Raw genomic sequence first — 57,671 nt, forward strand, 5'->3', positions numbered from 1 at the left:
CGGCGGCTACATCCGCCTCGGACCCCTCGGCACCGCCCTGCTGCCCTCCGACACCCCGCGTGTGCTGCTCATCGACGAGCTCGACAAGAGCGACATCGACCTGCCCAACGACCTGCTCAACGTGTTGGAGGAGGGCGAGTTCCCGATACCCGAACTGGAGCGGCTCGCCGACCGGTTGCCGAACGGCGAGGCCGAGGTGCTCACCGCCGACGGCACCAAGGCGCTCGTGCGCGACGGACGGGTCCGCTGCCGCGCCTTCCCCTTCGTGGTCCTGACGAGCAACGGGGAACGCGACTTTCCCGCTCCGCTGATGCGCCGGTGCATCCACCTGCAGCTCGGCCGCCCCGACCACAGGAGACTCGCCACCTTCGTACGTGCCCACCTGGGCGACGAGGCGGCCCGCGCCGGTGACGATCTCATCACGCACTTCCTGGAGCGCTCCCGTAGCGAACTCCTCGCCGCGGACCAGCTGTTGAACGCGATCTACCTCACCGACGCGGCCGCCCCGCCCAGCCGCGACCGCCTGGCCGACCTGCTCATCCAGCGACTCGACCGCCCGAGGTGACGTGCTGATGCCCGATGCCGCGGCGCGCCATGGTCCGGTCCCTCCCGGCGAGGGTCCCGACACCGGGCGCCCCGGCATGCCCGGGGGCGACCCGATCGCCGAACTGATCGCCCGGTTGCGGGGAATCGGGCTCGACCCGGACGCCGAGGAACTGTGCGACGCCCTCTGGCTGGCCCGCTGGGCACGTCCCGCGTGTTCAGGCCAGGACGATGCGCCGGAGCGGCCGGCCCGGTCCGCCGTGCGGGGCGTACGATCCGGTGCGTCGCTGCCGGGCGGCGTCCCGGTCGCGGATCGGTCCCACGCCGATCTGTCCCCGCCCGGACCGGTGCCCTACGAGGCGGGAGGCGACCAGCGCGTCGCCCTGTACCCGGTGCCCCGGCACGGCGGGGCGCGGGAGAGGGAGCAGGGAGGGACCACGGCGCTACCGGTCGGCGTACCCGTTGCCCCCGTGCTCCCAGCGCCACTCGAACTCCAGCGCGCACTCAGGCCGTTGCAGGGGTACCGGAGTGCCGCGCCACCTCGCAGGTCGGTGCTCGACGAAACGGCGACGGCGGAACTGAGTGCCCGGGCCGGCGGTCTGGTGCTGCCCGTCTTCCGTGCGGTGACCCGGGCCGACGCACGGCTCCAGCTGGTGATGGACGCCTCGTCGTCGATGCGTGTCTGGGACCGCATGTTCGTCGAACTGGAGCAGGTCTTCGGCCAGTTGGGAGCGTTCCGGGACATCCAGGTCAGCCATCTGCACGAGGGGCCCGACGGCAAGCCCGCCGTCAGTCACAGTCCCGAACCGAAGGCCGCGCCGCTGCACTCCGCCGACCGGCTGAGCGACCCGACGGGCCGTCGCGTCACCCTTCTGGTCAGCGACTGCGCGGGTCCCCTCTGGCGCAGCGGTCACGCCCACCGGCTTCTGTACCAGCTGGCCCGGCAGGCCCCCGCCGCAGTGCTCCAGCCGCTGCCGCAGCGGATGTGGAACCGCACCCGGCTTCCCGTCACCTACGGCGAGTTGAACCGCGGCGAATCACTGGGCGGTGCCGCGGCGCTCCGGGTGCGCACCCCGGCCGGCCGGCCCCCGGAGGCGCGACGGGGCGCCCTCCCGTTGCCGGTGCTGCCGCCCGAGCCGGTGGCCCTCGGCGCCTGGGCGCGGCTGCTGTCCGGGGCGGGCGCGGGGCCGGTGGCCGGCGCCGTGGGCTGGGTGCGCGCCGATCAGCAGCCCGCCCCGGCGGCGCGACCGGGCCGCCGCCCGTCCGCACTCGAACTGGTCAGCCGCTTCCGCTCCACCGCATCCCCGGCCGCGGGCCGGCTGGCCGTCTACCTCGCCGCGGCCCCGCTGTGCCTGCCGGTGATGCAGTTGGTGCAGCGGACCATGCTTCCCGACTCCGGGCCGTCCGAACTGGCCGAGGTCCTACTGAGCGGCCTGGTCTCACGTGCCAATGAGGGCCACGGCAGCGACGGCGTCCCGTGGTACGAGTTCGCGCCCGGGGTGCAGGAGTCACTGCTGTCACCGCTCGGCCGGGACGAGGCCATGCTGGTGCTCAAGCACTGCTCGGAGTACATCGAGCAGCGCTTCGGCAAGGGCGGTCCCAACTTCCCCGCGCTGGCCCTCGCGCAACTGGGCGACGGCGCCTCGGCACGTCCGTACACACCCGGCGCCGGACGTCCGGAGGAGAACGGGGACGGCGGCGCCGCCCTGGTTCCCCAGCCCTTCGCCGAGGTCGCCGCACGCGTCCTGGAACGCTTCATGCCGCTACCCCGGCAGTCCGCCCTCTACGGCAGCCAAGGCCGCGCGGAACCGGCCACGGAGCGCCCGACGCACCCCGTGGTCGTACGGGCCCGGTCGCTGGTCGAACGGTTCGACCGGGATGGCATGGTGCAGGACCTCATCGACGCCGTGCAACTGCTGCGGGGCGCCACGGAGCATGAGCCGGCGGTCGGGACCGATCCCGAACTGTGGGCCGAGTACGCGCACTGCGTACTGCGGCTGTGGGAGGTACTGGGCGGCGCGGACCTGTTGCGCGAGGCGGAGGCGGCGGCGGACCGGGCCGTGGCCCACCCCCGCGCCCTGCGCGAGAGGGCCGTGCTCGCCCGGGTGCTGCGCGCCGCCGCCACCGACCGCAGGCGCCACGGCGACAAGCGCGGCGCACTGGAACTCCTGCGCCGTGGGGACCGTGAGTACGCCGTGGCCTGCGCGGCCCCCGAGCTGGACGAGAAGGAGGCGCTCGGCCTCACCCTGGAGCGCGTCGGCGGACTGGAGTCGCAGTGGCTCCTCGGCGGTGACAGCGCGGTGCTGCAGGGCGCTGTCGGCATGCTCGAGGCGTTCGCCGACGCCTGGCCCGACCGGCGTGACCGGCCGCCCGGCCTGGCGCTCGCCCACGGCCGGATCCTGCTGCGCCTGTCGGGCGCCACCGCCGACCCGGAGCAGGCCCGCCTGTACGCGGAGCAGGGCGCGCAGTCCCTGCGGAACGCGCTGGACACCGGCTCCGAGGCTGGCCGCGAGGCCCACGCCGGGAACCCGCGTGAGCGAGTCCGCGTCATCCTCGACCTGGTGGACGCGCTGCTGCGGTCCGGCGGCCCCCTGGACGACGCCCAGGCCCGCGTCGACGAGGCACTCGCACTGACCAGGGACCAGAGCGTGCGCGCCTCCCTCCTGATGCGCGCCGGACGCATCAGGGTGGCCCGCTACGCCGAGACGGGAGACCCGCGCGAACTCCAGGAGGCGGCGGACCGCTTCGCACAGGCGTCCCAGCGCATGCCGCGGGACGCGCCCGCACACGCCGAAGTGCTCGCCGAATGGGGCGAGGTACTGCTGCGTCGGGCCACGATGGAGAGCGGCCTTCGCTCCCAGGAGCCGCTGTCCCGGGCGATTCGGGTGCTGCGCGACTGCCGGACGGAAACCCCCGTCGGTGGCCGGCAGCTCGCGCACTGCCTCCTGCTGCTGGGCCGGGCGCTGATGCTCCGCTACCGGGTCCGGGGCGACCGCGTCGACCTGCGTGAGGCCGAGCATCTCTTCGGACTCGCGGCGGCGGAGGCAGACGATCCACTGCTGGCGGCCCGCTGCTGGCTGGAGGGGGGACAGGTCCAGTTCGAGGCGTACCAGAGCCTGGGGCGGCCCGCGCGCCTCGACGAGGCGGTCGACGCGTTCCGGGCAGCCGCCGAGGCGGCCCGGGAAGCGGAGGAGAAACCCGAGACGGACCGCCGGCGGCAGGAAGCCGTGGAGCTATGCGCGCAGGCGCACCACTGGCGGGGTATGTCCTATGAGGCGGCGGCCCGTCCGCGTGCGGCCCGCGAGGCGTACCGGGCCGCACGGACCGAGTGGTCGAGGCTGCCGGAGGACCACGTCAGCACGGGTGAGCCGACGGCACGACAGACGGCGCAGCGGCTGGCGGAGTTGGAGTGAGCGGGGCGAGCGGAGAGGGACCGGGCCATGGGCACACGGGATGAATCGCCTTCCGGGGCATCGGACGAGGGAGTGCGCCGGACGGATTCGTGGGAGCCGGTGCCGGATCTGCTGGAGCTGGACCTGGGCGAGCTGAGGACGATCGAGCATCCGGTGCTGCGCGAGGTGCTGGCGGAACTGCGGGAGCGGGCGTCACAGCCGAGCGAGATGCTCTGGGGGTTCAACAACGCCTTTTGACGGGGCGGAGTCCGGAAGACCGTCAGGGGCTGCTCACCGGCTGCGGTCGCCGTGCATCACTTTCGGTCGAATTCCACGCCCAATCAGTCAGCTGCGAACGGATGTGTTTGTGCCGGTCCGTGGGCAGGCATGGGGTTCCACACGGGCAGGGGGCTGCGCCGCGGTGGTCGGACCGCCGGAGCGCGAGCCGTACGGCATGGGGGTGCTGGAGTGTCGCCACAGGCCGCTCCCCCGCACACCCCGGAACCCTTCCCGTTCCGGCAGTTCATCGTGAAGGTCCACGGCCGCTGCAATCTGGCCTGCCGGTACTGCTATCTCTACGAGGGGCCCGACCACACCTGGCGCGATCGGCCCGCTGCCGCGACGCCCGAGGTCCTGGACCGCACCGCCCACCGCATCGCCGAGCACGCCCGCACCCATGATCTTCCGGCGGTGTCCCTGGTCCTGCACGGGGGCGAACCACTGCTGGCGGGCGCGGCCGCGCTGGCGCGCTTCACCGACCTCGTCGGCGGTCTGGTTCCGGGCACCTGCACCGTCCACGCCACCGTGCAGACGAATGCCACCCTCCTCACCGAGCGACACGCGGCCACCCTGGCCGAGCACGGCATCCGTATCGGTATCAGCCTCGACGGCGGCCTCGCCGCCCACAACACGCGGCGCGTCGACCGGTCGGGCCGCCCGTCCTGGCCGGCCGCCTCCCGCGGCGCGCGCCTGATCGCCGACCGGTTCCCGGGGGCATACGCCGGAATCCTCACGGTGGTGGACCCGACGCTGGACCCGCTGGAGACGTACGAGTCCCTGCTCGCCCTGCGCCCGCCGGCCCTGGATCTGCTGCTGCCACACGGGAACTGGTCGGCTCCGCCGCCGTACCTGGACGGAACCGGCACTCCCTACGGTGACTGGCTGTGCACCGTCTTCGACCGTTGGTGGGGAGCCGGGCGGCGGGAGACCCGGGTGCGACTGTTCGAGGAATGCCTCGCGCTGTTGCTGGGGCTGCCGGCCGCCACGGAGTCACTGGGCCTCGCGCCCTTCGACGCGGTGGTGGTGGAGACGGACGGGTCCATCGAGCAGGTGGACTCGCTGAAATCGGCATACGAGGGGGCCGCGGAGACGGGGCTGGACGTGTTCCGGCACGGCTTCGAAGAGGCGCTGCGCCATCCCGGCGTCGCGGCCCGGCAGGCGGGCGCGGCCGCCCTGGCGGCGGAATGCCGGTCGTGCCCGTTGCTCAAGGTCTGCGGGGGCGGCCACTATGCCCACCGCTACCGAGCCGGAAACGGCTTTGTAAATCCGTCCGTTTACTGCGCTGACCTGCAGCGTTTCATTCGCCATGTGGCGAAGCGGCTCACGGACGACGCAGCGCCGGCCCTCCTGGCGTCCGCTCCCGTCCCACCGCCCGCCTCATGGGAAGGGAGTACCCGGTGATCCTTCCGGCGGTCCCCGACCGGGCCCTGGCCGAACTCGGCCGTACCGAGGGCAGCCCTGACACGCTTGCGCTTCTCGTACGTGACCAGGACACCCGGCGATTGCTGCTGCTGCGGGCGGTGCTCGATACGGCGGACGGGGCGGACAGCACAGTGTGCCCGGCCGCGGCGCGGAGGCGGATGCGGGAGGACTGGGCGCTGCTGGTCGAGGCCGATCGGGCGGGCTACGTACCGATGACGCGCGGTCGTACGGCGCGGGGCCACCGTGCGACCGCCGACGGCGCACAGGGACGTGCACCCGTCTCGGCGAGCCTTCCGGACGGCCTGTGCGACATCCGTCGCACACCCGCCCGTGACCGGCTCCTCCATCCCCTGATGGGCCCTTGGGCCAGGCGCTGCCTGCGCGCCCTGGACGCGCGGACGGGACCACCCACAGGGGAGCACGCAGGCGAACTGCGCCGGGACCTCGCCCACTTCAGCGCCGTCGCCGCGGTGGCCGCGGCCCGCGCCGGGGTCTGCTTCACCGTGCGGCTGACCGCTCACGACGGGATGCTCGTGCTGCCGTCCCTCGGGGCGTTGCGTACGGAGGAGGCAGCTCCCACCCGGGTCGACATCAGCCACCGTGACGGACGCCTGACGCTGCGACAGCGTCACCGACCCGACATCGTGGTGAACTTGGAGGAGGGAACCGGGGCATGGTCCGGTGCACCCGACTGGACGCCCGCTTACGCACTGCCCCGCCTGGCACCGGGCAGTGCGCCGATGCCCCTGGACGACCTCGACCCGTACCGAACCGTCCGCGGAGGGCCCCGCTACCAGACGCTGAGTGGTCCGGCGACGCCGGACGACGCGGAGCGAAAGCGGTGGGTGCAGGCCTGGGCGGGGACAGAGGGGGCCTTGCGCCTCGGGGGAGAACAGCGGCTCGCGGAAGCCGTCGGTCTTCTGCGGTGCCTTGTGCCGCTCGTCATGCCGCCTGCCGCGTCACCTGGGGGGTCCGGCGAAGGGAGCTGCAGCGCCACCAGGCGCGAGGCGTTCGGAGCCGTACTCAGCAGCCTCCCGCCGACACCGTCGACCTTCGCCGCGACCCTGGTCCATGAACTGCAGCACACCAAACTCGCAGCGGTCAGCGACATGATGACGTTGCACCACGCCGGTCCGCAGGAAAGGTACTTCGCCCCGTGGCGCCCCGACCCACGCCCCTACGACGGTCTGCTGCAAGGTGCCTACTCGCACCTGGCGCTCGCTGACTACTTCCAGCGCTGCGCGCACACGGCCCCGGGGCGGGCGGAGAGGGAGAGCGCGTGGAGCCTGTACGCGCGCTACAAGGAGCAAGTGGGTGCCGTGCTGCCGACGCTGGTCGCGTCCGCCGACCTCACCCCCCAAGGCCGCCGTTTCGTCGACCAGATGATCGGCGCGTACGAGCGGATCGCCGAGTGCCCCGCTCCTCGGGATCACGCGGTCCGCGCGGCGGCCTATGTGAGGGCCGCCCGCTCCCTGTGGCTGCAGAGGCATGCGCGCGTTGCACCACAAGGATGAATGATGTTGCGGAAACAGGTGGGGATCGTTGCGCCTGCGGGAAGGGATGCCAACCACGGAGCGCGAGTACGGCGTAAATCCGTTTGTGCCTGTGCGGCGCCGCGCCCAGGTTCTACTATGACGCACGGGGAGGCCGCTGCATGTCTGGAGTTCGTACGCCGGTCGGACCAACCGAGAAGAGTCCCGCGAAGCAGACCGTCACGATCAGCTTCGCCGGGTTCAACCGGCCCTGGGCGGCCTGGATCGGTGACCGACTGGAGCGTCGCGGCCTCCGTGTCGTGTACCTGCGCTGGGACTCCCCGGCGCAGATCCCTCTCGCGGACCTCCTGCGCGACCTGAAGCTCGCCGAGGGCCGAGTCCTCATCATCGTCAGTGAGTGGTACTTCCAGTTGGGCCCGCGCACTCATGAGGAGTGGAACGCGGCCCTGCGCGAGGTCGTGTCACCCGACCCCTCCCGCTTCGCGGCCGTCTCGGTCACCACGAGCCCGGTGCCCGCTGCCACCGCCGTGCTGGCCGCCGCCGACCTGACCAACATGGGCGCCGACGAGGCCGAGCGCCGCCTCCTGGACCGGCTGGACCTGCCGACCGACCGGCTGCCCGAGTCCGCGAACGAGAACCTGCGGGGTCCGCGTTTCCCCGCGGCCATGCCCGAGGTCTGGGGCGGGGTCCCACGCCGCAATACGCGTTTCACTGGCAGGGAGTCGCTCCTCAACGACGCCTACCACCTCCTGCAGACCGCTGAGCCGGGTGCGGGTGTGGTGACGCTGCACGGTATGTCGGGTGTGGGTAAGACGCAGCTCGCCGCCGAGTACGTGTACCGGTTCGGGTCCGAGTACGACGTGGTGTGGTGGGTCAGTGCGGAGAAGCGGGTGACGTATCGGCGTCTGCTCGCGGAGCTGGCCCCGAAGCTCGGCCTGACGACCGGTCAGGAGTACGGGGAGCGTCTGCGTGCCGTTCGTGACTCGCTGCGCCGGGGGGATCCGTATGCCCGTTGGTTGCTGGTGCTGGACGGCGCGGACGAGCCGGATCAGATCTGGGACCTGGTGCCGACCGGTCCGGGTCATGTACTGATCACTTCGCGGAACCCGGAGTGGAGTGAACACAACAGCAAGTTGCTGGACGTGCCCGTCTACGAGCGTTATGAGTCCGTGGCCTTCATCCGTCGTCGTGCGCCGCGGCTCACCGACGCCGAGGCCGACCAGCTCGCCGAGGCGTTGGAGGATCTGCCGCTTCTGCTGGACCAGACGGCCGGCTGGCTCAACGACTCCGATCTGTCGGTCGACGACTACATCGCGCTTTTGGAAGGTGGCATCGACCAGGACGTGGTCAGGGTGTCGGCGGACTTCCCCGTCGCCTTCCAGACGGCGTGGTCGATACTGCTGAACAAGTTGCGTGAGACGGTCCCCGAGTCCGTGGACCTGCTGCGTCTGTGCACGTTCTTCGCACCCGGTTTCATTCCCGTGCGGCTCCTGAAGGAGATGCCGAACGACGAGTTGCCCGAACAGATCGCCGGACTGCTCAACGATCCGCTGCTGTGGAACAAGGCGATCAACCAGCTCCGCCAGTACTCCGTGGTCCGGCTGGAGTCCCACGACACGACCTCCGATGACACGGCGTCCACCGGCGAGTCGCTCTACCTGCACCGCATGGTGCATCAGATCGTCCACAAGGACATGCCGGACGAGGATCGTGGGGAGTTCGTCGAGGTGGTGCGCCGGGCGTTGGCGGCGGCGGATCCGCGCCGCCCGACGGACCCGGATCTGTGGCCCGCGTACGCGGAGATCGTGCCGCACCTGAAGTTCGCGGACGTGCTCAACAGCACCGACTCATCCATTCAGCGTCTGGTCTTCAACTGCCTTCGCTACATGTACTTCTCCGGCGAGTACCGGGCGGGTATCAAACTCGGTGAACGTGCCCTGCGTGCTTGGCGTTCCTTGCTGGGGGAGACCCATCCGCGGATCTGGGAGCTGACGTACCACTACGCCAATCTGTTGCGTGCGGTGGGTGAGTACGGCCGTACGGAGGCCATCGAACGCATTGCCGTCGAGCATCTGCGCGAGGAGCGCGGGCCGCAGGATCTGGAGCACATCCGTGCGGCCAGTGGTCTTGCCGCGGACCTGCGGGGTCTGGCCCGCTACGACGAGGCCCTCGAGATCTCCCAGTGGATTCTGGTGGCCTATCGCGAGCTTCTGGGTGAGCAGGACTCGCGCACCCTCAATGCCCAGAACAATCTCGCGGCCACGCTGGTGTTGCTGGGTCGCTATGACGAGGCCCTGGAGATCGACCGTCGGACCCTGGACGCGCGGCGTCTGCTGCTGAGGGCCCGGCATCCGTGGACGCTGTACTCGGAGATGTCCTACGCGATCGACCTTCGTCTTCTGGGCCGTTACGGCGACGCCGAGTCGATCCAGGCGAGGAACGTGCGCGAGCAGGTCATCGTGATGGGCGCGAACAACCCCTCGACTTTCAAGGCCCAGCACAACCTCGCGTTGTGTCACTACCGCAACGGCGAACGTGACAAGGCGGGACAGCTCTTCACCTCTGTGCTGGAGCGGTCGGAGCGCGTTCTGGGCGAGACGGATCCGGACACGCTCAGGTTCACCATCAGCCAGAGTTGCTTCGCCCGCGAACACGGTGACATCGACCAGGCGCGTGAACTCAGTGAGGCGGTCGTCGCCCGTTACGAGGTGATGCTCGCCGAGGGGCATCCCTTTGTTGCCGGAGCTCGCGCCAACCACGCTCTGATCCTGCGCAGCGTGGGTGAGCGTGAGCAGGCCCACGCCCTGATCGAACAGGCACTGGCGGACATGACCACGGCCGTGGGCGAGAACCACCCCTGGACCCTGGGCTGCGCCATCAACGCCTCGGCCCTGCGCAACCTCGTCGGCGACAGCGAATCCGCGGCCGCCTTGAGCAAGGAGACTGCCGCCCGGGCCGCCGAGGCGCTCGGCCGGACCCACCCGCTGACACTCTCCGCCCGTATCGCCCAGGCCGCCGACCTCCGAGACCTGAGGGACCGTCGACAGGCCGAAAAGCTGGAACAGGAAGCCCTGTCCGACCTCGCCGCGACGCTCGGTACCCAGCATGTGCACACGGTCTCGGCTCGTGCGCGTAGCCGCCCCTTCTGGGACTTCGAGCCTCAGATCACCTGAACCGTCCGAACCGAAGGGCCCGGCCCCGGGAGAATCCCGGGGCCGGGCCCTGTCGTCAGATGTGCTCAGAGGCTCACGCCTCGAACACCTCGCGCACCAGCTGCTCCTGCTCCGCCTGGTGCCGCTTCGCGGAACCGACGGCCGGGGAGGAGCCGTGCGGGCGGGAGATGCGGCGCAGGCGCTCGCTCGGCGGGACGTCCGCGCCGACCGCCAGGTCCAGGTGGTCGATGAGGTTCAGGGCGATGAACGGCCATGCGCCCTGGTTCGCCGGCTCCTCCTGGGCCCACAGGTACTTCTCGGCGTTCGGGTACTTCGCGATCTCCGCCTGGAGCTCGGCACCCGGCAGCGGGTACAGGCGCTCGAGGCGGATGATCGCCGTGTCCGTCACGCCACGCTTGCGGCGCTCCGCGTCGAGGTCGTAGTAGACCTTGCCCGCCGTGAAGACGACCTTGCGGACCGCGGCCGGGTCCACCGAGTCGTCGCCGATGACCGGGCGGAACTGGCCCGTGGTGAACTCCTCCGCCTTGGACGCGGCGGCCTTGAGGCGCAGCATCGACTTCGGCGTGAAGACCACCAGCGGCTTGTGGTGCGGGTTGTGCGACTGCCACCGCAGGAGGTGGAAGTAGTTCGACGGGAGGGTGGGCATGGCCACCGTCATGTTGTTCTGGGCGCAGAGCTGCAGGAACCGCTCCGGGCGGGCCGAGGAGTGGTCCGGGCCCTGGCCCTCGTAGCCGTGCGGGAGCAGGAGCGTGACGCCGGACGTCTGGCCCCACTTCTGCTCGGCCGACGAGATGAACTCGTCCACGACGGTCTGCGCGCCGTTGACGAAGTCGCCGAACTGGGCCTCCCACATCACCAGCGCGTTCGGACGGGCCAGCGAGTAGCCGTACTCGAAGCCCATCGCCGCGTACTCGGACAGGAGGGAGTCGTAGACGTTGTAGCGCGCCTGGTCCTCGGACAGGTACAGCAGCGGCGTGTAGTCCTCGCCCGTCTCGCGGTCGATGAGGACCGCGTGGCGCTGGCCGAACGTGCCGCGGCGCGAGTCCTGGCCCGACAGACGGACCGGGACGCCCTCGAGCAGCAGCGAGCCGATCGCGAGGGTCTCGCCCATGCCCCAGTCGATCGTGCCGTCCTCGACCATCGCTGCCCGGCGCTGCAGCTGAGGCAGCAGACGCGGGTGGACGGTGATGTGGTCGGGGATGTTGACCTGGGACTCGGCGATCCGCTTGACGACCTCGGCGGACACGGCCGTGTCGACCGCCACCGGGAAGCCGTCCTGCGGGCCCTGTGCGGCGGCCGCGGCCGGCTGCGACGTGGCCTCGCGGACCTCCGTGAAGACCTTCTCGAGCTGGCCCTGGTAGTCCTGCAGAGCCTGCTCGGCCTCCTCCAGGGTGATGTCGCCCCGGCCGATCAGCGACTCGGTGTACAGCTTGCGCACCGAGCGCTTCTTGTCGATCAGGTCGTACATCAGCGGCTGGGTGAAGGCCGGGTTGTCCGACTCGTTGTGACCGCGGCGGCGGTAGCAGATGAGGTCGATCACCACGTCCTTGTTGAACGCCTGGCGGAACTCGAAGGCCAGACGTGCGACGCGCACGACCGCCTCCGGGTCGTCGCCGTTCACGTGGAAGATCGGGGCCTCGATCATGCGGGCCACGTCCGTGGCGTACATCGAGGAACGCGACGACTCGGGGGCCGCCGTGAAGCCGACCTGGTTGTTGATGACGATGTGGACCGTGCCGCCCGTGCGGTAGCCGCGCAGCTGCGACATGTTCAGGGTCTCGGCCACCACGCCCTGGCCCGCGAAGGCCGCGTCGCCGTGGATCGCCACCGGCATGACCGTGAAGTCCGTGCCGCCCTTGTTGATGATGTCCTGCTTGGCGCGGGAGACACCCTCAAGGACCGGGTCCACCGCCTCCAGGTGCGACGGGTTCGCGACCAGGGAGACCTTGATCTGCTCGCCGTCCAGGCCGGTGAAGGTGCCCTCGGCGCCCAGGTGGTACTTCACGTCGCCGGAGCCGTGCATCGACTTCGGGTCGAGGTTGCCCTCGAACTCACGGAAGATCTGCGCGTAGGACTTGCCGACGATGTTCGCGAGGACGTTCAGCCGGCCGCGGTGGGCCATGCCGATGACGACCTCGTCCAGGCGCGACTCGGCAGCGCTGTCGATGACCGCGTCGAGCAGCGGGATGACCGACTCGCCGCCCTCCAGGGAGAAGCGCTTCTGGCCGACGTACTTCGTCTGCAGGAAGGTCTCGAAGGCCTCCGCCGCGTTCAGGCGGCGCAGGATGCGCAGCTGCTCCTCGCGCTCCGGCTTTGAGTGCGGGCGCTCCACGCGGTCCTGGATCCACTTGCGCTGCTTGGGGTCCTGGATGTGCATGTACTCGATGCCGGTGGTGCGGCAGTACGAGTCACGCAGCACGCCGAGGATGTCACGCAGCCGCATCATCGACTTGCCGGCGAAGCCGCCGACCGCGAACTCGCGCTCCAGGTCCCACAGGGTGAGGCCGTGCTCGGTGATGTCCAGGTCGGGGTGCTTGCGCTGCTGGTACTCCAGCGGGTCGGTGTCGGCCATGACGTGGCCGCGGACCCGGTAGGAGTGGATCAGCTCGAAGACACGGGCCGCCTTGGTGACGTCGTCGTCGTGGGAGGCGTCGATGTCCCGGAGCCAGCGGACCGGCTCGTACGGGATGCGCAGGGCCTTGAAGATCTCGTCGTAGAACTCCTTCTCGCCGAGGAGGAGGTTCGCGACGACGCGCAGGAACTCGCCGGAGGCGGCGCCCTGGATCACTCGGTGGTCGTAGGTCGACGTGAGCGTCATGACCTTCGAGACGCCGAGCTTGTTCAGGGTGTCCTGGGAGGTGCCCTGGAACTCCGCCGGGTAGTCCATCGAGCCGACGCCCATGATCACCGACTGGCCGGGCATCAGACGCGGGACGGAGTGGACGGTGCCGAGGCCGCCGGGGTTGGTGAGGGAGACCGTCACGCCGGTGAAGTCGTCCATCGTCAGCTTGCCGTCGCGGGCGCGGCGGACGATGTCCTCGTAGGCCTGCCAGAACTCGAAGAAGTTGAGGGTGTCGGCCTTCTTGATCGCCGCGACGACGAGCTGGCGGTCACCGTTCGGCTTCACCAGGTCGATGGCGAGGCCGAGGTTGACGTGCTCCGGCTTGACGAGGGTGGGCTTGCCGTCCTTCTGCGCGAACGACCAGTTCATCGACGGCATGGCCTTGATGGCCTGGACCATCGCGTAGCCGATCAGGTGCGTGAAGGAGATCTTCCCGCCCCGGGCGCGCTTGAGGTGGTTGTTGATGACGATGCGGTTGTCGAAGAGCAGCTTCACCGGGACCGCGCGCACGGACGTGGCCGTGGGCAGCTCCAGGGAGGCGTTCATGTTCTTCGCGACGGCAGCGGCGGGGCCGCGGAGCGTCACCAGTTCGGGGCCAGCGGGGGCCTCGGCCACGGGCTCGTCCTTCTTCGGCTTGGCGGGGGCCGCAGCGGGCTTCGCGGCGGCGGGGGCGGCAGGCTGGGCCGGGGCGGGCGCGGCAGGCTGCGGAGCGGCCGGAGCCGGAGCGGCCGGGGCCTGCGGCACTGCGGGAGTCGCAGGAGCGGCGGGCGCCGCCGCGGTGGGCGCGGCCTGGACCGTCGGGGTGGCAGTACCCGCCGCAGCCGAGGAGGCAGCCGCCCCCGGCTTGTAGTCGGCGAAGAAGTCCCACCAGGCACGGTCTACCGAATTCGGGTCCTGGAGGTACTGCTGATAGATCTCGTCGACGAGCCACTCGTTCGGGCCGAACGCGGCAGCGGGGTTCTTCCCGGCATGATCGTCGGTCGAGACACTCGAGTTACTGGGGGACTGTGGCGACACGGCGGCAACCGCCCTCTTCCGCTTCGCAAGGTGATGGGACAGCGGGGATTAAGGCTACGCCTCCCCGACCGGGAAGGTCAGGTCGGACCGCTTCAACGTCGTGTATGTCACATCGGAAAGCGTGTTTCAGGGGTGGAATTGGCGGGAAACAAGCGTGGTTCCGGTTTGAAACGGGTACGACGACCGCCGGCCCGGTTCGGACAGTGCGCGGGCCTCTGCCTGATCACATGTGCGCCCGTCTGCGGGACGCCATGGATCTTGTTGCTCCGCTTCGAACTTTACGTCAACTTGGCACAGAAGGCTCTCCCGGAAGGGTGACCTGGATACGGCAGCCGCGTGCGGATTCGGCCACGCCGATCCGGCCACCGTGCAGATCCACGGCCCAGCGGGCGATCGCAAGTCCCAAGCCTGTGCCGCCGTCGCTGCCCGGCCCGTGCGGCCGGCTCATGGACCCGCGGTTGAAGCGTTCGAAGACCCGGTGCCACTCCGACTGAGGGATGCCGGGGCCCTCGTCCAGCACCTCCAGCTCCAGGGACTCCGGGGCGGGGCCGGGCCGGGCCTTCACCGTTACGCGGCCGTGCGGGGGACTGTGCTTGACCGCGTTGTCGATCAGATTGGCGACGACCTGGTGGAGGCGCTCGGGGTCCGCGCGCGCCGTGAGCTCCGGCGGGGAGACGTCGAGGTGCAGATGGACGTCCGTACGGGTGTGGCTGCCGGTGTCCGAGGCGATGCCCGCGCGTGCGGACGAGACCATCTGGGCCTCCTTGAGGACGCCCGAGAGATAGGGCCACACCTCGAAGCGGCGCTTCTTCAGCGGGACGACACCGTTGTCCAGGCGTGAGAGGTCCAGCAGGGTCTCCACCAGGCGCCCCAGGCGCTCGGTCTGCTGCAGGGCCGTGCGCATCGTCTCGGGGTCTGCCTCGGTGATCCCGTCCACGATGTTCTCCAGCACCGCGCGCAGACCCGCGGTGGGCGTGCGCAGCTCGTGCGAGACGTTCGCCACCAGTTCCTTGCGCTGGCGGTCCTGTGCCTCCAGTTCGTCGGCCATGAGGTTGATCGTGTGGGCCAGGTCACCCAGCTCGTCCCGGCGGTGGTCACGGACCCGGCGCGAGTAGTCGCCGTGCGAGATCGAGCGGGCCACCCTGTTCATCTCGTCCAGTGGCGCGGTGAGCGAGTGCGCCACGAACTGTGTGATCAGCAGGGTGGCGATCATCGAGAACACCGTGATGAAGCGCAGTTCCGTCGCTGTGCGCACCGCGATCATCAGCAGGACCGTGGTGATCAGCACCGATATGACGACCAGCGCGCCCAGCTTGGTCTTGATCGAGAACGGGCGTAGGCCGCCCCAGGGTTCCCCGGGGCCCCTGCGTGGGGTCGGCCCGCCGCTCATGGCGTCGGTGTCTCCAGCGCGTAGCCGACGCCGTGCACGGTACGGATGCGTTCCGCGCCGATCTTCCGCCGCAGCGCCTTGATGTGGCTGTCCACGGTGCGTGTGCCCGAGGCGTCCGCCCAGTCCCACACCTCCGCGAGCAGCTGCTCGCGGGAGAGCACGGCGCGCGGTGTGTTGGCCAGGCACACGAGCAGGTCGAACTCGGTGGGCGTCAGATGGACGTCCTCGCTGCGCACCCGGACCCGGCGCTGTGCGTGGTCGATCTCCAGCTCGCCCAGCCGCAACATGCCGCTGCGCGGCGTCGCGGCGGCCAGCGCGGCCCGCTCCACGCGGCGCAGCAGGACGTGTACCCGCGCCGCCAGCTCCCGCAACGAGAACGGCTTGGTCATGTAGTCGTCGGCGCCGACGCCGAGCCCGACCAGCATGTCCGTCTCGTCGTCGCGCGCAGTGAGCATCAGTACCGGCACCGGGCGCTGCGCCTGCACGCGACGGCAGACCTCCAGGCCGTCGAAGCCCGGCAGCATGATGTCGAGGATCAGCAGGTCCGGCTGCCAGGCCTCGGCCGTGTCCACGGCCGCCGGGCCGTCGCCTGCCGTTTGCACGAGGAATCCCTCGGCGCGCAAGCGGGCGGCGATGGCGTCGACGATCGTCGGGTCGTCCTCGACCACGAGGACCCGCCGCTGGGCGCCCGGGGTCGCCGTCGTGCCGTTGTGCGAGGTGTGTGTCTGCTCCATCGCCCGCCCCTGAGTGTGCTTTCCGGAATCCGTGGGGTGATCCCATGACTGCGCTTGACGCATGAGTGATCCGCGTCAGTGAAGCAGCGTACGGGGAGTTACCGCGAGTCGGCTATCCAGGTCTGACGGCCAGGTGCACGACGTCGGGAACGCCCCGGGCAACGGCGACCTCTTCGGTACGCACTTGCTGGAACCCGGCATTCCGTAGGGTTTCCTCGAATTCCGGAGAAGGCTGCGCAGACCACACCGCCAATACGCCACCAGGTGTCAACATCCTTGCACAGCTTGCGAGTCCGGAGGCCGAGTACAGACTGTCGTTGTCCTCCGTGACCGTCCAGTCGGGCCCGTTGTCGATGTCGAGGCACAGCGCGTCGTACGTGTCCGACGTCTCATGGACGTAACGGACGAGATCGGCTTCGAGGATGCCGGCGCGCGGGTCGGCGAGTGCCTGGGCGGAGAGCGCGGACAGTGGGCCGTCGAGGTGCCAGTCGATGATGGCGCGCTCACGTTCGACGACGGTGATACGTCCCCAGCGCGGGTTCTCGGCGGCGTGTGCGAGCGAGAAGCCGACGCCGAGGCCGCCGATCAGCACGCTCGGTCGCGGACGCCCGGCGAGGGCGTCGTACGCGATGTCGACGAGGAGCCGTTCCGAGCGCCCGTCGGAGGTGTCCATCAGGAAACACCCGTTGGCGATGATCTGCAGCAGGCCGCCGTGCCGCCGCAGCACGACCTCGCCGTTGGGTCCCTGGCGACGGTCCAGGATCTGTGGGGTGTCGTAGACGTCGTGCGGATGAGGCATGGGTCCCATTCTGGTGAGGCGGAGCCTTGTGGACGAGCGGTTTCCGACGGCGGGGGAGTGCTGGACGGGCGGTGGGAGGCTCCGGGGCGCGCCGCGAACGGGTCGTCCACGCCCGGCAGATGCCCGGGAGCCCCAGTGAGCCGTGAACTGCCGTTCACCCCATACGTCCCTGAGCCGGGTGAAACACTTAGGGAGTTGCTGTGAATCCGCCTCTCATGTGGCATCGGTCATGGACAGCGACCCGCGGGGCACCAAGGGTGGGATGTGAGGGAAGGAGTGCCGCACTTGGAACGCACGGCCTCGGCGGCTGACGCCACGCTCAGGGCTCCCGGAACGGGCCTGCCGCTCCTGGACGGAGTGCCGTGCCAGCGCACGGCCCCGCTTCCCCGCGTTCCGCCCCCGGCGCCCAGGACGGTCCCGCGCCCCTGGCTGCTCCTGCCCACCCCCAAGGGCACGCCCTTCACCTTCGGGTACACCGCGGTCCTCGTCGTGACGTCCCTGTTCGCCAAGTACGCCGACCCGTCGCTCGTGACCGCCCTGTACCGGGAGTCCAGCACCGATGTCGCGCACCTGACGCAGAGTCCGGCGCTGGTGCTGGTCGCCAGCGCGCTGTGGATCGCGGGCGGTGTGACCTCGGCGTTCATGCTCGTCTTCCTGCTCGTGCTGACGGCACTGGAACGTCGCATAGGCGGTGTGCGCACGGCCGTCGTCTTCCTGTTCGGCCACGTGCTCGCGACCCTGGCCACCGAGATCCCGGTCGGCGTCTCGGTGCTGGCCGGAGAGCTGCCCCGTAGTTCTCTGCACCGCCTCGACTACGGCATCAGCTTCGGCGTCGCGGCGAGCGTCGGCGCGCTGACGGGCCTGCTGCGGCCGTGGCTGCGCTGGACGATGCTCATCGGGTTCGGCGCCATGCTGCTCCAGGACCTGATCGCTTATGTGGACCCGCTGTCGGACTGGGGCCATCTGCTGTCCCTCGCGATAGGCGTCGGGATGTGGCCGCTGGTGCGGCGGTGGCGGCGGACCGGTCCCCGGCTGCCCCGGGGGTAGCCGGGGACCGGGTCCGGCCGCCGGACCGCGGACGGGTCAGGGCGCCGGCGGCGTCCACACGTACGGTGTCGTCGTGGTGACCGCCTGGAAACCCAGCCGGCGCAGGATCGGGGCGCTGTCGTCGGACGCGTCCACATGGAGGTAGCGGACTCCGCGTTCCACGGCGAGTGCGGCGCGCACCGCCACGAGGGCACGGTAGATGCCCAGGCCCCGCCACTTGGCGAGCGTCGAGCCGCCCCACAGGCTGGCGAACTCCGTCCCCGCCCGGAACGCAAGCCAGGCCGCGGAGACCACCTCCCCGTCCGCCTCGGCGACATAGATCGCGATCTCGTCCGGCGCGGCGGCGACCCGGTCGATCAGGTCGTCCGCGAGCCAACTCCAGTCCTGCTCCCAGACGGCGGACTCCATGGCGGCGATACGGCGCATGTCCGCGTCGGCCGTGACGCGCCGCAGCGTGACGCCCTCCGGCAGGACGGGCTGCCTCGCGGCCATCCCCCCGGCGCGGCCGATGAGCACTGTCTCCTGGTCCTCGGGGACGAAGCCCGCGGCGTGCAGCCGAGCGGTGATGTCGGCCGGGGTGTCGTGCCCGCGGGTCTTCCACTCCAGCGCCTCGCCCCGGGCGGCGAAGAAGTCGCGCTGACGGGCGATCAGCCGGTCGAGTTCCGTGCCGTCCACCCCGAGGTCGCGCGGCCCGCTGACGAACCCCCGGAACTGGCCGACGATCCGCAGCAGCGGACCGTCCTGCTCGTACGTCACGCCGACGGGAGGGGTGGGCGGGGCGCCGCGCATCTGGTCGTCGTAGGCGGCGAGCAGGATCTCTGTGTCAGTCATGCGGGAGACCGTACGGGTGGCGGTGCCCGGCGGGGCAACTGCTTTTCGCCGGGCGGAGCGTGGCCGGATCGTCGGGCACGGGGACGACCGTGCACGGGTCGCCGCCGCGTGACCGGAAGGGGATCTCGAGCGCGAGGCGGCGCCGTGCCTCCGAGGCGCGACACCGGCGGCGGGTGAGCCCGGAACGTGCTCCTTCCTGTCCGAGCCGGCCACTCGCCCCAGCTCCAGGCGTGATCGCTCACAGCGAACACGCGTCGGGGAACAATCTCTCCCGCTCGCGCATTGAGTCGGCATAACTCAACTTGACTGCCGAAGGGAACATCATGGCTTCGACGTCCGCACCGCTCACTCTGCCCGTGCTGCCGCTCGACGACGAGGTCGTGCTGCCCGGAATGGTGGTTCCGCTGGACCTGAACGACGCCGACGTGCGCGCCGCGGTGGAGGCCGCCCAGGCCGCCGCGCGCTCGGAACGCGGCAAGCCGAGGGTGCTCCTGGTGCCTCGGATCGACGGGGCTTACCCGAGTACCGGTGTGCTCGGCACCGTCGAGCAGGTCGGCCGACTCGCCGACGGTGACCCGGGCGCCCTGATCCGCGGTCTCGGCAGGGTGCGGATCGGTGCCGGGACGACGGGACCGGGTGCCGCGCTGTGGGTCGAGGGGACGCGGGTCGACGAGACCGTTCCCGAGCCGCTGCCCGGACATGTCACCGAGCTGGTCAAGGAGTACAAGGCGCTTGCCACCAGTTGGCTGAGGAAGCGCGGCGCCTGGCAGGTCGTGGACCGCGTCCAGGCCATCGACGATGTCTCCGCGCTCGCCGACAACTCCGGTTACTCACCCTTCCTGACCACCGAGCAGAAGGTGGAACTCCTTCAGACCGCCGACCCGGTGGCCCGGCTGAAGCTCGCCACCCAGCAGTTGCGCGAACACCTCGCCGAGCAGGACGTCGCCGAGTCCATCGCCAAGGACGTCCAGGACGGCGTCGACAAGCAGCAGCGCGAGTTCCTGCTGCGCCGTCAGCTGGAGGCCGTCCGCAAGGAACTGCGCCAGCTGAACGGCGACACCGCGGAAGGCGAGGAGTCCGACGACTACCGGGCCCGCGTGGAGGCCGCCGACCTTCCCGAGAAGGTCCGCGAGGCCGCCCTCAAAGAGGTCGACAAGCTGGAGCGGGCCTCCGACCAGTCGCCCGAGGGCTCGTGGATCCGCACGTGGCTGGACACGGTGCTCGAACTGCCGTGGAACGAACGCAGCGAGGACGCGTATGACATCCAGGGCGCCAAGGCGGTCCTGGACGCCGAGCACGCGGGCCTCGAGGACGTGAAGGAGCGGATCACCGAATACCTGGCGGTGCGCAAGCGCCGCGCCGAGCGAGGTCTGGGTGTCGTCGGCGGGCGGCGCGGAGGTGCCGTGCTGGCGCTCGTCGGGCCCCCTGGTGTGGGAAAGACGAGTTTGGGCAAATCGGTCGCGCACGCCATGGGGCGCGAGTTCGTCCGGGTGGCGCTCGGCGGCGTACGCGACGAAGCCGAGATCCGCGGCCACCGGCGTACGTATGTCGGCGCGCTGCCCGGCCGTATCGTCCGCGCCATCAAGGAGGCCGGTTCGATGAACCCGGTCGTCCTGCTCGACGAGATCGACAAGGTGGGCTCCGACTTCCGTGGCGACCCGGCCGCGGCCCTCCTGGAGGTCCTGGACCCGGCGCAGAACCACACTTTCCGGGACCACTACCTGGAAGTCGAACTCGACCTGTCCGACGTGGTGTTCCTGGCCACCGCGAACGTCCTCGAAGCCATCCCGGAGGCTCTGCTCGACCGCATGGAACTGGTCCGCCTGGACGGCTACACCGAGGACGAGAAGGTCGTCATCGCCCGCGACCACCTGCTCCCGCGCCAGCTGGAGCGAGCGGGACTGGACGCGGACGAGGTCATCGTCGAGGAGGGCGCACTGCGCAGGCTCGCCGGCGAGTACACCAGGGAGGCGGGCGTGCGAAACCTGGAGCGCTCGATCGCGCGGCTGCTCCGCAAGGTCGCGGCCCAGCACGAACTGGGCGCCAGGGAACTGCCGTTCACCGTCCGGGACGAGGACCTGCGCGGGCTGCTCGGGCGTCCGCACCACGTGCCCGAGTCCGCCCAGGACCCGGCCGAGCGGCGCACGGCCGTCCCCGGGGTGGCGACCGGTCTCGCGGTCACCGGCGCGGGCGGTGACGTCCTCTATGTGGAGGCGTCGCTGGCCGACCCGGAGACGGGAGCGGCGGGCCTGACCCTCACCGGTCAGCTCGGCGACGTGATGAAGGAGTCGGCGCAGATCGCGCTGAGCTTCCTGCGCTCCCACGGCGCCGAACTGGAACTGCCGGTCGGCGACCTCAAGGACCGCGGTGTGCACATTCACTTCCCGGCGGGCGCGGTCCCCAAGGACGGCCCGAGCGCGGGCATCACGATGACGACCGCGCTGGCCTCGCTCCTGTCCGGCCGTCTGGTCCGTACGGATGTGGCGATGACGGGCGAGGTGTCGCTGACCGGTCGCGTCCTGCCCATCGGCGGAGTGAAGCAGAAGCTGCTCGCCGCACACCGGGCCGGTGTGACGACCGTCGTCATCCCGAAGCGCAACGAGCCCGACCTGGACGACGTCCCGGCCGAGGTACTGGACAAGCTGGACGTCCACACCGTCACGGACGTCCGCCAGGTCCTGGAGCTGGCGCTCGCGCCGGCCGCCGACGAGGCGGCGCCGGAGATTCCGGTGGCGGCCTGAGGCACGCCACCGGAAGGGCAAGGCCCAGGTCCCGTGAGGGAGACCTGGGCTTCGCCCTGCGCAGGTGCGTCAGCCGTTGGCGAGGGCCTGGACCCGGTCCAACGCCCCGTTGCTGTGCTTGTCCGGGGGGCGGCCCCCGGACCCCCGGCCGGGGTGGTGTGGCGCTAGCCGTTGGCGAGGGCCTGGACCCGGTCCAACGCCCCGTTGCTGTGCTTGTCCGGGGGGCGACCTCCGGACCCCCGGCCGGGGCGGTGTGGCGCTAGCCGTTGGCGAGGGCCTGGACCCGGTCCAACGCCCCGTTGAACTTGTCGTGGTCACCGACCGTCGGGCCTGACGACGTGTACTGCCACATGGTGTAGTACGACCATCCGGCCGGGAGCGTGCCCGGGTCGGAGGCGTAGCGGGCGATCCACAGCGGGTGGGTGGAGGCGAAGCCGCCGTAGTTGCCGGTGCACTGCGTCCACCAGCTGGTGGCCGTGTAGATCACGGCGTCGCGGCTGGTGCGGGCCTTGTAGGTGTTCATGAAGTCGGCGATCCAGCTCACCATCGCGCTCGCCGACTTGCCGTAGCAGGCGGCGCCGTAAGGGTTCCACTCGATGTCGAGCACGCCGGGAAGGGTCTTGCCGTCCTTGGACCAGCCGCCGCCGTGGTCGACGAAGTAGTTGGCCTGGGTGGCGCCGCTCGTGGTGTCCGGGGTCGCGAAGTGGTAGGCGCCGCGGATCATGCCGATGTTGTAGGAGCCGTTGTACTGCTGGGCGAAGTAGGGGTTCGTGTAGTACGTCCCCTCCGTCGCCTTGGTGTAGGCCCACTTGACCCCGCTGTTCCACAGGGTCGACCAGGCCACGTTGCCCTGGTAGCCGGAGACGTCGACGCCTTCGGTCTGGGTGGCGTCCGCGCCGCTGGGCGTGCCGTTCTGGCCGTCGTGCGCCAGAACGCCCATGCCCATGGTGGCGGAGCCGCGTGTCGGGGTGTCGGCGGCGTGGGCCGGGAGGGAGAACAGGAGGGAGAACGCGACGAGCAGAAGTCCGGCCGCGAACAGGCGCGGGCGCCGGACCGATCCGGGTCTGTGCACGAGCATGACGTGCCTCCGAGTGGCTCGGTGGAGCTCGGTGGGGGGAACGCTCGGTGCGCCGGCGGGCTCGTGCCGGGTGCGCGGAGGGTACGGGCCCTCCCCGTGATGGCGTGAGCATGCCAGTGCTGTCAGCAAGCTGACACGTGTACCGCGCGCTGGAAAGAGGGGCCGGGGTCTGCCGTTGGTCTAATCCTGCGAAATACTGACTCAGCTGTGGTAGCGGCGACGTCCGGCGGAAAACTTTTACGATCGGAAACCAGGGCAGGGGTATTGACGTGCACGAGGACGGAATCGGCGAAAGGCGTCCGGTCCCATCCGGTGGGCCGGAAGAAGGTGTGGACCGCAGCGGAGCGGACCGGGAATTCCTCTCCCTGGAACGTGAGCTGACGGTGTTCCTGCGTCGGGCCCGCGCCAGCCAGGGCGAGATGGCTCGCGAGGTCCATCCCGATCTGGAGTCGGCCGCGTACGGACTCCTGGTCCGCCTCGACGAGTGCGGCCGTCAGCGCGCGACGGAACTCGCGGCCTACATCGGTGTCGGCAAGGCGACCATGTCCCGTCAGCTGCGCGCCCTGGAGGAGCTGGGCCTGGTGGCCCGCGAGCCCGACCCGGCGGACGGCCGGGCGTGGCTGGTCCACCTCACCGAGGAGGGCCGCGGCCGCGTCGGAAGTGTGCGCGAGGCGCGCCGGGCGCGGTACGTGCGCAAACTGTCCGACTGGGACCGTTACGAGGTCGCCGAGCTGGCGCGCCTGCTCAGTCAGTTGAACCTGAGCATGGAGAAGTAGGCGAAACGGAGGCGGCCGGCCCCTCACGGTTCCACGTACACCACTGTCGCGTCGTCGTGCGTCTTGCTGCGGCCCAGGTGCACCCGCGTCTCGCGGTCGGCCGACTCCAGGGCCCGCACGCGCTCCACCAGGGCTGCCGCACCCTCCTTGCGCACGATGGTGAACAGGTTCTCCCAGTCGCCCTCGTGGAACGTCTCCGTCCAGCGGGTCGCGCCGTCCGTCAGTGCCACGAGGGCGCGCACCGCGCTGCGCGGCAGCTCGCCCGTGACCGCGCGGGCCGCGACGGAGGGGTCCGCGGCGGCCGTGAAGAAGCCGCCCTCCTTGTTGCGGACCGTGGCGTCCGCGATCGCGTCCGTCGCCAGACAGGCGCGCGGGACGCGGGCCAGACGGTCGTCCAGGAGGGCGGTGACCGTGCCGTCGGGAGCCTCGCACAGCAGGGCCGAGTCGGAGAGGACCAGGTACTCCACCACCGTCTCGGACCAGCGGGCGAGGACCACCGTCGCCTGGGGGGTGCGTGGGTGAGAAAGGTCACAGGTGTCCGCGTGAGCCTCGGCGGCGCGACGAACGGCCCGGGAGAGAATCTCCGGAAGCGTCAGGTCCCTGCGGGAAACGGACAGTTCGGTCAGTGCTCCGCCGAGTTGTGCGCAGAACCAGGAGACGGAGTGCAGACAGCCGTCGCCGCCTTGGGGTGGAGTCACCCCGTCCAGGACGATCAGTGTCCCGCCCTGCCCTGAAGCCGGAAGCGCGAGTGCGGCGAAGTCCTCGTTGGGGCGTGCCGGGTCGCCGGGCTCGGAAATCAGTTCAGTACGCATCCGGCCAGTCTGCACGAGCCCTTCACGAGGTCCGTAAAGGCCGTCGGAGGTCGGTGCGTGGGTGTGGCCCGGCAGGTCACGTGCCTGATTTGGTATGGAATGCTTAGTTCCGGTGAGGCGCGGCGGCGAATACTGCCAAAGTGTGCCGCCGACGTCCAACCGGCCCGCCGCGCAAGGCCCCGGCACAAGTCGGAAGGACTTGCCCGCCAACTCCCCGCCGGGGTTCACTCCTTCGGGTGGCGGGTCGGGGGGAAGTGGGATCACCGCCCACTGGCACTGGAAGGGTCGGAAGCCGACGTACCGGACGACAGCCCAGTTGACAGGCCGTCACCCCGGGCCCATGGGTATACGAGTCAGGATTGCGAGCACCGGTGCAGAAGATGCGGCCTCGGCGCACAGGCAGGCAGACAGGTCCCGAGCAGGGTGCCTCGTCCGAGTCCGCGGGCAGCGGCCGCCCCGCCCATGTCCGCAATCGCCTGATCGTCGCGGTGGCCGTGGTCGCCGCCGCGATCGTGGGTGCCGGGGCGCCGAGCATCATTGCCGCCTCGGGACAACTGAACGACTCCCAGAACCTGGTGACGCTCACCGAGCAGACCCGTGACGCGCTCGTGCTCGCCCACTCGCTGGCCGACGAGCGTGACGCGGTCACCTCGTACGTGGCCGCCGGGCGCCCCAAGTCCAAGGCGCCCGCCGAGCAACAGAGCGCCCGTGTCGACCGGCAGATCGAGGACCTGCGCGCCGATCAGGACATCTCCGCGTCGCTGCGCAAGGGGCTCGACGACGTGGCCACCGTACGGAGAGCGGCACTCACCGGAAAGAGCACCGCTCTTGAGGCGCACCGGGAGTACTCCACCGCGATTGCCGAACTTCACGCCCTCGCCGTGGACCTGGCCGAGAAGATGCCGCCACGGGCAGGCGTCGGCGCCCACGCCCTCGCCGAACTCGACAGCGCCGTACAGCAGTCGGCCGCCGCCCGCGGACTGCTCCTCGCCGCCCTGAACGTCCCGCGCACCACCCAGATCACGTACAGCCCGATCACCGGTCTGCCGACCACCACCAGCGTCTCCTCGGAAGCCGACACCAAACGGCGCGACGCTCTCACCGCCGCCGCCCAGCAGGCCGCCGTCCGCTCCGACGCGGCGATCGCCGACTTCCGCGACACCGCGCCCCCGGCGGCCAAGAGCGCCTACGACTCCACCATCACCGGCTCCGAGGTCACCTCTGCCGAGAAGTACCTCGCGGCCCTCACCGATCAGCCCACGCTCTCCGACGCCGAACTCGGCTACAGCACCAAGAAGGTCGAGGCCGCCCTCTCCGCCCGCGTCGACCTGATGCGCGGCGTCGAGTCCTCGCTCTACGAGGCCCGCGGCAAGCAGCTCGCACAGCTGCGCGACGACGATGTCACCGCGCTGGAGATCCGGATCGCCGTCCTCGGCGCGCTCCTGCTCGTCGCCGTCGGTATCGCCATGGCCATGGCACGCAGCCTCACTCGTCCACTCGCCGTCCTGCGCCTCGGATCGGCCCGCGTGGCCGGCGACCCGGCCGCCGAGGAGCCGGTGAAGTTCACCGGTCGCAACGACGAGTTCGCCCAGGTCGTCCGCTCCGTCAACGCCCTGCACGCGCACGCCGTAGGGCTCCAGGAGCGGCTGTCGACTCTGGAGGCCGACCGCAAGCACCTCGTCGGCCAGCGCCAGACCATGGCCGACGAGCGGGAGAAGCTCCGCACCGAACTCGCCGACGCCGCCAGCCACCTGGGGCAGGTCCGGCACAACGCCTACGCGACGTTCGTCAACCTCGCCCTGCGTACCGTAGGCCTGATCGACCGGCAACTCGCCGTCATCGAAAGCATGGAGGAGCGGGAGCAGGATCCGGAGCGCCTCTCCACACTCTTCCGGCTCGACCACTTGGCCACGGTCATGCGTCGCCACAGCGAGAACCTCCTCGTCCTGGCCGGCGCCGAGCACGTCCAGCAGCACGCGGGGCCCGTGCCGCTCGTCGACGTCGTACGCGCCGCGGTCAGCGAGATCGAGCGGTACGAGCGCGTCCGCGTCGGCGCGCTGCCGAGGCACGCCCATGTCGTGGGCTTTGCCGCCGACGACCTCTCGCACCTGGTTGCCGAACTCCTGGAGAACGCCACCTCGTTCACGCCGCCGGACGTCCCTGTCGAGGTCTCCGGCTGGCTTCGGGAGAACGGCGAGTTGATGCTCTCCGTCCAGGACGAGGGCATCGGCATGTCCGAGGACCGGATGAGCCGGCTGAACGCCCGGCTCGCCGACTTCGAGCCGAACGCGCCGTACGACCAGGAGAGCGACGAGGGCCTCGGACTCGGCCTGTACGTGGTGGCCCGACTCGCCCACCGGCACGGCGTCCGGGTCGAGTTGCGCGAGCAGAAGCAGGGCGGCGTCGCGGCGGTCGTCGTGCTGACGAAGTCCCTCCTCGCCGCCGCCCCGACGGCGGCCGTCCCCACCTCGGGCCCGGTCGTGGCCGGAACGTCCTCGCTGTCGCTGCCCGGCGCCGACGCGGAGGCCAACTCGAACGTCCTGAGAGCCCGTGCGCGGATTACCGTCCAGGAGCCGCAGGGCGACGAGGACCCGCTGATCGTGGCGGCCGAACAGGCCCTGCGAGAGCACTCCGACTCCGCCGAGGAGTCGGGGACCGGCTCGACCGGGGCCGAGGTGGCGGACTCGGCCGGTGAGCCCGGGGAGTCCGGGGAAGCGCCGGAGGCGGTGGAGGCCGCCACAAAGGCCCCCGCCGAGACCGTTGCGGAGCCCGAGGCGTCCTCCGAGACCACGATGGAGCTCTTCGCGCCGGTGATGCGGGACACGGATCCCGCCGCACACACGGACTCGGAACACTCTCCCCTTCAGGACGAGGACCCCGCTCCCCACCAGGACGAGGACCCCGCTCCCGCCGCCCATATCCCCGCCCAATCCACCACCGACCCGTACGCGATCGGCCCCGACGCGCACGAGCGCACCCCCGACGAAAGCGCGTCGCGGCCCACCGCCGAGAACCCCCAGCCCCAGGAGCCCGAGCCCGCCCAGGAGCCCGAGACCCCCCGGCTCACCGCCAAGGGGCTCCCCAAGCGCACCCCCAAGGTCTCCGCGGCCGCTCAGGCCCCCCGGCCCCGCGCTGGGAGCGTGGACGCCGAGGCGCTGCGCCGCAGACTCGGCGGCTTCCATCAGGGGGCCACGGAGGGCTACCGCCATGCCGAGGCGGAGACCGCCGAGAGGACGGGGGAGACGAAGGCGGCCCCGCACCGGCCCACGACTCCACCGAATACCGCCCCACCAGGCACCGCACAGGACGTAGAAGCATCGGGGGGCACAGTCGAGGAGGCAAGCAGTTGACCGCGCCCAGTACCTTCGGACTGAGCAGTGAGGCACGCAACCTGCACTGGCTGCTGACGAACCTGGTCGAGGAGGTGCCGGGACTGCTGTCGGTCGCGGTGGTCTCCTCCGACGGTCTGCTCCTGCTCTCGTCCGATCCCGGCCGGAACGTCGAAGCCCGCTCCGGCAATGACGGGAGACCCAGCGGCCCCAAGGGGTCCTCCGCCGACCTCGCCACCGTCGTCTCCGGCATCGGCAGCCTCACCATCGGCGTCGCCAAGCTGATGGACTTCGGCGGGGTCAAGCACACGATGGTCGCGATGGACGAGGGCAGCCTGTTCGTCATGTCCATCAGCGACGGCTCGCTGCTCGGCGTGCACGGCTCCGCCGACTGCGACATGAGCGTGGTGGCGTACCACATGGCACTCTTCGTCGGCCGCGCCGGGCATGTCCTGACGCCCGAACTCCGCAGCGAGCTGCGCCAGTCCCTGGAGGCCGAGGCGGCGGGGAACACCCGGTGAGCGGTACGCAGAAGAAGCTTCCGGTGCGCGGCGGCGACCGCAAGCCCGCCCGAGTGCGCCCCTATTCGCTCACCGGCGGACGCACCCGCTTCGGCCATGTCCTCCTCGTCGAAACCTTCGTGGCGGCCCTGGAGGCCCCGGAGGAACGGCGGGAGCTGACGAATCGCGCACCTGGCAACCGGGTGATGCCCGAGGCGCAGGCCATCGTCGAACTCTGCCGCCGTATGCGCACGGTGGCGGAGATCGCCGCGCTGCTGAGAATGCCGCTCGGGGTGGTTCGTGTGCTCCTGAGCGACCTCGCGGACCAAGGAATGATCCGTGTGTACGGAACCGGTCACGGCCCCGGACAGCCGGACCGCGCTCTGCTGGAAAGGGTGCTGAGTGGACTCCGTCGTCTCTGACGCCTCCCCGGGCGTCTCCCCGCCCCCCGTCGACCTGGATGAGCAGGAGCCCCTGCAGGCCTGGCAGACGGACCGCACGCGTGCCCCGATCGCGACGAAGATCGTGGTGGCGGGCGGGTTCGGCGTCGGCAAGACCACGCTGGTGACCGCCGTCTCGGAGATCACACCCCTCCAGACGGAGGCGGTGATGACCGCGGCCAGTGAGGGGACCGACGACCTCAGCGAGACGCCGGACAAGGTCACCACGACCGTGGCCATGGACTTCGGCCGCATCACGCTCGGCGACGACCTGGTGCTCTACCTGTTCGGCACGCCGGGCCAGCAGCGGTTCTGGTTCATGTGGGACGACCTGGTCCGTGGCGCGATCGGCGCGATCGTCCTGGCCGACACCCGGCGGCTCGAGGACTGCTTCCCGGCGCTCGACTACTTCGAGAGCAGCGGGATGCCCTACGTGGTCGCGGTCAACCACTTCGACGGCAGCGAACTGTTCGATCCCGAGGATGTGCGCGACGCCCTCACGATTCCCGCGCATATACCTGTCATGATCATGGACGCGCGCCGCCGGATCTCGGCGGTCGAGACCCTCCTGGCCCTCGTCGGCCACGCGCTCGACGTCACCCCCGAGTGAGGAGCACCACCCACATGCGGAAGATACTCGTCGTCGGAGCCGGCCAGTCCGGGCTCCAACTGGCTCTCGGCCTCCAGTCGCACGGGTACGAGGTCACCCTGATGTCCAACCGGACCGCGGACGAGATCCGCACGGGCCGGGTCATGTCGACACAGTGCATGTTCCACACCGCCCTGCAGCACGAGCGTGACCTCCAGCTCAACTTCTGGGAGTCCCAGGCCCCGAGGATCCAGGGACTCGGCGTGTCCGTCGCCGGACCGGAGTCCCAGCGTGCCGTCGACTGGGTGGGCATGTTCGAGGGCGGGTACGCGCAGTCCGTGGACCAGCGCGTGAAGATGGCCGGCTGGATGGACGCGTTCACACAGCGCGGCGGCCAGTCGGTCATCCACGGTGCGACGGTCTCCGACCTCGACTACTTCTCCCGCGCCTACGACCTGGTGCTGGTGTCGGCGGGCAAGGGCGAGCTGGTGTCGATGTTCGGCCGTGACGCCTCGCGCTCCCCGTACAGCGAACCGCAGCGTGCCCTCGCGGTCGCCTATGTCCATGGCCTGGGCCCCCGCCCGGAGCACCCGGAGTTCGACGCGGTCCGCTGCAACCTGGTCCCGGGCGTCGGCGAGCTCTTCGTCATGCCGACCCTGACCCTGTCCGGCCGCGCCGACATCCTGTTCTGGGAGGGCGTCCCCGGCGGCCCGGTCGACGCCTTCCAGGGGATCCGGGACCCCGCGGAGCACCTCTCCCTGACGCTCGACCTCATGGAGCGGTTCACGCCGTGGGAGTACGCGCGGGCCACCAAGGTGGAGCTGACCGACGCGGGCGGCACCCTGTCGGGGCGGTACGCCCCCACCGTGCGCAACCCGATCGGCCGTCTTCCCGGTGGCGGCCTGGTCCTGGGCGTGGCCGATGTCGTCGTCGCGAACGACCCGATCACCGGTCAGGGCTCCAACTCGGCGTCCAAGTGCGCCGCCGCGTACCTCGACTCGATCCTCGAACACGGCGACAAGGAGTTCGACGAGGCCTGGATGGAGCAGACCTTCGACCGCTACTGGGACACGGCCCGGCACGTCACCAAGTGGACGAACGCGATGCTCGGGGCACCGCCGGAGCACGTTCTCAACCTGATCGGCGCGGCGGGCGCGCTCCAGCCGGTGGCCGACCGCTTCGCCAACGGCTTCGACGACCCGGCCGACTTCGAGAACTTCTTCTTCGAGCCGGACAAGGCGGAGGCCTATCTGGCGTCGGTCGCGGGCGCCGCCGCCACCGAGTAGCCCGTGTCCGAGCCGTTCGACGACCCACGGGGGAGCGTCGGCGGTGCGTAGGAGCGCAGGGGCTGTCCGCCGGGGTCCGGGCGTACGGCTCCGAGCACCGGGTTGGCCGCGATCGGGGACACCTTGATCCGTGTCCCCGGCCGTGGCGCCTGGACGACCATGCCGTCGCCGATATAGAGGGCCACGTGTGTGGCCTCGGGGAAGTAGATGACGAGGTCCCCGGGGCGCAGCTCCGTCAGCGGAACATGCGGCAACTGGGCCCACTGCTCCTGGCTGGTGCGCGGGATGGCCCGCCCCGCATGCACCCAGGCCTGCGAGGTCAGCCCCGAGCAGTCGTACGATTTCGGGCCCGCACCGCCCCACTGGTACGGCTTTCCGATCTGCTCGACGGCGTAGCGCAGGGCCTTGTCGCCCATCTCGGTCGGCGGGCGGGTGTCACTGAGGGCACCGGACGCCAGGAATCTCTTCTGCGCGGCGGCGGCCCCGTCGCGTTCGAAGGCGGCCAGCTCGGCGAGCTGTCCGGCGCTGAGCGAGGCGAGCAGCTTCTCGACGTCCTTCAGCCGCCGCTGGATGTCGTCATGCTGCTTCTTCTGCCGTCCCGTCAGGGTGATCTGCTCGTCGAGGGCCTTGCGTGCCTTGCCGGCCAGGTGGTCGGCGTGCTTCTCGGTGCCGGTCAGCTGTTCCACGCTCTCGGCCTGCTTGCGTGCCAGTTGCCCGATCACATGGCTTTGGTCGAGCGCGTGCTGCGGGTCTCGGGCGAGCAGCAGGCGTACGTACGGGGAGATGTCCGTGCTGCTCTGGTACTGCTGCCGGGCGAGCCGGCCCACCTCGCTGCGGCTGCTGCGCAGGGCGCGCCGGGCCTGGGAGAGCTTCTGGTCGAGCCGTGCGAACTCGGCCCGCTGCTTCTTCAGCTTCTCGGCTGTGCCGTTGTAGGTCTCGGTGGCCTTCTCGGCCTGTCGGTAGAGCGTCTGAAGTTCGGTCAGTAGCTGGCGGGCCGAGCGGGTGTCCGGTTGTTTCGCCGAGCTGGTGTCCGGGGCCGGGGCGGCGACAGCGGGGGCGGGGACGAGTACCGCCGACGCGGTCACCGCCGCCGTGCAGACCAGGCGGAGCAGTGCGTCTGACATGTCATCACCTCCGAGGCGGGGGTGGTGGGTCCACCTCGCACCGGAATGATGAACTGAAGGAACCGTGGTCGCTCACCGAGTGGTCGGTTCGGCCCAAGGACCTCACTCGTCGGCGGCGTCCTGTCGGCCGCCCGGCGTGGCGCCTGGATTCGGGCGCGGCCTGGACCAGGGCCACCGCGGACGGCCGCCGCTGTCCCCCTCGGGGTCGTACTCGTACCTCCAGCCCAGGGGCAGACCGAGCCGGGGGCTGTGGCCCGCCTGGACACGTCGGTAGACGAGAACGGTGGGCGGACCACCGGCCGCGTCGGGGACCGGGACGCGGTACGTCTTCGGCGGGTGGCCGGTCGGACCGACCAGCACCGGCAGGACGCGCCCGTCCAGGGGCCCGCCCACGAACGGGGTGTCTTGGCTCTTCACAGCACCAGTGTCCCCCTCACGCACCCGGTGCCCGGTGTGCGGTGCCGGGGTGCGGCAGGTGGTCCGCGTCGCCGACCGCCGGGAGCACGCGTCGCACCAGTGCGCCGAGCGTTCTCCTGGCGCTCTCCAGGGCCAGTGCGTCGCGTACCACCGCCGCGGTCTGCGCGTCGCGTCTGGCGGTGGCCACCAGGGCGGCCGTGAACTGGTCCACGAGCCAGTCCCGCAGCTCGTCGACCGGCGGCTGCTGGTCCTCGTCGAGCCAGATCAGGGAGGCGGCCTCGACGGCGGTGATCCACGTCCGTACGGTCATCCGCAGCCGGGGGCCCGGCTCCTCGACCCCGAGATGGCTGAGGATGTGTTCGACGGCGGCCCGGCGCACCCCGTCCACGATGGCGGTGGTGCGGGACGTCTCGACCACGCTGCCGCCCTGGAGCAGGGCGCTGAAGCCGGCGTCGTGCCGGCCGACGAAGGCGAGGTAGCGGTCCAGGGCCCGGCTCAGGCGCCGGGTGAGCGGCCCCTGTGGGGGCTCGGCGAAGCACTGCTGGAGCTCGTCTGCGGCGGAGCGCAGGGCGGCCTCGTACAACTGCTGCTTGCCGCCGGGGAAGTAGCGGTACACGAGCGGGCGGGAGACCCCGGCCACCTCGGCCACGTCGTCCAGCGAGACCTCCTCGGGGGCGCGGTGCGCGAAGAGGGACAGCGCGGCGTCGAGTAGCTGACGACGCCGCTCCTCGACGCTGAGCCGGCGGTACGAGCGGGTGGGGGCCTCGGGGGTCATGCTCCGCAGAGTAATCGTGCCGCCGAGGGAAGAGGCATCCGGCGTCGAGGCGCCCGGCCCCCGGAGGCCGACGCGGTCCGAACGGTCTCGACCCCGGACTTCCCCCGCTCTCACCTTCGCGCAAGCGGGGCCCAGCGACGGGCCGGCGCTGCCCGCCCGTGTCGAGACGCGCTCACGCCAGCAGCCCCGACGACCGCCACAGCCGTCGGCCCACGCCCTGCAGCACCCCGATGTCGTCCAGGAAGTCCGTCAGCTTCTTCGCGCCCGTCTGCATGACCTCCCGGCGGTGGCCGCTCGCCTTCACCTGGGCCATGGCCTCCCGCTTGTCCAGGCCCACGTTCGTGTACACCTCGGGATTCACGAACGCCACCGAGAACACCCGTGCGAACTCACCGGAGGTGACCCGCGTGAACTCCCGCGACCACCGCGGAGCGGTCAGCATCTGGCGGCGCAGCTCTTCGCGGGCGTAGCGCACGTGCCGCGCCTCCTCGACGACATGGATGCGCGTGACCCCGCGGATCAGCGGCTGCACCCGCTCGTCGGGGAACGTCAGCCGCTGCATCCAGTCCAGCACCTCCTCGCCGAGGAGCGTGGCGGTGAAGGATCCGGGTGTGGTCGAGATCGTCTTGAAGAGACGGCCCAGGTTCTGATGTACCCGGCTCACCGGGTACCAGGGTGTTCCGCCGTGCGCTATCAGCCGCGCGAACATCTTGGAGTGCCGGCACTCGTCCTCGATCTCGGTCAGCGCGTACCGCACGTGGGCGCTCGTCGCCGCCTTGTCGTAGACGTGCCGGATCAGCAACTGCATCAGGATGATCTCGAACCAGATGCCGAGCGAGGCGAGCGCCGCGGCCTCGTGCTGGGAGAGCAGGATCCGCTGCTCCTCGCCCATCCGCTTCCACAGCGGCGTGTCGTAGAGCGACACCAGCTCCGGCGGCCAGAACCACTTGCCGTCCTCGTAGGGCGCGTCCCAGTCCAGTTCCTTGTCCGGGTCGAAGGAGTGCTTGGCGGAAGAGACGAGCAGTCGCTCGGCCACCTGCTCCCGGTCCTTGAGCAGACCGAGCGCGTCGCGCAGCACATCGGCTTCCGTCACGGTCGTCATCGCTGTCCTCACCTTGTCGAACGGGACGCCGGTTGCCGGCGGTCACGCCTTATGAGACTGCGTGTCAGTAAGGACGTCAATCCCCCGCGCGCCACTTGTTGACGGCCCGTCTACTGCGTGTGAGCGTGGATTGCATGCCGACCTACGAGGTGTACGCCAACGACCCGGGAGATCCCCTCTGGCAGGTGCCCGCGAGCGGCGCGGCCCGTTTCAGCTGGGAGTACGACGACGGACGCGACCGGCTGCTTGCCCTCTACCAGAAGGGCAAGGACAAGCAGTGGGACGGGCAGAAGCGGATCGACTGGGACCTGGAGGTCGACCCGTACGACCCGCTCGGCGCGCCCGACGACGCATTGGCCCTCTACGAGACGCCGTACTGGGCGAAGATGACCGACCGGGACAAGGGCGAGCTGCGCAGGCACTTCGCCTCCTGGCAGTTCAGCCAGTTCCTGCACGGCGAGCAGGGCGCGATGGTGTGCGCCGCCCGGATCGTGGAGTCCGTCCCCGACCTGGACGCGAAGTTCTACTCGGCGACCCAGACGATGGACGAGGCGCGGCACGCGGAGATCTACGCCCGCTTCCTGCACGAGAAGATCGGGACGGTCTACCCGATCAACGACAACCTGCGCTCGCTCCTCGAGGACACGCTCCGGGACAGCCGCTGGGACATGCCCTACCTCGGTATGCAGGTACTCATCGAGGGCCTGGCGCTGGCGGCCTTCGGCATGATCCGCGACACCACGGACAAGCCGCTGCCGAAGCAGATCCTCGCGTACGTCATGCAGGACGAGGCCCGGCACGTGGCCTTCGGCCGCATGGCCCTGCGTGACTATTACAAGCAGCTCACGGACGCGGAACTGCGCGAACGCGAGGAGTTCGTCATCGAGGGCTGCTACCTGATGCGGGACCGCCTGCGTGGGGAGGAGGTGCTGGAGAACTTCGGCATCCCCCGGGCTCAGGCGCAGGAACTCAGCGAGAAGTCCCCCTTCCTCCAGCTCTTCCGGCAGTTGCTGTTCAGCCGCATCGTCCCCTGCGTGAAGGACATCGGCCTGTGGGGCGAACGTCTCCAGCGGGCGTACGTCGACATGGGCGTCTTCGAGATGGGCGACTCGAACCTGGACCTGCTGATGACCCAGGACGAGGAGTTGGCCGAGAAACTGGACGCGGAACGCTTCGCCGCGGAGGAGAAGGCCCGTGTCGCGGAGGTGGGGGAGACGATCGAGGCGGGGGAGGACAAGTGACCCGCCAGGCGAGGTCTGCCCCGTCTCCTAACGGGCCATGGCCCCGCCCCAGCAGGCGGGCCCCTGGCAGTTCCTCGGGTGCGGTGGCGAATTGAGCTGGTGTGGTGGCGAGTCCAGTACCGACTCCATCACCGCCTTCGCGATCGGCGCCGCGTTCCCGCCCCCGCTGATCTCGCCGCGCTCGCCCGCCGCGTCCTCCACCACCACCGCGACCGCCACCGCCGGCTGCGGCGCGTCGTCCGCCTGCGCCCAGGAGATGAACCAGGCGTACGGCTTCCCGGAGTTGCCGACGCCGTGCTGGGCCGTGCCCGTCTTGCCGCCCACCGTGGCGCCGCGGATGGCCGCCCTGTCGCCCGTCCCGTCCTCCACCACGTTCCTCATCATCTCCCGCAGTTGTGCCGCGGTCGCCGGGCTCATCGCCCGGTGCAGGGTGCTGGGACTGGTCACGGAGACCGTCTTTCCGGTCCTGGTCGTCGTCCTCTCCACCAGGTAGGGCGCCATGACCGAGCCCTCGCCCGCCACCGCCGCCGCGATCATCGCCATCTGCAGCGGCGTCGCCCGGGTGTCGAACTGCCCGATCGAGGAAAGCGCCAGCTGTGACGCGTCCAGCTTCCGGGCGAAGGTGCTCGGCGCCACCGCGAACGGGATACGCAGCTTCGGGTCGTCGAAGCCGAAGGCCGTCGCCGCGACCGTCATGTTCCGCAGTCCGATCTCCACGCCGAGCTTCGCGAACACCGTGTTGCACGACCAGGTGAACGCATACCGCAGGGACGCGTCCTCGCAGCCGATCGCCTCGTTCGTCAGCCGCGTCGTCGTGCCGGGCAACAGGTAGGGGTCCGGAGACGTCGTCCGGTCGTCCGGGTCCGTCACCACTCCCGTGTCCAGGGCCGCCGCGGCCGTCACCACCTTGAACGTCGAACCGGGCGGATACGTCTCCCGGATCGCCCGGTTGAGCATCGGCCGCGCCGCGTCCCCGTTCAGCCGCGTCCAGGCCCGGAGGACGGAGGCCGTCGACCCGGACAGCTCCCCGGGGTCGTACGACGGTGCCGACACCAGCGCCAGGATCCGCCCCGTCGACGGCTCGATCGCGGCCACCGCGCCGGTGCGCCCGGCCAGGCCCTGGTAAGCCGCCCGCTGCGCCGCCCCGTTGAGGGTGGTGACGACGTTGCCGCCGGGACTGCGTCCCCGTACGACGTCGTTCCACGCGGGCACCGGCGTGAGCAGCGGGGCGGTGCCCGCGAGCACCCCGTCCTGCGCGTTCTCCAGCAGCGTCGTCCCGTACACCTGCGAAGCGAATCCGGTGACCGGCGCGTACAACGGCCCGTCGGTGTACGTGCGCTCGTATCGGAACATCCCGCCCGTGTCCCGGGAGCCGGTCACCGCCCGGCCGTCGATGACGATGTCGCCGCGCGGCTGGCCGTACCGGGCGATCATCGGCCGGCGGTTGGCGGGGTTGTCCCCGTAGCGGGAGGACTCGACGATCTGCACCCGCGTCGCGTTCGCCAGCAGGGCGATCAGGAGCAGGGCGCACAGGGCCGCCGCCCGACGGATGGTGCGGGTCCCCCCTGGCCGGGCCAGGTCGAGCTCGTGGGGAAGGCTCATGGTGCCGCCGTCCCGTCGTACTGGCTGCGCGCCGAATCGCTGATCCGGATCAGCAGCGCGACGATGATCCAGTTGGTGACGAGCGACGAGCCGCCCTGCGCGAGGAACGGCATCGCCAGGCCCGTCAGCGGGATCAGGCCCGTCACCCCGCCGGCGATCACGAAGACCTGGAGCGCGACGATGGACGCGAGTCCGATGGCCAGCAGGCGCCCGAACGGGTCGCGCAGCGCCAGGCCTGCCCGGTAGCCGCGCTCCACCAGCAGGCCGTAGAGCAGGAAGAGCGCGGACAGGCCCGCCAGGCCCAGTTCCTCGCCCGCCGTCGCCAGGATGAAGTCCGACTTGGCGGCGAAGCCGATGAGGATCGAGTGACCGAGGCCGAGCCCGGTGCCGAGAGCACCGCCGGCGGCGAACGCGAAGAGGGACTGGGCGATCTGGCCCGCACCCTGGCCCGCGTCGATCGAAGCGAAGGGATGCAGCCACTCATGGACTCTGCTGTGTACATGCGGTTCCAGCCGGCCGACGGCGAGTGCGCCGAGGAGCGCGAGCAGCAGCCCGACGGCGACCCAGCCGGTACGGCCCGTGGCGATGTACAGCAGCACCACGAACAGGCCGAAGAACAGCAGCGAGGTCCCCAGGTCCCGCTCCAGGACCAGCACCCCGACGCTCAGCAGCCAGATCGCCACGACCGGGCCGAGGACACGCCCGGTCGGCAGTTGCAGTGGCCCGATCCGGCGGCCCGAGAACGCCAGCGCATGGCGATTGGCGGCCAGATACCCGGCGTAGAAGACGGCGAGAAACACCTTCGCGAACTCGCCCGGCTGGATGGAGAAGTCACCGACCCTGAGCCAGAGTCGGGCTCCGTTCAGCGGCGGGAAGAAGATCGGCAGGACAAGCAGGACGAGGGCGGCGACACCGCAGACGTACGTGTAGCGCTGGAGCAGCCGGTGGGCGCGCAGCAGCACCACGACGGCGACGAAGAGCGCCACGCCGACCGTTGACCAGTACAGCTGGGCAGGGGTCGCCCTCTCGCCCGGGGTCTCCAGGTCGAGGCGGTAGATCAGCACCAGGCCCACGCCGTTGAGCAGCACGGCGATCGGCAGCAGCAGGGGATCCGCGTACGGGGCCCGCAGGCGCACCGCGCAGTGCGCCAGCAGCGCGAGAGCGCCGAGCCCGGCGCCGTAATGGGCGGCACCGGGCGGCAGGGTTCCGTGTTTCGCGAGGCCGACGGCGCAGTAGCCGTACACGGAGATCAGGACGGCGAGAACGATGAGCGTGACCTCGATGCCACGGCGCCGGGGCAGAGGCGGGGCGGGTGCGGGGGCGGCCGCCGCCGTGTTCGTCCCTGACGTTCCGGGCTGGATCATGTGCGGAACGTAACAAGCGCCCGCCTGGATGTCCCGTTGTGCGAGACAATCGGGTCGTCCCTGTGGGGGGTCAGCCCGCGGGCCCGTCGGCCGTGTTCCGTACGTGTTCGGGGAGCGTCAGCGTGGTCACCGCTCCGCCGTCCGAGGCGTTGGCGAACTCCAGCCGGGCGCCCAGCACCTCCGACTGGCCGAGCGCGATCGTCAGCCCCAGCCCGTGCCCCTTCCCGCCGCTCTCCGTACGGAAGCGCTGCGGGCCGTGCGCCAGGAGGTAGTCCGGGTAGCCGTCACCGTGATCCCGTACGGTGACACGCGGGCCGTCGACCGTCAGAAGCACGGGGGCCCGGCCGTGCCGGTGCGCGTTCGCAACGAGATTGCCGAGCACGCGTTCCAGGCGACGCCGGTCGGTCTCCACGCGCGCGTCGCGCACGACCCGCACCTCGGTCCGGGTCCCCGAGGCTCGTACCACCCGCTCGGCCAGCGGCGCGAGCCGCTCGGTGTCCAGTTCGAGGCGTTCGCTCTTCGTGTCCAGCCGGGAGATCTCCAGCAGGTCCTCGGTGAGCGTGCGCAGCGCGGACACCCGGTCACGCACCAGTTCGGTCGGCCGTCCGGACGGCAGCAACTCGGCCGCCGCGTGCAGCCCGGTCAACGGGGTGCGCAGTTCGTGCGCCACGTCCGCGGTGAACCGCTGCTCGCTCAGCAGCTTGCCCTGCAGCGTGGACGCCATCGTGTCCAGGGCGCCGGCGACCGCCGCCACCTCGTCCTGCGGGCGCTTCGGGTCCTTCGTCCGGGGGTCGTTCACGCGCGCGTCCAGGTCGCCCGCGCTGATCCGCCGGGCCACCTGTGCGGTGTCCTGCAGTCGCCGGGTCACGCGGGTCACCGCGAACGCCCCGACGAACAAGGTCGCGCCGATCGCCAGAGCCGAGGACCACAGGATCGCCCGGTCGAGACCCGCGATGATGCGGGCCCCCTGGGCGTAGTCCACCCGCACCGCGAGCGTCCGCTCGCCGTCGGCGGGGCCCGCCGCCCACATGGTGGGCTGCGGGTCGCTGGTGCCGACCATCGTGCCGCGGTGCCCGTCCTGCGCCAGTTCCTTGAGCTGTCCCGGCAGGCCCGGCAGGTCGACGCCCGTTCCGCGTGGCAGCCGGTCACCCGCCTCGTACGCCCGGGTCGCCTGGACGAGTCGGTCGAGCGCCCGGCCGCGGGCCTCGCCGACGGTCTGGTCGGTGACCTGGACATGGACGAGCACACCGAGCAGGGCGGCCAAGCCGCAGCACATCACGGTGATGAAGGCGGCGGCCTTCCAGGTGAGGGCGGCGGTCCACTGGGGCAGTCGCCCGAGGGTCCGCCTCAGCGGGGTCACCGGGCGCTCTCCGAAGGAGTGGGCGGGGCCGGACGGCCCCTGAGCGCGGAGCGCACCCGCAGGATCTCGTCCCGGCCGGCCAGTATCGCGTGCTGGTGCGGGTCCCAGGTCCACACCGTGCGGAACTCGTACCCCGGAAGCGTCGACGGCGAGCGGATGATCACGTCCCGGCCCGCCAGCTCGACGCTGATCACACTGTCCGCGGTGCCCATGACCTGCATCAGCCTGTGGTGCTCGAAGGTGTAGACGCGCACCGCCAGCTGGTTGCCGGGGAAGCGGATGCCGAGCACCATGTCGTCCTTCCCGTCGCCGGTGAGATCCCGGTAGTACGCCCGCAGCAGCGGGCAATTCCCGCCGCGCGCGCCCCGCTTGCCGCATTCCCCGAGTCGATCTCGCGTCTGCCCGTACACCGCGTGCGGGCCGGAGTACATGTCCGGGTGAGCGGCGACCTCGGTACGTACGACCTCCAGCGGGTCCACACGGTGGATGTCGTCGCCCGCGGCGGTGATGCCCTTGAGCGTCTCGTGGTCCGCCATGCCGAAGTCGAGGGCGGGGGCGGAGGCCGGCGCCAGCTGCGGCCACAGCCTCACCGGGCCGACGGCGGTGGCGGTCGGGCCTGCGCCGCGCAGGGCGCCGGGGTCACCGCAGCCCACCAGCAGCAGGGCGGTGGCGGCGAGAGTGAACGCTGCGCGCACACGGCGGCTGGTGCCGCGGCGGGCAACGTCTGCCCGTAAGGGAGTGCCGGTCGTCGCGACGGGGCGGACGTTGCCTGCCGTGGCACTAGGGAACACGTCTACGTCCTTAGGGTCACCTGAGGGCCGGTTGTTCACTCTATGGCCGAGTTGTCCAGCTTATGGTCAGGTGTGGCGTACGGACGGCGACTCGTGGCCGGGTGACGGACGTCATTCCGCGAGTTCCTCCAGGAGGCGGACGGTGTCCAGACCGGCCCGCAGGTACTCGACGAACAACTCGTTGTGCAGCGCCCAGGGTCCGCGGCGGGCGCGGATCATGCCGATCGCCTCGTCCGCGGTGTGACCGGCCCGGATCAGCGCGTGCGCGACGACCAGCCCCGAGCGGTTGTAGCCGTGATAGCAGCGGACGAGGACCCGGCGGCCCTCCTCCATGGCGTCGTCGGCGGCCTGCGCGAGTCGTATCACGCCGGCGACCTGCGTCCCGTCGAGCGGCCCGTCCGGAATCGGCCACACATGATGCTCGACTCCGTCGTCCGGCCCGTGTCCCGGCAGCCGCAACAAGGTCAACACCAGGTCGAACTCGTCGCCCACGACGGCGAATTCCCGTTCTCCGGAACGCCCCGTGAACTCGTGGCAGCCCATCCACAGTCCGGGCACGATCTCGCTCCACGGGCTGTCCGGAGCGGGCACATCGGGTTGCATTCCGCGGGTTCGCAACGCGGCCTCCCACCGATTTCCCAACCGCTCACCAAGGTAACCGGGTTCTTGCCCGCTGAGCACCCCACCTGTTCCCATGGACGAGGGGTGGTGTGCATGAGCGGACTGCGAGTCATACCGACCTGGCGGCACGGCCAGGAACGTCTGTATGTGTGCGGCACCGACGGGAGCAGCGTCGCCTGGTACGACCGTGAGGCGGGCCGGGTCAACCTGATCGGCGAGGACCGGCGGCAGGACGTGCTCGACGCGCTCGGCCCGTTCCTGACCGGTCCGGTGACGGTGGGGCCACCGCCCGTTCCCACCCCGGCGGAACTGGCGCGGCTCTCCCTCCACCCGGACGACGACCTGGCGCCGAACAGGCCCGGCGAGGCCCTGGTGATCGCCCTGGACCGCGACCCGGGGCCCGCCCCCCGGCTGCGCCCTGACCCGCGACGCCGTGCGCTCGCCGCGGAACAGGCGGTCGGTGAGGTGCTGGACGGGCTGGAGGGCGCCGGCTGGCACATCCTGCACTCGGTGCCGCTGCCCGGCGGGGACCGCATCCACCACCTGGTGATCGGCCCCGGTGGCCTGTTCGCGGTGCACTCACTGAACGCCCGCCGGCAGCGGATCCTCGTCGCCGACCCGATGGTGACGGTGGGTCGCCGTGAGCCGCAGCCGCTGCTGCGCCGGGTGCGCGCCGACGCGGGCCGGGCCTCCTACGCCTTGACGGCCGAGATCCACCCGGTCCTGGCTCTGGTGGAGCCCGCCCGCCTGGAGGTCGCGACCCCGCTACGGCAGGTCCGCGTCCTGACCGGCACGGACCTGCCGGACCTCGCCCGCCTGGGTGGCGTGCTCAAACCGGCGGACGTGGAGGCCCTGCACGCGATGGCCCGGGACCGGCACACGTGGTCGAAAGTGTGAGAGTTCAGGGCAACGGCGCGGCGTGAGCCGGGTCGAGAAGTGGGGCCAGCAGGTCGCCGTACGCCTGGAGGCGGGGCGCGATGTCGGGTGCGCGGAAGACGAGACCACCGGGGGAGGCGCAGTCGGCCACCTCCTCCCACGTCACCGGCGCGGACACGGTCGGTTCGGTGCGGGCGCGCAGCGTGTAGGGCGCCGCCGTCGTCTTGCGGGCGGCGTTCTGGCTCCAGTCCACGAAGACCTTGCCGGGCCGCAGGCTGCGGGTCATGCGGTGGACGACGAGGCGGGGCAGCGCCTTCTCCGCCTCCACGGCGAGGCGCCTGGCGTACTCCGTGGTCCGTCGTGAGGGCGTCCGCTCGACCGCCGCCAGCAGGTGCAGCCCTTTCGATCCGGACGTCTTCGCGTACGCCTCGATGCCGTCCCGGGCGAGCCGTTCGCGCAGCCACACCGCGACCTCGCAGCACTCGACGACGGTGGCGGGCGTGCCCGGGTCGAGGTCGAAGACCAGCCGGTCGGCCTCGTCGGGCGCGTCGACGCGCCACTGCGGGGTGTGGAACTCGGTGACGAGATTGGCCGCCCACATCAGGCTCGCCAGGTCCTGGATCACCACCATGCGGGCGGGGCCCTCCGAGCGCGGGACCTGGGCGGTGGTGACCCAGGCGGGCGTACCAGGCGGCACGTTCTTGGCGAAGAAGATCTGTCCGTCCGGGCCGTCCGGGTAGCGCAGGAAGGACAGCGGGCGGTCGTGGAGGTGGGGCAACAGGGCGTCCACGATGGTCGCGTAGTAGTGCAGCAGCTCGCCCTTGGTGAAGCCGGTCGCGGGATGGATGACCTTCTCCAGGTTGCTGAGCGCGAGCCGTCGCCCCTCCACCTCTGTGATCGGCGTCATACGATGAGAATCCCATGAAACATGGTGATATTCGGTCAAATCCCATCGGGCCTATTGGAAAGGTGCGGCACGTGCGATCCATCTGGAACGGCGCCATCTCATTCGGCCTGGTCAGCATCCCGATCAAGTTGGTGAACGCCACCGAGAGCCGCTCGATCTCCTTCCGGCAGGTCCATCTGGAGGACGGCGGCCGCATTCGGTACCGCAAGTTCTGCGAGCTGGAGGACCGTGAGGTCTCGCACGAGGAGATCGGCAAGGGGTACGAGGACGCGGACGGCTCGATCATCCCGATCACGGAGGAGGAACTGGACCGTCTGCCGATCCCGACGGCCCGGACGATCGAGATCGTGGCTTTCGTGCCGGCCGACCGGATCGACCCGCTCCACATGGACGGCGCGTACTATCTGGCCGCGAGCGGAGCCCCGGCCGCCAAGCCGTACACATTGCTGCGTGAGGCACTCAAGCGCAGCCACAAGGTGGCCATCGCGAAGTTCGCGCTGCGGGGCCGCGAACGTCTGGGAATGCTGCGCGTGGTGGAGGACGCCATCGCGCTGCACGGGCTGCTGTGGCCGGACGAGGTCCGTGCGCCCGAGGGTGTCGCCCCGGACACGAGGGTCACGGTCAACGACAAGGAACTCGACCTCGCGCACGCCCTCATGGACACCCTCGGCGAGGTCGACCTGGGCGAACTGCACGATGAGTACCGCGAGGCGGTCGAGGAGCTGATCGCCGCGAAGGCCGCCGGAGAGGCACCCCCCGAGGCCCCCGAACCGGCGAAGGGCGGCACGGTCCTCGACCTGATGGCCGCCCTGGAGAAGAGCGTGCGCGCGGCGAAGGAGTCGAGGGGCGAGGAAGTCGCCGAGACGGGCGAGGCGGCCGAGGTCAGACGCCTTCCGGCCCGCAAGAGCACGCGCAGGGCACCAAAGGAGGCCGGGGGCGGCAAGGCGGCGCCGGCGGCGAGGAAGACGGCGGCCAAGAAGAGTGCGGCGAAGAAGACGACCGCGAAGTCAGGGTCCACGGCGAGGAAGACGGCGACGAAGAAGACGACCGCGAAGAAGACGGCGGCACGCAAGCGCACGGCCTGAGTTCCGGCCCCGGACGCCGCGCTTCGAAGACGCGCCCTGTGCCTGGGGGACGGGTCCGCGAACTCCGGGCCGCCCGTCGTGGTGGTGCGCCGGTGATCAGTCGTGTCACCGGATGTGCCACGGAACCCAGGCTGTTCCGCGGCACATCGGCGTGCGTGCCTGGAGACTCAGCCCTTGATGTGATCGCCGGCCGGCGTCGACTTGGCGTCTCGCTGGCTCGGGATGGCCGCGAGAGCTCGCGCCGCCATACCCGCCCGGTGTTCGTCGGCCGCCGCGCACAGTGCACGGGCCGCATCATTGAAGCGGACGACGGACGGCGGGTCGGAGGGACCCAGCAGGTGCAGTTTGAGCTCGGCGCGGGCCTCGGCGTAGGTGTCCTGCTCGGGGTGGCGCACGGACTCCAGCAGCGCCGGGATACCGGAGCCGTCCGGAGTGAGGACGGCGCCTGCCCGGACAGTGGGGAAGACCTCGCGGAAGTCCTGCTCGGACAGGCCGCTGGTGTTGGCGACGGCGTAGGGCTTCTCGCTCGCCAGATAGTCGGACACGACGCTGGAGACATCGCTGATCAGCACGTCGGCCGCGTTGAAGCAGGCGTTGACGGTCGGTCGCGCCCCGGTGATGATCTGGTGCTCCCACGCGGGGAAGGAGGCCCAGTAGGCGGCCTCCCATGCGGCGGTCGCGGCGGCCACGGCCGCGGCCCGACCGGGTTCCGGGACTGTCTGGAGCAGCATCCGCTCCGCGTCGTCCGCGCTCACTTTGAACGAGGACGTGGTCAGTCGGTCGAGCTCGGCGGCCCGGCGGGCCAGTTCCGTCGCCGCGGAGGGGGCGGGCCGCTCAGTGGGGCGTTCCGTGGCACGGAGAGCGTTCGCGGCGCGGATCATCTCCTGGATCCAGGCGTTCGCGGTTGCCGCCCGGGGAACGACCGAGCCGGTCAGCGGGTGCGGCTTGTACAGCAGCCGGACCCCGGGGTCGGCCAGGAGGGCGCGGACGATGTTCTCGCCCGCCTCGATGATCGAGGTGTTGCCCGGGTTGCCGTCCCATCCCTCCCACGTGGGGGCGTAGAGAACCGTGGTGTACGGGCCCACGGGCGCACCGGTGTACGGCTCGATCGCGTCCAGTTGCGGACGTCCTATCTCCACGACGTCCCTGTCGTCGACACCCACGTCCGCCAGGGCGTACCGCTCGCGCGCCGCGGGGCCGGCCACCCACACCTCGTCGTACGCCTTCGCGTACGGATTGCAGCTGGACAGCTTGTCGCTCTCGCCGTGATTGACGAACGCGTGCTTGATGGTGGGGATCCGCAGCACCTGCGAGGTCTTCCCCGAGTTCGACGGGTGGATCAGCATCTTCAGCGTGGAGTGCTCCAGCCTCATCACGTCGGCGACCTTCGGCAGGCACACGATCGGGATGTCGGTGGACGCGATCTTCTTCACCATGAAGCGCTCACGCAGGACGATCAGCGGACGGCCCTCCAGCCGGGCCAGCGGCTCCAGCCACATGTTCGCCTGATAGGCCGAGCTCGAACCACCGGAGAAGTACATGCCCACCGTCGGCTGGTACTCCGCGAGCCAGGTCTCGAACCACTCCAGCGCCTGCTCGCTCGTCACCGGCCTGCGTCCCGGGAGCAGCCGCAGCATCAGCATGCCGACGCCCACCACCGCGAAGGCAGCGGACAGGGCGATTCCCACGGCGGCCCACCGGGCCGAGCCGGTCGCCAGGGTGACCAGCAGGCCGGCCGTCGAGGGCAGGCCGAACTTGAGGAGCCGCTGCCCGGAGCGCTGCATCAGCAGGGCCGGGGGAGCGGGGCTCAGCCGCAGTGGGGAGGCGTCGATGTTCCGGGTCACCACCGGCAGGGTGCGGGTGCGGCGTACGAGGAGCGCCAGCGCCTGGCACGCGAAATGCAGGCCGTAGAAGAGCAGCAGACCGCAGACGAGAACCAGGTACGTCACCGTGAGGTGCTGCTCCTCGACGCGCAGCAGGCCGGTCACCAGCAGGAGGTCCCGGACGACCTGGCGCACGGTCACGGTCGCGTGCAGCTTCCCGAGGGCGGTGGCCATGCCTCGCTGCCACCGGTGCAGAGCGAGGTCCGCCGCCACCCCGGCAGCGGTGGAGGCCGCGAGCAGAGGGACGTTGGGAAGGAGGGCACCTACTGTCTGAACGGCGAGCGACAGCACGAGCACCGTGGGTAGGAGGAGGCGTGCCGCTGCGATGCGCAAGCGAGGGGGCAGGGGCGATCGTGACACTTCGCGGGCTCCAGGCAATTCGACATCTCAAGCACAGACTTGCTGACTGGCGCGATCACATGGCCGCGTGCCGGAAGCCGATGCATACGGATGGTCTTTCTTCAAGCAGGCGTTCGGACTTTACCTGCGATGCCTCATCCTCGGCTCTGGGGGTCGGCTGGAACAGAGGGACAAGGGGGTCCCCGCCGGGTTGAAGCCGACTACGGCGACCTCTGCGGCACGTACGTCGTCGCCCGCCCGGTTCGCGGGGCCGACTGCCGCGCCCTGGCCCGCGGATCCACGCGTGCTACCCGACAGTATCCAGCCGATGGTAGCCGAAGCACGGCGGCCGCCCGCCACGGCTACCGCGGGGTGTTCCGGCAGGGCTGCTCGTCGGCCCCTCCAGGGGGCTCATGACCGTGTGGCAGTCCCGCACTCCGCATCGCCGGCCTTCCGCATACGCGACTCCATCGACGTGCTCCGGTCGTACGGGTCGACCTCGGGGCCGTCTCCCGGGTGTGTGGCCGCGCGCTCCGCGCCGAACTCGGGGGTGAGGTAGCCGGTGGAGGTTCCGCAGCCGCCGTTGGTGGTGTCCACCTTGTAGGAGACGAGGGAGAACGTACCCGGCTCGATAATGATCTTCGCCGGGTCGTCCCAGCTCATCACGACTTCGCGGCGCACGATCGTGCGCGTGACCTCGTCGCTTCCCGCCGCAGCGCGGACGACCGGATACACGTACGTGACATCGGTGGTCATCTCCACGCACCGCGCTTGCCTTCCCGGTACGTGATCCGTCCTCGTGTCTTGACCACATCCCCGACAAGCCGGACCTTCGCCTTGTCGAACCGGCTGAACAGCAGCAGAGGATCGTTCTTCCTGCTGGGCGCACGGAACGCGGTCGCCAGGTAGTCCTGGACATCCTGCTGATGAGGGTTGATCGACCCGATCGCCTTCCTCGGCCGCTCTCCGCGCAGCACACCCCGATCCAGACTGGACGCGGCAAGGAAGTCCCGGGTCTTCTCGAGCGCCTGCGTGACCTCTCTCTTGCTCATCCAGCCGGTCGCCCGTGCCTCAGGCAGATTGATCCCGGCCGCCCCGTCATCCCACCGCGCCGCCGGTGACCCCCTGAACGGGTGCTCCAGGGTCGGAGGCCGGACTCCCGCTTCCGCCGGCGGTGGCTGGTCCGGACGTTTCGACTCCGGGGCGAGCGGCGCGCTCTCGTCGCCTCCGCCTCCGAACCATCCGGCGACCCGCCCTGGATCCAGCGCGACGACCAGCAAGGCGGCCACGATCAGCAGCCCGACCGCGTACCAGCCCTTGCCTCTTCGCCGCCGGGCCGGTCGGTGACCTCGCCACGGCTCGGGGGGGTCGGTGTTCTCCTGCAGCCGCCGCGCCACCATCCTGGCCCGCGCCGACGGCTCCTTGGGTGCGCCCTGAGTCCCGGCCTCGGCTTCACGAAGGAAGCGTTCCCACTCGTCGTCCGGTATGGACTCCCCGTCCTTGCCCACGATGGGCCCATCCCTTCTCAGCGCACCCGGTTGCTCCCAGGGCCGGTCATCTGCCGTGCATCGTCACACGGCTCGGCTCGGCCCCATGATCGCTGCCGGTGCGGCCCCGGCTCAAGGGAGCTACGGGAAAGGCCCGCAGAGGGTTCTCGCCTCACATTCCGGCGGGGTGTCTTGTCGTACTGACGAGGCGAACACATCGCTCAGCGAGCAGGAGGTGCGGGAAGTAACCGTGACCCGCTTCCTCGTCCCCCGTGACCGCGCCGGACGGCAGCGTCTGCTCGTGACGACCTGACACGCACGATCAGCCTGGAGGCGCCATGACCACCCCGGTTCCGACAACCACACCGTTCACCGAACCGGTACCCGCAGAGCGCCTGGAGCGGGCGGCCGACGCGCTGAAGGAGAAGAATTTCGCCGTCGAGATCCTCGATGACGCCGCCGCCGCGCGGGCCCGCATCAAGGACCTGATTCCCGAGGGCGCCACCGTGTTCACCGGGGCCAGCGAGAGCCTCCGCCTGTCCGGCATCGACGAGGACATCAACAGCAGCGGGCGATACGACTCCGTCAAGGCACGCAGTTCGTCCATGGACCGCGCCACCCAGTTGACCGAGATCTGGCGGATGCTCGCCTGTCCCGACGTCATCGTGGGCAGCGTCGCCGCGGTCACCGAGACCGGCTCCCTGGTGGCCGCCTCGGCCAGCGGAAGCCAGCTCGCCGGCTACGCGGGCGCCGCCCCCAACGTGATCTGGGTCGTCGGAGCACAGAAGGTCGTACCCGACCTGGGCACCGCGCTGCAGCGCATCGAAGACCACTGCGTCCCGCTGGAGAACGAGCGCTGCATGAAGGCCTACGGGGTGCCCGCTTCCCTCAACCGCATGCTCATCCTCAACGCGGAACCCCACCCCGGGCGCGCCACCGTCCTGCTGCTCCGCGAAGCCATCGGATTCTGACACCGCCAGGAGTCGGCTGCGCGGCAGCCGACTCCCCTGTACCAGCGGCTCATCGAAAGAGGTCAAGCGCACGTGACAGGTCCAGTACACCGGGCGCCACGTCGCAGTCGGCCGACGGGAGCACCGCCGGTGGCTGGTCACTCGACCTCGCCGGGTCTGCTTACGGCTTGAAGTACTCCGACATCAGGCGGCTGACCCATTCAGGCTGCTTGATGTCCACCGGGCAGAACTCCGCCATCGTCGGCTTCAGATCGATGACCGGGGTGCCCGAGACCGCGTCGAGGCCCATCACCGTCAGTTCGCGGCCGTGGACGGATTCGATCTGCGGACGGCACCCCAGTTGTCCGTGTGGTGGATGTCCGTCCGATTGTTCAGGACCGTACCTATCGGTGTGATCTCGAAGCTCGGCATGGCCAGAGGCTATCCCCACCGCGCCCATGCCGACATCGAGGCGATCGGCACCGCCTTGGCCATGCGCAATGCGTCAACGAGACTGCGTCCAAGGGTACTTGCCATCGAACGGTGAAAACTTGATCCACCAGAGCGGATTCGCCGCCGGGTAGCCGTGTGCTGCTTTCGGAATGCCGGAATCGGAAAAATCAGTATCGGCCCGACCCGACAGGAAAAGTCAGAGTCTGAGACAGTGCCTATCCCGACGGGAGATGTGGGAGCCTTATTCCCTGCCGGAAAGGTCCTGTATTTCCTCCGGCGATGAGGCCTTGCGGAGTGCCCTGCGCACCACTGGCCGCCTCGCCGCGCTCAACTCCTCAGATGCAGCCAACGACGCGTTCGTTCCATAAATTCATCTGATAGCTTGAGCGCAACACGCAGGCTGGAACGGAGGTATGAGGGGCTGGTCTGGCCTGACCCGGTCGAGGGCGCACCCCTTAAACAGGATGCTGCAACTCCATAAACTCGAGCGCTACAAAGACGACCAGGGAAACGAGATCGTCTACGACGGTGAGCTCATCGAGAACAAGATCGACATCCGGTTCAAGGGGTCGAACAACAAACTCACCATCAGCGCCAAGGCGGACATCAAGGACCTGCTCGTCACCTTCTCGGGAGACAACGGCCAGATCGAAATCGGGCCGACCACGAAGAAGCGTGCCGGTCTCCGCTTCGAACTGCGCTGCGGGCACGAGTCCCGGATCTCGATCGGCGAGAACGTGGGCTGCGCCGGCCGCACCTTCATCTCCGCTGTCGAAGGTGTGTCGGTGTCGATCGGTGCCGACGTGATGTTCGCCAAGAACATCGAGGTGCGCGGCGACGACACCCACCCGATCTTCGATGTGCGCACCGAGAAGCGGGTGAACCCGTCCCAGTCGATCGTCGTGGGCGAGCACGTCTGGATCGCGAAGCACGCGGTCGTGATGGGCGGCGTCACCATCGGCAACGGCTCGGTGATCGGCTTCCGCTCCATCGTCACCTCGGCCATCCCCAACAACTGCATTGCGGTCGGAGCACCGGCGCGGGTGGTGCGGCGGGACATCGCCTGGGAGCGTCCCGAAGTCGTGCCACGCCGCCCGAACGAGGAGTATCCGCGCAAGGGGGAGAAATCCCCGCAGTACTGGAACCTCACCGAGGACACGGGGAATCCGGTGGTGAGGCCGCAGACCGCAAAGACGTCACGGCGGCTGGCTCGACACCTCCCGGCGCCGGTGCGGCGGCTGGCCCGGAAACTCCTGCCCCGGAGAAGTTGACGGCCGTCAGCTTCGCGCTGACAGATATTCGTCTGCCCACTCCGCCTCGAGAATCCACGGCGCTGGTGGGGCCGGCTCAAGGGCTTGCAGATGACTTCGGCGCGGACCTCGGTCCGCGCCGAAGTCATCTGCGGACGAGCGGCTTGCCTTGATCACGCACTGACGGCAGGCCGACGCGCGCACGTGAACGATCGAGGCCGGAGCCGCCTGGCTCCGGCCTCGGATCGCTTGCGCCGCAAGGGGCCGCGGGTTCTGCTACGACACCCGGACCGTCGACTCCAGGTGGGTCACCATGCGGTTGAGCCCGGTCGGCAGGTCGACCTCCGCGCGCCACCCGAGGGCAGCCAGCCGCGCGCTGTCGAGGCCCTGCTTCTTGGTCAGGCTGTAGGAGCGCGCGTCGGACTCGTTGCTGAACCGAAGCTGGAGCCCACGCTCCGGGCGCACCTCGGTGAACAGCTCCGCCAGGCGCCGGATCGAGACCAAACCAGCCGGGTCCGCGACGTTGTAGGCCGCCTGGTCACCGCGGAGCAGTGCGTAGAACAGCCCGGCGATGGCGTCAGCCACGTAGGTGTAGGTCCGCACACCGGAACCGTCGCTGTTGAGCACGATGTCCTTGCCGGCCACCACGTTCGCTGCGAAGTCGGCCTGCACCCGCCCGTCGTCGAGCGCCATCCCCGGCCCGTAGACGTGACCGAACCTGACGACACGGCTGTCGATGCCGTACTGCGCCTGGTAGGTCGTGCAGATCGTCTCCGCGGCGCGCTTGCCCTCGGCGTAGCAGGCCCGCGGGTTGAGGATGTCGAAGCCGCCGTAGCTCTGCTCGTCGATGAGCTCGGTCTCCGGGGGCTGGGCGCCGTAGACCTCTGCCGAGGACATCAGCAGGAATCCGCGGCTGGCCTTCGCCACGCACAGGTCGAGCAGGTTGAAGGTGCCCAGCAGGTTCGCCTTGATCGTCATGACCGGCTGGCTGCCGTGCAGGGCGGGCCGCGCGGCGCTCGCCCCGTGGATCACGTAGTCGACGGGGCCGGGCAGTTCGAGCGGATCCGACACGTCCTGGACGACGAGGTGGAAGTCCGGGCGGTCGAGCACGTCCGCGAGCAGCCGCCTGGCCTTCTCCTCGTTCCGCACCAGACCGTGCACGGTGATGCCCAGCCCGTGCCGATCGTTCAGTGCGAGCAGGGTGTAGACGACGTACGACGGCAACATGCCGCTGGCCCCGGTGACCAGCACGGTGGTTCCGGAAAGCTCGTTCCACGGCAGGTCACGGTCGAGGATCTCATCGAGGTCGTGCGTCACGACCGAACTGGAGATGGTGCTCACTGAAATCACGTACCTACGATCTGCTGGTTCTCGACGATCTCGAAGAACGTCCGGCACAGGTAGAAGTCCTCGGCCGTAGTGATCTTGATGTTCGAGCGGGGGCCGACCACGCGGTAGATCTTGTGACCGTACCGGTGCATGAGTGAGCACGAGTCGATGCTGTCGTGCTCGCCCTCGGCGACCGCCCGGTCGTACAGCGAGAGGATCTCGTCGAGCCGGAAGCTCTGCGGGGCCTGGGCTGCGTATATGTGGTCACGCGGGATCACATCGTCGATGTGCTCGTGCTCGCTCGACACCACGGTCTCGTTGAACTTGGTGCACGTGATGGCGGAGCCGTGCTCCCGGACCGACTCGATGTTGGCGCTGATCAGCTTCGCGTCGATCAGTGGACGCACGCCGTCGTGGAACAGCACGATGGTGTCTTCGGGGCAGTCCGCGGCGACCGCCGTCAGAGCCTTGTGCCGCGATTCCTGACCGGTCTTGCCACCGTCGACGAGCCACCTGACCTTCTCGATCTCGTACCGCTTCAGCAGCTTCGTCATGTGCTCGCGGTACTCGGGAAGGATCGCGATGGCGATGCCGTCGATTTCCGGGTGCGCCTCGAAGTGCTCGAGGGTGTGGATGATGATCGGCTTGCCGTTGATCTCAAGGAACTGCTTCGGGAGGGCGCGGGAGTTCATCCTCGACCCGATACCACCGGCGAAAAGCAACGCCACGTTCACAGCTCATACCTCCGACTGGTCGCTGAGCGGTTGGTCGCCCACCGCCGTGTCATCTGCGACGGGATTGAGCCACGACTGCTCGCCACCCGTCTCTCTGTCGCTGGGATCGCCGAGGACCAGCCAGTCGATCACGCGGTCCGCCGAGTTGGTGTCGACGTAGTCGACGTTCTCCCGCCGGAATTCCTCGATCTTCGAGGTGTCGTAGTCCTCGTTCTGCAGGGCCTTGAGCAGTTCGGCGAAGGTCACGCAGATCTTGCCGGGAGCCACGGAGTCGTAGTCGCGATGGAATCCGCGGACCACCGAATAGCGTTCCTTGTCGTACGCGTAGAACAGGATCGGCCTGTCGAGCAGCGTGTACTCGTATATCACCGACGAGTAGTCAGTTATGAGCACGTCGGTGACGTGCAGCAGGTCGTTGGTGTCCGGGAACGACGCGAAGTCCAGCAGCCGGTCGGAGTATTCCGCGGGGATCGGCACGGGATCCGAAATGAAGTGATGCATCCGGAAGAGCACGACGGAATCGTCCCCGCAGAACTCGTGAAGCTTCGCGAAGTCGATGCGGTCGTAGTCGTAGTGCGCGTCGCCGATGCTCTTCCCGCGGAAAGTCGGCGCGAACAGGATGATCTTCTTGCCCTTGAGCTGCGGGTGGGCGGTGAAGAAGTCCTCGACAACCTTGCGAGTACGCTCCTTGTCGAGGAACGTGTCTATTCGGGGCAGGCCGGTCGGTACGACCGCCGACTCCTCGATACCGAAGGCCTCGGCGTACGTCGGCACAAGGTGCTTGGAGCCGGTGATCACATAGGTGTACTTGCGGTGGGCGTTGGACAGCTTCGGGGAACCGTATCGTCCGAACCGGCTGTAGCCGACCGCCTTGAACCCGCTTCCGGCGTGCCAAAGCTGGATGATCTTGGTCTTCGGGGAGATGCCCAACTGACCGAGCAGCCCGAAGTAGTCGTCCATCAACACGATGTCCGACGTCGCGAGCAGATAGATGACGCGAAGCGTGTTCCACTTGTTGGCCGTGTCCGGAATCCGGAACGAGTAGCGGAACGAGTACTTCTTGTCGAGTCCCCGCTCGACCATCCGGTCGTGGACGCGCGCCAGGTTGCCGCCGATCTTGGGGCGCATTTCGGACGCGAACAGGATCCTGTTGCCGCGTGGTGGATTCAGGCGGCGTGCGAGCGTGTAGAAGCGGTTGGCGAGCTTGCGGCGCCGGGGCCGTGGAAGTACCCGCAGCCCGAGTCGCTTACCGAGCGACTTCTTCGGCCCCTTCCCCTTCCCTCCCCCCGCCTTGCGGAACAACTGGTAAGTCCGCATCAGGAACTCGGGGGTCTCGTCGTTGTCCGAAATCCCGAACGAGATGACGTACGCGACACGGTTGACGTCGTAGAGGAAGGTACGGGAGTCCGCGTCCAGGCGGTCTGTATCACTGAGGTCGAAGTCGGCAGCGGGCAGCCGCTCGTCGCCGACCACCGGAACGATGCGCCAGGTGCCGTTCGGCACCTGGCCACGGCCCTGGAAGTTGGTGACGTTGATCTCCAGGTTGTGCTGTCCAGCAGCGATTTGCCGGGACTTGAGCGGGAATTCGCGCTCGCCGTCGACAATCAGGAACCGGAGGTTACCAGCGTCTCCGGTGAAGTCCGAGACGACCACGGTGAGAGTAAGGTTTACCCGCTCCCAGGAGATCGTCGTTACCGAACAATGTGCCATCGCCATCCTTCTATCCGTGAAACCGTCGTGCAGCTATCCGTGAAACGTCGTACATGAGGGCTCTTCGAACCTGATGGTTTGCTTCAGCCGCTCAATCACCGTGCGCATCCAGATGTGCCGGTCCATTGCCGGGTGCGGCAGGAGACTTCGACCTGGACGATCGCCCTCCAGTCGAACGGACGCAGCGGGACTACAGAAAAACCCGAGAGCCGACGACCCGTCGAGACCTGTGTGACGGCTACGCAGCCTGCCCGCATCAGGTGGGTGACCGTGCGAGTAGCGCGTACCGAGCGTGAACACTTCCGACGGGTCGCGCCCGGATGCCCACGTGAGGTGATCGCCCGACCCGCCAACTCCCCTAACGCAGGGGTGTAGGCGCTGCGGATGCAGGAGTGGTCGATGCCCGCTTCCTCGAGAGCGTGAGTCACCGCGTCGAGGTTCTCGCGGTGTGTGTGCCGCGTCGTCAGTGTGTCGTGCACGAACGCAGCGACGGCCTGGTGGTCGACGGCGACAGCGACCGGGATCCGGTCCGGGCCGGCGAACAGGTCCCGGCGACGGCTGGTGGCTCGGCTCGCGCGAAACCGGTCGATTTGCCGCGGGATCACCGCCACGTCGGAGCTCTCAGGCTTGACTTGGCTGCGCCCCTCGGGCGTGAAGCGCTTCGATATGCGGTAGCGAGTGCGTTCCGGCAGCAGTCCGCGGTACGCCGCGGCGTTGTGGGCCGACTCCGGGTTGCCGATGGAACTCATCCGCCATAACTTCCCGGACGGCAAAAAGTGATCATGACGCTGTTCCCCCGCCTTTGGTGAGGGCATGTCGCATCCGCTCCAGCGGTCTCAGCGCACACGCTCCACCGTTCCCAACATCTGTTCAAGGCCACGCGTCAGCGAGCACCCCCGACCAGCCGCGCCGCAGCCGATCTGGGCGCTTGTCAGCCGTCCTGTCAGGTGAAACGCCTCGCAGTCGACAGTGCATCCTGCGGTTGCAAGCGGAACTCGACGCTTCACGAGTTCTTCATACTAATGGTCCCGAGTGACAGGTCTGAACCCTATCCATTCCCTGTCCTGTTCATCCCGTTTGCTTTCCGGAGCTCAAATGTTCACTCCGTGGCTGTCTGGGCGCAGAGAAGCCGGCGGGCCCGACGACGGCTCCACGGGCCACCGGCCGCCGACCCACAGGAGACAGCCCTGCTCAGGGCGCAAGACGCGCGCCAGTTCGTGTGGGAGGCAGTACGACGGCGGGGCCGTGCTCCGTCGTTGATTTCGCGTGAGCTACGGCGCAAGGCCGCCGTGTGAGCCGCGCTTGATGCGGTTGGCCGCCCCGGCCTTGGCGAGAGAAGACGTTCGGTGTGGGATCGCCAGTACTTGGCCAGGTCGAAGTCCGAATGCACCGCGAACTCGTCGTCGAGCGGGTGGAGATCCAGGATCTGGCTGATCCGGTATGTGCGGGGGAGTCACCGCCGGCGTACGCGACCACGTACCACCGGCCTGCCTTGAGCGCGATCCCGTCAGGGTTCGAGCCGCTGCTCCACCGGCTCCGGGGCATACCAGCGCAGGTAGCGGACCTGGAGTGCCCGCCGCCGCCAGCACCGAGCCGAGCCCCAGCTCGGCCGCGGGCCCCGGCAGCCCGGCCAGGAACAACGCCTCCGCCTCCTGGGCGGTGAGCCCGGTCAGGCGGGTGCGGTAACCATCGACGAGTGCGTAGCTGCCGTCGTGGCCCGGCTCCCCGTACACCGGGACACCGGACGCAGCGAGCGCTTCCACGTCGCGGTGGATCGTGCGGACAGACACGTCCAGTTCCGCCGCCAGCTCTGCAGCGGTCATACGGCCACGGTTCTGCAACAGCAGGAGAAGGGAGACGAGTCGGCTGGCGCGCAGGTCGAGGAAATCTATCCCGATCCACTGACGGTTGATGTCAGTGGAGCGACCTTAGCCTCCTGCACATGGACAACAGCCCGACGAAGGGCTTCGCCGGACTGACCCTGCGGCTGTACGACCCGGCCGCCGACGTGTGGTCCCTGTACTGGGCGAGCAAGCGCACCGGCACGCTCTTCCCGCCTGTGACCGGCCACTTCCAGCCGGATGGCACAGGCGTCTTCCACGGCGACGACGAGCACGACGGCCGCAAGGTGAAGGTCCGCTTCGTCTGGTCGCAGATCACTGGGACCACCGCCCACTGGGAGCAGGCGTTCTCCGTGGACGAGGGGCGGACCTGGCTCACCAACTGGCACATGCACATGACCCGCCGGACCATTTGACCGAACCGAACGAGCCAGCCGCGCCCACGCCGTTGTGGGGCTTGCGGAGCGATTCGAAGGTACTCAGAAGGTACTCAGAAGGTACTCACCTGTGCGAAGAGCAGGTGAGCATTGGGCGTCTCGGCCGGCGAAACTCCTGCACCGGCGCCAAGTGGCCGATGCGCCACGTGACCTTCGGAGGCCGTATGGACTTGCTGTTGCTCCTCCACGAAGCTGTGACCGCCCTCAAGGCTCCTCTGGGAGAGGAGGACCGGGAACAGGGCTGGACCGATGATCTGCGGCGAGAGGTCCAGGAGGAGATCTCGATCAGTCGCTCGGCGCTGCGCCGCCATGGGTTGGGCATGGTGCGGTATCTGCGCCCCCGCTTTGATGAGTGGATGGAGCGGGAAGGCGTGCAGCCGGGGCGACTCCGAAGCCTGGTGTCCGACGTGCAACGGTGCCTCGTGGACGCACAGAGCATGGCGTAAGACGCGCGCCCGCCGAGTGGGCCTTTTGTTTCGTCGTGACGCAGTTGGCAAGGGGCGACCCGGCTGCCTGCTCCTGGTCGCCCCGTGAACTCCCTCGCTACGCCTCCTCGTCAACCGGACGCACGAATTCCAGCGTCCACGTCTCCTGGAATTCAGGCTTGGGAGGGGCTAGTTCGATCTGCGCGCCGCGGTATCCGGCTCGCAGGGCGAGCCCCTTGTCCGACAGGATCTTGACCCCGCCGAGGATCGACTCGAACGTGAACCGAGCCCATTCGGCGCGCGGCACGTTGTTGACCCAGAGCTTCTCTTCGGCGACCACGAGCCCCGCGCCCTCTTGGAGGGCCAGACGGATTACGTACGGTGACCCAGGCACAGGCTCGGCGGGCTCGATGGCCCACTCTTGCTCGATGGGGAGGGGATTCGGTCGGTCGACGATGACCGGAGCACCGTACTTGACGGCATGCTCGGTGGCCGTCACCTGGGCACCCGGGCCGATGATGTGGGCGTGGATCCTGTAGATGCCAGGCCGCACAGGGATCAGAGGCATGTGAGGGACCTCCTGTCTCTCGTGGCGCTCGCCGCTGACTTGTCACCGCGGGAGCAAGACCCACCATCAGGGACTGCCATGCCGCCGCGAAAGCGTAGAATTCGCCAAATTGGGTGAGATGCAGGCTAATCGGACAATCCTGCGAACTAGTCGCTGATTTAGGCGAGGCGGACCTTCGCCGACCCCTACGTGCCCCTCGATGCAACCCTCAAGGCGGCTGGGCGATCTCGCGAGCGCGGGGAGTACGGGCATCGCCAAGTGGTAGAGTCCCGCTCTTCGCCAGGTTCTCCTGTGCGGAGTCCCCGGTAGGTCGAACCATGTCCGATCCTCTTGACCCCGATCCGTACGCAATGTGGCGGCACGCGCTGGCCGAGGCTGACCGGGTCTTCGCGTCACCTCCCGAGCTTGACCGCCCGGTGGACGGCTGCACTTACTGCACTCCGGAGTCGGAGCTGCGCATTCTTGGTGGTGATCCCGCTGCCGTACC

47 protein-coding genes and 2 pseudogenes (2 of these 49 running past the window's edge) are annotated in these 57,671 nt (G+C 69.7%); 23 read left to right on the forward strand and 26 right to left on the reverse strand.

Annotation, left to right across the window (positions count from 1 at the left end; all coding sequences use genetic code 11):
- From ACWDEX_RS22925 to fxsT, 6 genes are all read left to right on the forward strand, one after another.
- On the forward strand, window positions 1–565 hold the 3' portion of the coding sequence (locus ACWDEX_RS22925) for an AAA family ATPase (protein WP_450465645.1). 467 nt of this gene lie to the left of the window's left edge; 565 of the gene's 1,032 nt are visible here — the last part of the coding sequence; its start codon lies off the left edge, out of view; its stop codon occupies window positions 563–565.
- Between the two features lie 7 nt (window positions 566–572).
- A complete protein-coding gene (locus ACWDEX_RS22930; RefSeq protein WP_450465646.1) occupies window positions 573–3,956 on the forward strand; it encodes an SAV_2336 N-terminal domain-related protein in 3,384 nt (1,127 codons plus the stop codon).
- Window positions 3,957–3,983: 27 nt separating this feature from the next.
- The gene (gene fxsA / locus ACWDEX_RS22935; protein ID WP_450465648.1) at window positions 3,984–4,193 is read left to right on the forward strand and encodes an FxSxx-COOH cyclophane-containing RiPP peptide; all 210 of its coding nucleotides are present in this window, start codon (window positions 3,984–3,986) and stop codon (window positions 4,191–4,193) included.
- A gap of 210 nt (window positions 4,194–4,403) precedes the next feature.
- Entirely contained in the window at window positions 4,404–5,615 is a 1,212-nt protein-coding gene (locus tag ACWDEX_RS22940) for an FxsB family cyclophane-forming radical SAM/SPASM peptide maturase (protein ID WP_450465649.1), read from the forward strand.
- A complete protein-coding gene (locus ACWDEX_RS22945) occupies window positions 5,615–7,150 on the forward strand; it encodes an aKG-HExxH-type peptide beta-hydroxylase (protein WP_450465727.1) in 1,536 nt (511 codons plus the stop codon). Before ACWDEX_RS22940 ends, ACWDEX_RS22945 begins: the two co-directional genes overlap by 1 nt.
- 140 nt (window positions 7,151–7,290) lie before the next feature.
- Window positions 7,291–10,302 (forward strand): FxSxx-COOH system tetratricopeptide repeat protein, encoded by a 3,012-nt coding sequence (gene fxsT / locus ACWDEX_RS22950; protein ID WP_450465651.1) that lies wholly within the window; start codon window positions 7,291–7,293, stop codon window positions 10,300–10,302.
- Window positions 10,303–10,375: 73 nt separating this feature from the next.
- Here the strand turns inward: fxsT and ACWDEX_RS22955 are convergent, their stop codons facing one another.
- The 4 genes from ACWDEX_RS22955 to ACWDEX_RS22970 all read right to left on the reverse strand — a co-directional run bounded on the left by ACWDEX_RS22955 (window position 10,376) and on the right by ACWDEX_RS22970 (window position 17,084).
- Window positions 10,376–14,161, reverse strand: a complete 3,786-nt coding sequence (locus ACWDEX_RS22955; protein WP_450465652.1) for a multifunctional oxoglutarate decarboxylase/oxoglutarate dehydrogenase thiamine pyrophosphate-binding subunit/dihydrolipoyllysine-residue succinyltransferase subunit — start codon at window positions 14,159–14,161, stop codon at window positions 10,376–10,378.
- Window positions 14,162–14,444: 283 nt separating this feature from the next.
- Window positions 14,445–15,551 carry a sensor histidine kinase gene (locus ACWDEX_RS22960; protein WP_450465653.1) on the reverse strand — a complete coding sequence of 369 codons (1,107 nt, stop codon included), beginning with the start codon at window positions 15,549–15,551 and terminating at the stop codon, window positions 14,445–14,447.
- The gene (locus ACWDEX_RS22965) at window positions 15,548–16,285 is read right to left on the reverse strand and encodes a response regulator transcription factor (RefSeq protein WP_450465654.1); all 738 of its coding nucleotides are present in this window, start codon (window positions 16,283–16,285) and stop codon (window positions 15,548–15,550) included. The genes ACWDEX_RS22960 and ACWDEX_RS22965 overlap by 4 nt, the downstream gene beginning before the upstream one ends.
- Before the next feature lie 112 nt (window positions 16,286–16,397).
- Complete coding sequence (locus ACWDEX_RS22970; protein ID WP_450465655.1) at window positions 16,398–17,084, reverse strand: spermidine synthase; 687 nt, start codon at window positions 17,082–17,084, stop codon at window positions 16,398–16,400.
- Between the two features lie 285 nt (window positions 17,085–17,369).
- On the opposite strand from ACWDEX_RS22970, the gene ACWDEX_RS22975 reads away from it, so the two are divergent.
- Window positions 17,370–18,131, forward strand: a complete 762-nt coding sequence (locus tag ACWDEX_RS22975; RefSeq protein WP_450465657.1) for a rhomboid-like protein — start codon at window positions 17,370–17,372, stop codon at window positions 18,129–18,131.
- Between the two features lie 36 nt (window positions 18,132–18,167).
- Here the strand turns inward: ACWDEX_RS22975 and ACWDEX_RS22980 are convergent, their stop codons facing one another.
- Complete coding sequence (locus ACWDEX_RS22980) at window positions 18,168–18,962, reverse strand: GNAT family N-acetyltransferase (protein ID WP_450465658.1); 795 nt, start codon at window positions 18,960–18,962, stop codon at window positions 18,168–18,170.
- 323 nt (window positions 18,963–19,285) lie between these two features.
- On the opposite strand from ACWDEX_RS22980, the gene lon reads away from it, so the two are divergent.
- Window positions 19,286–21,703 carry an endopeptidase La gene (gene lon / locus ACWDEX_RS22985; RefSeq protein WP_450465659.1) on the forward strand — a complete coding sequence of 806 codons (2,418 nt, stop codon included), beginning with the start codon at window positions 19,286–19,288 and terminating at the stop codon, window positions 21,701–21,703.
- A gap of 259 nt (window positions 21,704–21,962) precedes the next feature.
- Here lon and ACWDEX_RS22990 read toward each other — a convergent pair whose 3' ends face one another.
- Window positions 21,963–22,781: a lysozyme gene (locus tag ACWDEX_RS22990; protein WP_450465660.1), complete on the reverse strand. Its 819-nt coding sequence runs from the start codon at window positions 22,779–22,781 to the stop codon at window positions 21,963–21,965.
- 269 nt (window positions 22,782–23,050) lie between these two features.
- On the opposite strand from ACWDEX_RS22990, the gene ACWDEX_RS22995 reads away from it, so the two are divergent.
- Complete coding sequence (locus ACWDEX_RS22995) at window positions 23,051–23,557, forward strand: MarR family winged helix-turn-helix transcriptional regulator (RefSeq protein ID WP_450465661.1); 507 nt, start codon at window positions 23,051–23,053, stop codon at window positions 23,555–23,557.
- A gap of 23 nt (window positions 23,558–23,580) precedes the next feature.
- Here the strand turns inward: ACWDEX_RS22995 and ACWDEX_RS23000 are convergent, their stop codons facing one another.
- Window positions 23,581–24,369: a protein phosphatase 2C domain-containing protein gene (locus tag ACWDEX_RS23000; protein ID WP_450465662.1), complete on the reverse strand. Its 789-nt coding sequence runs from the start codon at window positions 24,367–24,369 to the stop codon at window positions 23,581–23,583.
- A gap of 371 nt (window positions 24,370–24,740) precedes the next feature.
- Here ACWDEX_RS23000 and ACWDEX_RS23005 point away from each other — a divergent pair, with 371 nt between their 5' ends.
- From ACWDEX_RS23005 to ACWDEX_RS23025, 5 genes are read left to right on the forward strand one after another with little or no spacing between them, the layout of a single operon-like run.
- The gene (locus ACWDEX_RS23005; RefSeq protein WP_450465664.1) at window positions 24,741–27,719 is read left to right on the forward strand and encodes a nitrate- and nitrite sensing domain-containing protein; all 2,979 of its coding nucleotides are present in this window, start codon (window positions 24,741–24,743) and stop codon (window positions 27,717–27,719) included.
- A complete protein-coding gene (locus tag ACWDEX_RS23010) occupies window positions 27,716–28,219 on the forward strand; it encodes a roadblock/LC7 domain-containing protein (RefSeq protein WP_450465666.1) in 504 nt (167 codons plus the stop codon). The genes ACWDEX_RS23005 and ACWDEX_RS23010 overlap by 4 nt, the downstream gene beginning before the upstream one ends.
- Window positions 28,216–28,620, forward strand: coding sequence for a DUF742 domain-containing protein (locus ACWDEX_RS23015; RefSeq protein WP_450465668.1), 405 nt, complete (start codon window positions 28,216–28,218; stop codon window positions 28,618–28,620). The genes ACWDEX_RS23010 and ACWDEX_RS23015 overlap by 4 nt, the downstream gene beginning before the upstream one ends.
- Window positions 28,601–29,248 carry a GTP-binding protein gene (locus ACWDEX_RS23020; RefSeq protein WP_450465670.1) on the forward strand — a complete coding sequence of 216 codons (648 nt, stop codon included), beginning with the start codon at window positions 28,601–28,603 and terminating at the stop codon, window positions 29,246–29,248. The genes ACWDEX_RS23015 and ACWDEX_RS23020 overlap by 20 nt, the downstream gene beginning before the upstream one ends.
- Window positions 29,249–29,262: 14 nt before the next feature.
- Window positions 29,263–30,513 carry a styrene monooxygenase/indole monooxygenase family protein gene (locus ACWDEX_RS23025; protein ID WP_450465672.1) on the forward strand — a complete coding sequence of 417 codons (1,251 nt, stop codon included), beginning with the start codon at window positions 29,263–29,265 and terminating at the stop codon, window positions 30,511–30,513.
- Here ACWDEX_RS23025 and ACWDEX_RS23030 read toward each other — a convergent pair.
- From ACWDEX_RS23030 to ACWDEX_RS23045, 4 genes are all read right to left on the reverse strand, one after another.
- Entirely contained in the window at window positions 30,474–31,637 is a 1,164-nt protein-coding gene (locus tag ACWDEX_RS23030; RefSeq protein WP_450465674.1) for an NlpC/P60 family protein, read from the reverse strand. The two genes, ACWDEX_RS23025 and ACWDEX_RS23030, sit on opposite strands and share 40 nt — an antisense overlap.
- Before the next feature lie 102 nt (window positions 31,638–31,739).
- Entirely contained in the window at window positions 31,740–32,054 is a 315-nt protein-coding gene (locus ACWDEX_RS23035; RefSeq protein ID WP_450465676.1) for a hypothetical protein, read from the reverse strand.
- A 16-nt stretch (window positions 32,055–32,070) separates the two neighbouring features.
- On the reverse strand, window positions 32,071–32,829 hold the full coding sequence (locus ACWDEX_RS23040; protein WP_450465678.1) for a TetR/AcrR family transcriptional regulator: 759 nt from the start codon (window positions 32,827–32,829) through the stop codon (window positions 32,071–32,073).
- A 172-nt stretch (window positions 32,830–33,001) separates the two neighbouring features.
- Window positions 33,002–33,931 carry an AurF N-oxygenase family protein gene (locus tag ACWDEX_RS23045; RefSeq protein ID WP_450465680.1) on the reverse strand — a complete coding sequence of 310 codons (930 nt, stop codon included), beginning with the start codon at window positions 33,929–33,931 and terminating at the stop codon, window positions 33,002–33,004.
- A 134-nt stretch (window positions 33,932–34,065) separates the two neighbouring features.
- On the opposite strand from ACWDEX_RS23045, the gene ACWDEX_RS23050 reads away from it, so the two are divergent.
- Window positions 34,066–35,172 (forward strand): ferritin-like domain-containing protein, encoded by a 1,107-nt coding sequence (locus ACWDEX_RS23050; protein WP_450465682.1) that lies wholly within the window; start codon window positions 34,066–34,068, stop codon window positions 35,170–35,172.
- 27 nt (window positions 35,173–35,199) lie between these two features.
- Here ACWDEX_RS23050 and ACWDEX_RS23055 read toward each other — a convergent pair whose 3' ends face one another.
- The 5 genes from ACWDEX_RS23055 to ACWDEX_RS23075 form a co-directional block, all read right to left on the reverse strand.
- Window positions 35,200–36,774: a peptidoglycan D,D-transpeptidase FtsI family protein gene (locus ACWDEX_RS23055; protein WP_450465684.1), complete on the reverse strand. Its 1,575-nt coding sequence runs from the start codon at window positions 36,772–36,774 to the stop codon at window positions 35,200–35,202.
- Complete coding sequence (locus ACWDEX_RS23060; RefSeq protein ID WP_450465686.1) at window positions 36,771–38,138, reverse strand: FtsW/RodA/SpoVE family cell cycle protein; 1,368 nt, start codon at window positions 38,136–38,138, stop codon at window positions 36,771–36,773. Before ACWDEX_RS23060 ends, ACWDEX_RS23055 begins: the two co-directional genes overlap by 4 nt.
- Before the next feature lie 70 nt (window positions 38,139–38,208).
- Window positions 38,209–39,414, reverse strand: a complete 1,206-nt coding sequence (locus tag ACWDEX_RS23065) for an ATP-binding protein (RefSeq protein ID WP_450465728.1) — start codon at window positions 39,412–39,414, stop codon at window positions 38,209–38,211.
- 80 nt (window positions 39,415–39,494) lie between these two features.
- Window positions 39,495–40,193, reverse strand: coding sequence for a hypothetical protein (locus ACWDEX_RS23070; protein ID WP_450465688.1), 699 nt, complete (start codon window positions 40,191–40,193; stop codon window positions 39,495–39,497).
- A 207-nt stretch (window positions 40,194–40,400) separates the two neighbouring features.
- Complete coding sequence (locus ACWDEX_RS23075) at window positions 40,401–40,907, reverse strand: protein-tyrosine phosphatase family protein (protein ID WP_450465690.1); 507 nt, start codon at window positions 40,905–40,907, stop codon at window positions 40,401–40,403.
- 96 nt (window positions 40,908–41,003) lie between these two features.
- Between ACWDEX_RS23075 and ACWDEX_RS23080 the strand changes: the two genes are divergently transcribed.
- Window positions 41,004–41,807 carry a nuclease-related domain-containing protein gene (locus tag ACWDEX_RS23080; protein WP_450465692.1) on the forward strand — a complete coding sequence of 268 codons (804 nt, stop codon included), beginning with the start codon at window positions 41,004–41,006 and terminating at the stop codon, window positions 41,805–41,807.
- Between the two features lie 4 nt (window positions 41,808–41,811).
- On the opposite strand, the gene ligD is transcribed toward ACWDEX_RS23080, so the two are convergent.
- Window positions 41,812–42,693 carry a non-homologous end-joining DNA ligase gene (ligD, locus tag ACWDEX_RS23085; protein ID WP_450465694.1) on the reverse strand — a complete coding sequence of 294 codons (882 nt, stop codon included), beginning with the start codon at window positions 42,691–42,693 and terminating at the stop codon, window positions 41,812–41,814.
- 71 nt (window positions 42,694–42,764) lie between these two features.
- Here ligD and ku point away from each other — a divergent pair, with 71 nt between their 5' ends.
- A complete protein-coding gene (gene ku, locus ACWDEX_RS23090; RefSeq protein WP_450465696.1) occupies window positions 42,765–43,778 on the forward strand; it encodes a non-homologous end joining protein Ku in 1,014 nt (337 codons plus the stop codon).
- A 167-nt stretch (window positions 43,779–43,945) separates the two neighbouring features.
- Here the strand turns inward: ku and ACWDEX_RS23095 are convergent, their stop codons facing one another.
- Window positions 43,946–45,994, reverse strand: a complete 2,049-nt coding sequence (locus ACWDEX_RS23095) for a hypothetical protein (protein ID WP_450465698.1) — start codon at window positions 45,992–45,994, stop codon at window positions 43,946–43,948.
- 417 nt (window positions 45,995–46,411) lie between these two features.
- A pseudogene (locus ACWDEX_RS23100) lies at window positions 46,412–47,508 on the reverse strand (hypothetical protein).
- 166 nt (window positions 47,509–47,674) lie between these two features.
- Between ACWDEX_RS23100 and ACWDEX_RS23105 the strand changes: the two are divergent.
- Together ACWDEX_RS23105 and ACWDEX_RS23110 are read left to right on the forward strand one after the other, a co-directional pair.
- Window positions 47,675–47,800: a hypothetical protein gene (locus tag ACWDEX_RS23105; RefSeq protein ID WP_450465700.1), complete on the forward strand. Its 126-nt coding sequence runs from the start codon at window positions 47,675–47,677 to the stop codon at window positions 47,798–47,800.
- Window positions 47,801–47,825: 25 nt separating this feature from the next.
- Window positions 47,826–48,458 (forward strand): LUD domain-containing protein, encoded by a 633-nt coding sequence (locus ACWDEX_RS23110; RefSeq protein WP_450465702.1) that lies wholly within the window; start codon window positions 47,826–47,828, stop codon window positions 48,456–48,458.
- Window positions 48,459–48,618: 160 nt separating this feature from the next.
- Here ACWDEX_RS23110 and ACWDEX_RS23115 read toward each other — a convergent pair whose 3' ends face one another.
- Window positions 48,619–48,897 carry a hypothetical protein gene (locus ACWDEX_RS23115; protein WP_450465703.1) on the reverse strand — a complete coding sequence of 93 codons (279 nt, stop codon included), beginning with the start codon at window positions 48,895–48,897 and terminating at the stop codon, window positions 48,619–48,621.
- Between the two features lie 457 nt (window positions 48,898–49,354).
- Between ACWDEX_RS23115 and ACWDEX_RS23120 the strand changes: the two genes are divergently transcribed.
- A complete protein-coding gene (locus ACWDEX_RS23120) occupies window positions 49,355–50,161 on the forward strand; it encodes an acyltransferase (protein ID WP_450465704.1) in 807 nt (268 codons plus the stop codon).
- A 255-nt stretch (window positions 50,162–50,416) separates the two neighbouring features.
- Here the strand turns inward: ACWDEX_RS23120 and ACWDEX_RS23125 are convergent, their stop codons facing one another.
- From ACWDEX_RS23125 to ACWDEX_RS23145, 5 genes and pseudogenes are all read right to left on the reverse strand, one after another.
- Entirely contained in the window at window positions 50,417–51,490 is a 1,074-nt protein-coding gene (locus ACWDEX_RS23125; protein ID WP_450465706.1) for an NAD-dependent epimerase/dehydratase family protein, read from the reverse strand.
- Window positions 51,487–52,203 carry an IspD/TarI family cytidylyltransferase gene (locus ACWDEX_RS23130; RefSeq protein ID WP_450465707.1) on the reverse strand — a complete coding sequence of 239 codons (717 nt, stop codon included), beginning with the start codon at window positions 52,201–52,203 and terminating at the stop codon, window positions 51,487–51,489. The genes ACWDEX_RS23125 and ACWDEX_RS23130 overlap by 4 nt, the downstream gene beginning before the upstream one ends.
- Window positions 52,204–52,206: 3 nt before the next feature.
- On the reverse strand, window positions 52,207–53,919 hold the full coding sequence (locus tag ACWDEX_RS23135; protein ID WP_450465708.1) for a CDP-glycerol glycerophosphotransferase family protein: 1,713 nt from the start codon (window positions 53,917–53,919) through the stop codon (window positions 52,207–52,209).
- Window positions 53,920–54,008: 89 nt separating this feature from the next.
- Window positions 54,009–54,662: a hypothetical protein gene (locus ACWDEX_RS23140; protein ID WP_450465710.1), complete on the reverse strand. Its 654-nt coding sequence runs from the start codon at window positions 54,660–54,662 to the stop codon at window positions 54,009–54,011.
- A 599-nt stretch (window positions 54,663–55,261) separates the two neighbouring features.
- A pseudogene (locus ACWDEX_RS23145) lies at window positions 55,262–55,790 on the reverse strand (helix-turn-helix transcriptional regulator); the annotation flags it as partial.
- A 65-nt stretch (window positions 55,791–55,855) separates the two neighbouring features.
- On the opposite strand from ACWDEX_RS23145, the gene ACWDEX_RS23150 reads away from it, so the two are divergent.
- Together ACWDEX_RS23150 and ACWDEX_RS23155 are read left to right on the forward strand one after the other, a co-directional pair.
- The gene (locus tag ACWDEX_RS23150; protein WP_450465711.1) at window positions 55,856–56,170 is read left to right on the forward strand and encodes a hypothetical protein; all 315 of its coding nucleotides are present in this window, start codon (window positions 55,856–55,858) and stop codon (window positions 56,168–56,170) included.
- A gap of 185 nt (window positions 56,171–56,355) precedes the next feature.
- A complete protein-coding gene (locus tag ACWDEX_RS23155; protein WP_450465712.1) occupies window positions 56,356–56,637 on the forward strand; it encodes a hypothetical protein in 282 nt (93 codons plus the stop codon).
- A gap of 97 nt (window positions 56,638–56,734) precedes the next feature.
- On the opposite strand, the gene ACWDEX_RS23160 is transcribed toward ACWDEX_RS23155, so the two are convergent.
- Entirely contained in the window at window positions 56,735–57,184 is a 450-nt protein-coding gene (locus ACWDEX_RS23160; protein ID WP_450465713.1) for a hypothetical protein, read from the reverse strand.
- Between the two features lie 317 nt (window positions 57,185–57,501).
- Between ACWDEX_RS23160 and ACWDEX_RS23165 the strand changes: the two genes are divergently transcribed.
- On the forward strand, window positions 57,502–57,671 hold the beginning of the coding sequence (locus tag ACWDEX_RS23165) for a hypothetical protein (protein ID WP_450465714.1). The gene runs 625 nt beyond the window's last position; 170 of the gene's 795 nt are visible here — the first part of the coding sequence; it begins with the start codon at window positions 57,502–57,504; its stop codon lies beyond the right edge, outside the window.

This window comes from Streptomyces sp. NPDC001020 (assembly GCF_053599115.1).

Coding starts and splice junctions, on each gene's coding strand:
- ACWDEX_RS22930 (WP_450465646.1), top strand. CDS start 573: ATGCCCGATGCCGCGGCGCGCCATGGTCCGGTCCCTCCCGGCGAGGGT.
- fxsA (WP_450465648.1), top strand. CDS start 3,984: ATGGGCACACGGGATGAATCGCCTTCCGGGGCATCGGACGAGGGAGTG.
- fxsT (WP_450465651.1), top strand. CDS start 7,291: ATGTCTGGAGTTCGTACGCCGGTCGGACCAACCGAGAAGAGTCCCGCG.
- ACWDEX_RS22960 (WP_450465653.1), bottom strand. CDS start 15,551: ATGAGCGGCGGGCCGACCCCACGCAGGGGCCCCGGGGAACCCTGGGGC.
- ACWDEX_RS22965 (WP_450465654.1), bottom strand. CDS start 16,285: ATGGAGCAGACACACACCTCGCACAACGGCACGACGGCGACCCCGGGC.
- ACWDEX_RS22970 (WP_450465655.1), bottom strand. CDS start 17,084: ATGCCTCATCCGCACGACGTCTACGACACCCCACAGATCCTGGACCGT.
- ACWDEX_RS22980 (WP_450465658.1), bottom strand. CDS start 18,962: ATGACTGACACAGAGATCCTGCTCGCCGCCTACGACGACCAGATGCGC.
- lon (WP_450465659.1), top strand. CDS start 19,286: ATGGCTTCGACGTCCGCACCGCTCACTCTGCCCGTGCTGCCGCTCGAC.
- ACWDEX_RS22990 (WP_450465660.1), bottom strand. CDS start 22,781: ATGCTCGTGCACAGACCCGGATCGGTCCGGCGCCCGCGCCTGTTCGCG.
- ACWDEX_RS23000 (WP_450465662.1), bottom strand. CDS start 24,369: ATGCGTACTGAACTGATTTCCGAGCCCGGCGACCCGGCACGCCCCAAC.
- ACWDEX_RS23025 (WP_450465672.1), top strand. CDS start 29,263: ATGCGGAAGATACTCGTCGTCGGAGCCGGCCAGTCCGGGCTCCAACTG.
- ACWDEX_RS23030 (WP_450465674.1), bottom strand. CDS start 31,637: ATGTCAGACGCACTGCTCCGCCTGGTCTGCACGGCGGCGGTGACCGCG.
- ACWDEX_RS23040 (WP_450465678.1), bottom strand. CDS start 32,829: ATGACCCCCGAGGCCCCCACCCGCTCGTACCGCCGGCTCAGCGTCGAG.
- ACWDEX_RS23045 (WP_450465680.1), bottom strand. CDS start 33,931: ATGACGACCGTGACGGAAGCCGATGTGCTGCGCGACGCGCTCGGTCTG.
- ACWDEX_RS23050 (WP_450465682.1), top strand. CDS start 34,066: ATGCCGACCTACGAGGTGTACGCCAACGACCCGGGAGATCCCCTCTGG.
- ACWDEX_RS23055 (WP_450465684.1), bottom strand. CDS start 36,774: ATGAGCCTTCCCCACGAGCTCGACCTGGCCCGGCCAGGGGGGACCCGC.
- ACWDEX_RS23060 (WP_450465686.1), bottom strand. CDS start 38,138: ATGATCCAGCCCGGAACGTCAGGGACGAACACGGCGGCGGCCGCCCCC.
- ACWDEX_RS23065 (WP_450465728.1), bottom strand. CDS start 39,414: ATGTGCTGCGGCTTGGCCGCCCTGCTCGGTGTGCTCGTCCATGTCCAG.
- ACWDEX_RS23080 (WP_450465692.1), top strand. CDS start 41,004: ATGAGCGGACTGCGAGTCATACCGACCTGGCGGCACGGCCAGGAACGT.
- ligD (WP_450465694.1), bottom strand. CDS start 42,693: ATGACGCCGATCACAGAGGTGGAGGGGCGACGGCTCGCGCTCAGCAAC.
- ACWDEX_RS23110 (WP_450465702.1), top strand. CDS start 47,826: ATGACCACCCCGGTTCCGACAACCACACCGTTCACCGAACCGGTACCC.
- ACWDEX_RS23115 (WP_450465703.1), bottom strand. CDS start 48,897: ATGGGCGCGGTGGGGATAGCCTCTGGCCATGCCGAGCTTCGAGATCAC.
- ACWDEX_RS23120 (WP_450465704.1), top strand. CDS start 49,355: ATGCTGCAACTCCATAAACTCGAGCGCTACAAAGACGACCAGGGAAAC.
- ACWDEX_RS23135 (WP_450465708.1), bottom strand. CDS start 53,919: ATGGCGATGGCACATTGTTCGGTAACGACGATCTCCTGGGAGCGGGTA.
- ACWDEX_RS23140 (WP_450465710.1), bottom strand. CDS start 54,662: ATGAGTTCCATCGGCAACCCGGAGTCGGCCCACAACGCCGCGGCGTAC.
- ACWDEX_RS23150 (WP_450465711.1), top strand. CDS start 55,856: ATGGACAACAGCCCGACGAAGGGCTTCGCCGGACTGACCCTGCGGCTG.
- ACWDEX_RS23155 (WP_450465712.1), top strand. CDS start 56,356: ATGGACTTGCTGTTGCTCCTCCACGAAGCTGTGACCGCCCTCAAGGCT.
- ACWDEX_RS23160 (WP_450465713.1), bottom strand. CDS start 57,184: ATGCCTCTGATCCCTGTGCGGCCTGGCATCTACAGGATCCACGCCCAC.